Origin of the sequence: Flavobacterium sp. IMCC34852, from assembly GCF_030643905.1 — a bacterium.
In the GTDB taxonomy this organism is placed as follows: domain Bacteria; phylum Bacteroidota; class Bacteroidia; order Flavobacteriales; family Flavobacteriaceae; genus Flavobacterium; species Flavobacterium rivulicola.
Genome location: NZ_CP121446.1, coordinates 3056029 through 3113699, shown reverse-complemented (window position 1 = coordinate 3113699; position 57671 = coordinate 3056029). Strand labels below are relative to the sequence as shown.

The following is a 57671-nucleotide window of genomic DNA, read 5'->3' as shown; positions in this document are numbered from 1 at the left end:
GCGATATAAAAATTGAGGATTTGTCAAAAATTAAAGGATTTCCTGTCGATAAAATAAAAATAATTGCCTTATATTTGGAATTCTAAAAAAATAGCTTAAAAAGTAGCCTTATTGATATGAATTCAACTTATTTTACTGAAGAACACGAACTATTTAGAAAGAGTTTACAAGATTTTTTGCAAAAAGAAGTAGTGCCACACATTGAAAAATGGGAAAAGACGGGTACAATTGAACGCTTTATTTGGAAGAAGTTTGGTGAAATGGGCTTTTTCGGATTGGCTTATCCTGAAGCATACGGAGGAATGAATTTAGATTTGTTTTACACCGTTGTGTTTTTGGAAGAATTGCAAAAAATTAAATCTTCCGGTTTTGCGGCTGCCATGTGGGCACACGCTTATTTAGCGATGACTCATTTGAATGCCGAAGGAGATGAAAGAATCAAACAAGACTATTTAGCGCCCAGTATTTCCGGGGATAAAATTGGAGCCTTATGTTTAACTGAACCATTTGGCGGTAGCGATGTAGCCGGTATGCGAACCACTGCAGTCAAAAATGGCGATAAGTATATTATTAATGGTTCTAAAACTTTTATTACTAACGGAGTTTATGCAGATTATTATGTAGTGGCTGCGAAAACCAGTCCGGAACTTGGAAACAAAGGCATCAGTATGTTTTTGGTAGATACCAATACCAAAGGAATAGCGGCTACTAAGTTGGATAAATTGGGTTGGAGAGCTTCGGATACAGCGGAGATTTCGTTTGATAATGTGGAAATCCCGGTAACCAACTTAATGGGTGAAGAAGGAAAAGGTTTTCCTTATATTATGCAGCACTTTGCTTTAGAGCGTTTGATCATGGCGATTAATGCTCATGCTCGAGCGGAATATGCTATTGAATATACTTTAGAATATATGTCGCAACGAGAAGCTTTCGGGAAAGCCATTAACAAATTCCAAGCTTTGCGTCATGCTATGGTAGACAACGCTACGGAAGTTGAACACTGTAAAATTTTCAATTATGCTGCGGTAGCCCGATTAGATAAAGGAGAATATGTGGTAAAAGAAGCTACGATGGCCAAATTAAAATCGACTAAAGTGGCTGATGAAGTGATTTACAGTTGTTTACAAATGTTAGGCGGTTATGGTTATATGGAAGAATATCCATTGGCTCGATTGTTAAGAGACAGTCGTTTAGGACCGATTGGCGGAGGAACTTCAGAAATTTTGAGAGAGATTTTGTCGAAGATGATTATTGATAAACAAAGTTATCAGCCTGCGGTGAAATAATAGAGGCAAAAGGAATAAGTGAAAAGGGATAAGTTTTTTGTGTGACTTATCCCTTTTTTCTTTTTATTTCTTTCTTTCTTACAACTGCGTTAGCGATTGGAGCAAGTACCGTGTACTGCGGAAAGCGCGGCCCGAAGGGAACGCCCAAAAAACAATGTACCTTTTATAATTGCTTCGCCAGTTCAAAAAATAAAAAAAATTCGGGTTATAATTCAAAATTATTGTTACTTTTGCACCCACTAAATGAGAGGAGGTGTCTAAATTATGTTGATTATACCCATTAAAGACGGAGAAAACATTGATAGAGCATTAAAGCGCTACAAGAGAAAATTTGATAAAACCGGAACTGTAAGACAACTTAGAGCGCGTCAGGCGTTTACTAAGCCATCAGTAGTGAGAAGAGCGCAAATTCAAAAAGCAGCTTACATTCAAACATTGAGAGACAGTTTGGAAGGATAGTTAAATTCTACCTAAAGATATTACCGCGAGTGATTAAAGTTTGTTAACTTTGGTACTCGCGGTTTTTTTATGGAAAATAGTAAAGATAAGTTTCGGGATTATTTGTTGTTGGAGAAGAAGTATTCTTTGCACACCGTGACGGCTTATTTAAATGATGTTGGATTTTTTGAATCTTTTTTGTCTGAAGCTTTTGAGGACAATGATTTGATGAAGGTCAATTATTCTCAAATTCGTGCTTGGATTGTTTCGCTTTCTGATGACGGGATTTCCAATGCTTCCATTAACCGAAAAATTTCATCCTTAAAATCGTTTTACAAGTTTTTGCTCAAAACAAAGCAAATTGAAGCGAGTCCGCTTTTGAAGCACAAAGCCTTAAAGGCACCTAAAAAGTTGCAAATTCCATTTTCGGAAAAAGAATTGGATTTGGTTTTAAACCAGATTACTTATACGGATGATTTTGAAGGTATTCGTGATAAGTTGATTGTTGATTTGTTTTACACCACCGGAATTCGTAGAGCGGAGTTGATTAATCTGAGGTGTCACAATGTTGATTTGTCAAACGGTACTTTAAAAGTTTTAGGGAAAAGAAATAAGGAAAGGATTATACCGATTTTGCCCATAGTTGAAAATCAAATAAAATTATATACAAGCGAAAGGTCAGGTTTACAAAGGATTGTAGATGGAGAGTATTTTTTTCTACTGTTAAAAGGCGTTAAATTGAACGATTCGTTTGTTTATCGTTTAATAAATTATTACTTTAGTAATGTCTCCGAGAAGGTGAAAAAAAGTCCGCATATATTAAGACATACGTTTGCGACACATCTTCTTAATAATGGGGCGGATATTAATTCGGTTAAAGAATTATTAGGGCATTCAAGTTTGGCCTCTACCCAAGTCTACACTCACAGCAGTTTAGCGGAACTTAAAAAGGTTTACGGTAGTGCTCATCCGAGAAACAAAAAATAATTCTACAATGTTTAATCAATAAAAATTTAATTATGAAGGTAAATGTTCATGCAGTAAATTTCACTGTCGACAGAAAGCTGGTTGATTTCATCAATGAAAGATTAGGTAAACTGGAAAAATTCTACGACAAAGTAGTTTCGTCAGATGTTTTTTTAAAGGTTGATAATACTAGTGAGAAAGAAAATAAAGTAGTAGAAGTAAAAATTCACGTTCCGGGAGATGATTTTATGGTAAAGAAACAATGCAAAACATTTGAGGAAGCAGTAGAGTTATCATCAGAATCTTTAGAAAGATTATTGGTAAAAAGAAAGGAAAAAATTAGAACACATATATAAGATAAATTTTTTTATAAAAATGTTTTGATTAAAAGATAAAATCCATACATTTGCAGTCCGTTAGAAATAGCGGACTTTTTTATTGTTTGCCGGTGTAGCTCAGTTGGCTAGAGCAGCTGATTTGTAATCAGCAGGTCGTGGGTTCGAGTCCCTCCATCGGCTCTGTTCTTTATAGTATTGAAAATAAAAAGGTTAGGGGAGATACTCAAGCGGCCAACGAGGGCGGACTGTAAATCCGCTGATTACATCTTCGCAGGTTCGAATCCTGCTCTCCCCACAAGATTTAAACAAGGATTTATCCGAAAGTTTACTTTCGAGTAAATTCGTTTTAAAGCTTGGATAAGGCAACGCCTTATCAGGATCATCGCCTAAAAGGCGTTAATCCAAAACCGGAAATTCAACCGTGTGTTGATGATCCAAAATGGTTAGAATTTAGAGATAAGGGTTTGGAAGTTTCTGAATTCTGAGGTCTAACTTCTGGACTAGGCACAAGCCGACTTAGCTCAGGGGTAGAGTGCTTCCTTGGTAAGGAAGAGGTCACGGGTTCAATTCCCGTAGTTGGCTCAAAATTGTAAAATTTGAACACTAATATATAAACTAAGATTAAAAATTAAGTAAAATGGCAAAAGAAAATTTTAATCGTTCGAAACCACACTTAAATATAGGTACTATCGGACACGTAGATCACGGAAAGACTACTTTAACTGCAGCTATCACTAAAGTATTGTCTGATGCTGGTTATTGTCAAGCGAAATCATTTGACCAAATTGATAACGCTCCGGAAGAAAAAGAAAGAGGTATTACTATCAATACTTCACACGTTGAGTACGAAACTGCTAACCGTCACTACGCACACGTTGACTGTCCAGGTCACGCGGATTACGTTAAGAACATGGTTACTGGTGCTGCTCAAATGGACGGTGCTATTTTAGTAGTTGCTGCAACAGACGGACCAATGCCACAAACTCGTGAGCACATCCTTTTAGGACGTCAGGTTGGTATTCCTAGAATCGTTGTATTCATGAACAAAGTGGATATGGTTGATGACGCGGAATTATTAGAATTAGTAGAAATGGAAATCAGAGACTTATTGTCTTTCTACGAATACGACGGAGATAATGGTCCTGTAGTTCAAGGTTCTGCTTTAGGTGGATTGAACAATGATCCAAATTGGGTACCAAAAATCATCGAATTGATGGAAGCTGTTGATAACTGGATTGAAGAGCCGGTACGTGACAACGCAAAACCATTCTTGATGCCGGTTGAGGACGTATTTACAATTACAGGTCGTGGAACTGTTGCTACAGGTCGTATCGAAACTGGAGTTGCTAATACTGGAGATCCTGTTGAAATCATCGGTATGGGAGCTGACAAATTGACTTCTACAATCACTGGAGTTGAGATGTTCCGTAAAATCCTTGATAGAGGTGAAGCTGGAGATAACGTAGGTCTTTTGTTAAGAGGTATCGATAAAGCTGATATCAAAAGAGGTATGGTTATTTGTAAACCAGGTTCTGTAAAACCACACGCTAAATTTAAAGCAGAGGTTTATATCTTGAAAAAAGAAGAAGGTGGTCGTCACACTCCATTCCACAATAACTACCGTCCACAGTTCTACGTACGTACTACTGACGTAACAGGAGTTATTTCTTTACCAGCTGGTGTAGAGATGGTAATGCCAGGTGATAACTTAACTATTGATGTTGCTTTGTTAAGCCCAATTGCATTAAACGTAGGTTTGCGTTTCGCTATCCGTGAAGGTGGTAGAACAGTTGGTGCTGGTCAGGTTACTTCAATCGAAGACTAATTATCAAATTAAATAAATTACCAGTGTCGTTTTTTAGAACGACACTGGTTTTTAATAAACGGGCGTAGTTCAAGGGTAGAATAGCGGTCTCCAAAACCGTTGATGGGGGTTCGAATCCCTCCGCCCGTGCAAAAAAATAATTTACAATGACAAAAATTGTTAACTATATATCAGAGGCATTTGAAGAATTGAAAACAAATGTTACTTGGCCGGAATGGGCTGAGGTTCAAAAATTCACTATTGTAGTGGCTGTATTTTCAATTGTTTTTGCTTTGGCAACTTGGGGTGTTGATGAAGCTTGTGCAAAAGTAATTGCCGGTTTCTTTAAATGGTTAAAACCTTAATTATTCTATAATGGCTGATATTAATGTAAAAAAATGGTATGTCGTTAGGGCTGTTAGCGGTCAAGAGAATAAGGTAAAAGCTTATATCGAAACTGAAATTAACAGACTTGGCATGTCAGATTATATCTCTCAAGTGCTTGTTCCGACTGAAAAAGTGGTGCAAGTTAGAGATGGGAAAAAGATAGCTAAGGATAAGGTATATTTTCCTGGTTATGTCATGATTGAAGCTAATTTGGTTGGTGAAATTCCACACATCATTAAATCGATTACCGGTGTGATTGGTTTTTTGGGTGAAGTTAAAGGAGGAGATCCGGTGCCTTTAAGAATGTCAGAAGTTAACAGAATGCTTGGAAAAGTCGATGAATTGGCTGTCAATACTGATACCCAAAGCATTCCTTTCAGTATAGGTGAAACAATCAAGGTTATTGATGGTCCTTTCAATGGTTTCAACGGAACTATTGATAAAATCAATGAAGAAAAGCGTAAGCTGGAAGTGATGGTGAAAATTTTCGGAAGAAAAACTCCATTAGAATTGAGCTTTATGCAAGTTGAAAAAGTATAATTTTTGTTACATATATATTATAACCGCATCAATCGCTTCCAATTGAGAGATGTAAAATTTTTAAACAATGGCTAAAGAAATTAGTAAAGTAGTTAAACTACAAGTTAAGGGAGGTGCTGCGAACCCGTCGCCACCGGTTGGACCTGCTTTGGGAGCTGCTGGAGTTAATATCATGGAGTTCTGTAAGCAATTCAATGCGAGAACTCAAGATCAACCCGGCAAAGTGTTACCGGTACAAATTACCGTGTACAAAGACAAATCGTTTGATTTTGTCGTGAAAACTCCGCCTGCTGCAATTCAATTATTGGATGCTGCCAAATTAAAATCCGGTTCTGGAGAGCCAAATCGTCGTAAAGTGGGTAGCGTAAGCTGGGACCAAATCAAAACGATTGCCGAAGACAAGATGCCTGATTTAAATGCATTCACTATCGAATCTGCTATGAGCATGGTTGCTGGAACAGCTAGATCAATGGGATTAACTGTAACTGGAGATTCTCCGCTAAAACAAGCGTAAGACATGGCAAAATTGACAAAAAAACAAAAAGAGGCTGCTGCAAAGATTGAGAAAAACAAATTGTATTCATTAAAAGACGCTTCGTCTTTATTGAAGAATGTTGCTTCTGCAAAATTTGATGAGTCTGTAGACATTGCTGTTCGTTTAGGAGTAGATCCAAGAAAAGCAAACCAAATGGTAAGAGGTGTTGTGACTCTTCCTCACGGAACCGGTAAAGACACTAAAGTTTTGGCTTTAGTTACTCCGGACAAAGAAGCTGAAGCAAAAGCTGCCGGAGCTGATTTCGTAGGATTAGACGATTACCTTCAAAAAATTAAAGATGGTTGGACAGATGTTGATGTAATCATCACTATGCCGGCTATCATGGGTAAATTAGGACCATTAGGACGTGTATTAGGTCCAAGAGGTTTAATGCCAAACCCAAAAACGGGAACAGTTACTATGGAAATTGGTAAAGCTGTTGCTGAAGTAAAAGCGGGTAAAATCGACTTTAAAGTGGATAAAACTGGAATCGTTCACGCCGGTATCGGAAGAATTTCTTTCGAAGCGGATAAGATTGTAGACAACGCTCACGAGATCATTCAAACATTACTTAAATTAAAACCAACTGCAGCAAAAGGTACTTACATCAAGTCAATTCACTTGTCAAGTACTATGAGTCCTGCTATCGCTTTAGATCCTAAAGCTGTATAATTGGTAGTTAAACAAATTTTATTATGACAAGAGAAGAAAAATCAATCGCGATAGAAGATTTAACTGCAAAGTTGGCGGAAAGTAATATTGTATATATTGCTGACACCTCTGGGTTAGATGCAGAAACTACTTCAAATCTAAGAAGAGCTTGTTTCAAAGCAGGTATCAAATTAGAAGTAGTAAAAAATACTTTGCTTGAAAAAGCAATGGAAGCTTCCGCAAATGATTACGGTGATTTAGCTTCTGTATTAAAAGGAAATTCTTCCATTTTTATTGCAGACATCGCCAATGCTCCGGCAAAAATCATTAAAGATTTTAGAAAGAAATCAGATAAACCTGTTTTCAAAGGTGCTTATATCAACCAAGAAATCTACATTGGAGATAACTTGTTAGACAGCCTAGCATCTCTTAAATCTAAAGAAGAAGTTATTGGAGAAATCATCGGATTACTTCAATCTCCTGCGCAACGTATTATTTCAGCGTTATTAAACAATGCTGAACAAAAAGGCGAGGCAGCAGAATAATTAGAGCAGACTAAAAAAATAATAATTAAAGAACATTTTAAACGATAGAAAAAATGGCAGATTTGAAACAATTCGCAGAACAATTAGTTAACCTAACAGTAAAAGAAGTTAACGATTTAGCTACAATATTAAAAGATGAGTATGGTATTGAACCAGCTGCTGCAGCAGTAGTAGTTGCTGCTGGTGGTGGTGATGCCGGAGCTGCTGAAGAGCAAACAGAATTCACAGTAGTATTGAAAGATGCTGGTGCTTCTAAATTAGCAGTAGTTAAAGCTGTAAAAGAACTTACAGGTTTAGGTCTTAAAGAAGCAAAAGATATCGTTGATGGTGCACCTGCAAACATCAAAGAAGGAGTATCTAAAGCAGAAGCTGAAGGTTTGAAAAAATCTTTAGAAGAAGCTGGAGCTGTTGTTGAGTTAAAATAATCCAACACCGGTTTTAGAACTAGGTTTAGGCCTTGGATAAATGCGTCCAAGGGCCTAAACCATTTTTCGTATAATAAAATTATTGTCTTAAATAAAACCAAATACGAAAAACTTTTAACCCATACGAAGAAGAAAACGAACTAATTTTCCTGGTTTATTTTTAAGAGGTATTGGTTATCAAATAAAGGAAAAGTAGAATCAAACCGTGTGCTTACACACAAAAATTACTTTTTTTAAATCAAAATTTTGTCCATTGATGATAACAAATCAGACTGAAAGATTGAATTTTGCCTCTACTAAAAACATACCGCAATATCCCGATTTTCTGGATGTTCAGGTAAAATCTTTTAAAGATTTCTTCCAATTGGAAACCAAATCTGATGAAAGAGGCAACGAAGGGTTATATAACACCTTCATGGAAAACTTTCCAATTACTGATACAAGAAACCAATTTGTATTGGAATTCCTGGATTATTTTGTTGACCCACCGCGTTACACCATTCAAGAGTGTATCGAAAGAGGTTTAACTTATAGTGTGCCTTTAAAAGCCAGACTAAAACTATACTGTACCGATCCGGAACACGAAGATTTTGAAACGATTGTACAAGATGTGTATCTTGGAACAATTCCCTACATGACACCAAGCGGAACTTTCGTGATCAATGGTGCCGAACGTGTGGTAGTTTCTCAGTTACACCGTTCTCCGGGCGTTTTCTTTGGTCAGTCTTTCCATGCTAATGGAACTAAGTTGTATTCTGCCAGAGTTATTCCTTTCAAAGGGTCATGGATTGAATTTGCTACCGATATCAACAGCGTAATGTATGCTTATATCGATAGAAAGAAAAAATTACCGGTGACCACTCTTTTCCGTGCTATCGGATTTGAAAGAGATAAGGACATCCTTGAAATATTTGACCTTGCAGAAGAAATCAAAGTTTCAAAAACCGGTCTTAAGAAATACGTAGGAAGAAGATTAGCCGCGAGAGTGTTGAACACTTGGCACGAAGATTTCGTTGATGAGGATACCGGAGAAGTAGTATCTATCGAACGTAACGAAATTATCTTAGATCGTGATACTATTATCGACAAAGATAACGTAGAAGAAATCATCGATTCTAACGTAAAATCTATTTTGTTACACAAGGAAGATGCCAATCAAGGTGATTATGCCATCATCCACAACACGTTACAAAAAGACCCAACAAACTCAGAAAAAGAAGCTGTTGAGCACATTTACCGTCAGTTGCGTAATGCAGAACCGCCTGATGAAGAAACTGCTCGTGGCATCATAGATAAATTATTCTTCTCTGACCAACGTTATAACTTAGGTGAAGTTGGTCGTTACAGAATGAACAAAAAATTGAACCTTGATATCCCAATGGAAAAGCAAGTCTTGACCAAAGAAGATATCATCACGATTGTGAAGTACTTAATCGAATTAATCAACTCTAAAGCAGAGATTGATGATATTGATCACTTGTCAAACCGTCGTGTACGTACCGTTGGGGAGCAATTGTCTCAACAATTCGGTGTAGGTTTAGCCCGTATGGCACGTACTATCCGTGAAAGAATGAACGTTAGAGATAACGAGGTATTTACCCCAATCGATTTGATCAATGCTAAAACATTGTCGTCGGTAATCAACTCTTTCTTTGGTACGAACCAGTTGTCTCAATTCATGGACCAAACGAATCCACTAGCTGAGATTACCCACAAAAGAAGATTATCTGCCCTTGGACCGGGTGGACTTTCAAGAGAAAGAGCCGGTTTCGAGGTACGTGACGTTCACTACACGCACTACGGAAGATTGTGTCCGATTGAAACGCCGGAAGGACCAAACATTGGTTTGATTTCCTCACTTGGAGTTTATGCCAAAGTAAACGGAATGGGATTCATCGAAACGCCTTACCGCGAAGTGAAAAACGGTACCGTTGACTTGACTTCAGAACCTATTTATTTAAGCGCCGAAGAGGAAGAAGGAAAGATGATTGCGCAGGCCAATATCGCCATGAACGATAACGGAAAGATTACAGCCGATAAAGTTATTGCCCGTGAAGAAGGTGATTTCCCGGTTGTTGATCCAACAGAAATTCACTATACAGACGTTGCACCGAACCAAATTGCTTCGATTTCGGCTTCGTTAATTCCGTTCTTGGAACACGATGATGCGAACCGTGCGTTGATGGGATCCAACATGATGCGTCAGGCCGTACCATTATTACGTCCTGAAGCCCCAATTGTTGGAACCGGTTTAGAGCGCCAAGTAGCTTCTGATTCAAGAGTATTAATTAATGCAGAAGGCGATGGTACTGTTGAGTACGTTGATGCCAATATGATTACCATTAAATACGACAGAACAGAAGAAGAAAGAATGGTAAGCTTCGACCCGGACGAAAAAACATACCAATTAATCAAATTCAGAAAAACGAACCAAAGTACATCCATCAACCTAAAACCTATCGTAAGAAAAGGGGACAGAGTGAAATTAGGTCAAGTACTTTGTGAAGGATACGCCACTCAAAACGGTGAATTAGCATTAGGAAGAAACCTTAAAGTGGCCTTTATGCCATGGAAAGGGTACAACTTCGAGGATGCGATTGTAATTTCTGAAAAGGTAGTTCGCGATGATATTTTCACGTCTATCCACGTGGATGATTATTCATTAGAAGTTAGAGATACCAAATTAGGTAACGAAGAATTAACTAATGATATCCCGAACGTTTCTGAAGAAGCTACCAAAGACTTAGATGAAAACGGAATGATCAGAATTGGAGCCGAAGTTAAACCTGGCGACATTCTAATCGGAAAAATTACACCAAAAGGAGAATCAGATCCTACACCGGAAGAGAAATTGTTAAGAGCCATCTTCGGAGATAAAGCAGGAGATGTAAAAGATGCTTCATTGAAAGCTTCTCCATCTTTACACGGTGTGGTTTTAGACAAAAAATTATTCGCGAGAGCGGTAAAAGATAAAAAGAAACGTACCAAAGATAAAGACGATTTGACGTCTTTGGAAATGGAATTCGAAACCAAATTTGTAGAGTTAAAAGACAAATTGGTTGACAAATTATTCAACATCGTTAACGGAAAAACATCGCAAGGTGTCATGAACGATTTAGGAGAAGAAGTTTTACCAAAAGGTAAAAAGTATACTCAGAAAATGTTACATGCCGTGGAAGATTTCGCTCACTTAACCAAAGGACAATGGGTTGCTGATGATGAAACTAACCGTTTGGTTAACGACTTAATTCACAACTATAAAATAAAATTAAACGATTTACAAGGTGCTTTAAGAAGAGAGAAATTTACCATCACTGTTGGAGACGAATTACCAGCCGGTATCTTGAAATTAGCGAAAGTATACATCGCTAAGAAACGTAAATTGAAAGTGGGTGATAAAATGGCGGGACGTCACGGAAACAAAGGTATTGTGGCTCGTATCGTTCGTCATGAAGACATGCCGTTCTTAGAAGACGGAACACCGGTAGATATCGTATTGAATCCACTAGGGGTACCATCTCGTATGAACATCGGTCAGATTTATGAAACCGTTTTAGGTTGGGCCGGAATGAACTTGGGTAGAAAATTTGCTACTCCAATTTTTGACGGAGCCACTTTAGACCAAATCAATGAATTGACAGATGAAGCAGGTATTCCGCGTTTCGGTCATACTTACTTGTATGATGGAGGAACAGGAGAACGTTTCCACCAACCGGCAACAGTAGGAGTAATCTACATGTTGAAATTAGGACACATGGTAGACGATAAAATGCACGCACGTTCTATAGGTCCATACTCATTGATTACGCAACAACCATTGGGAGGTAAAGCCCAGTTCGGAGGTCAGCGTTTCGGAGAAATGGAGGTTTGGGCACTTGAAGCTTATGGAGCCTCAAGCACGCTTAGAGAAATTTTGACTGTTAAATCGGATGACGTAATCGGTAGAGCTAAAACTTACGAAGCAATCGTTAAGGGAGAAACTATGCCGGAACCGGGATTACCGGAATCTTTCAATGTATTAATGCATGAATTGAAAGGTCTTGGATTAGACATCAGATTAGAAGAATAAAAATAGTTGGCAGTGGCAGTGTTCGGATACATTATTTGAACACTGACTACTGAATACTGAACACTTTAAAAGTTACGACTATGATGAATAGAAATAAAGATACTAAAAATACTATCAAAAGATTTGACAGAATTTCGATAGGACTAGCTTCTCCGGAATCCATCTTGGCTGAGTCAAGAGGTGAGGTTTTGAAGCCGGAAACTATCAACTATAGAACCCACAAACCGGAACGTGACGGTCTTTTCTGTGAGCGTATCTTCGGACCTGTAAAGGATTTCGAATGTGCTTGTGGTAAATACAAAAGAATCCGATACAAAGGAATCGTTTGTGACCGTTGTGGTGTAGAAGTTACCGAGAAAAAAGTACGTAGAGACAGAGTTGGTCACATCAATTTAGTAGTGCCAATTGCTCACATTTGGTACTTCCGTTCTTTACCAAACAAAATTGGTTATATCCTAGGGTTACCGTCTAAAAAATTAGATATGATTATTTACTACGAAAGATACGTAGTAATCCAAGCTGGTATTGCTCAAAATGCCGATGGAGAATCATTAAACCGATTAGACTTCTTAACAGAAGAAGAATATCTAAATATTTTAGATACGCTTCCGATGGAAAACCAATATTTGGATGACAATGATCCGAATAAATTCATCGCCAAAATGGGTGCTGAATGTATTATGGACCTGTTAGCTCGTACCGACTTAGATGCCTTGTCATACGAGTTGCGTCACAGCGCTAACAACGAAACGTCTAAACAAAGAAAAACAGAAGCGTTAAAAAGATTACAAGTAGTAGAGTCGTTCCGCGAATCGAACTTGAACAGAGAAAACCGTCCGGAATGGATGATTTTGAAGGTAATTCCGGTGATTCCGCCAGAATTGCGTCCGTTGGTGCCGCTTGATGGAGGTCGTTTTGCTACTTCCGATTTGAACGATTTGTACAGAAGAGTTATCATCCGTAACAACCGTTTGAAAAGATTGATGGAAATCAAAGCTCCGGAAGTAATCTTGAGAAACGAAAAACGTATGTTACAAGAATCAGTAGATTCCTTATTTGACAACACACGTAAAGCTTCTGCGGTTAAAACAGAATCAAACAGACCATTGAAATCACTTTCTGATTCATTGAAAGGTAAACAAGGTCGTTTCCGTCAAAACTTATTAGGAAAACGTGTAGATTATTCTGCTCGTTCGGTAATTGTTGTTGGACCGGAAATGAAATTGTTCGAATGTGGTTTGCCAAAAGATATGGCGGCTGAATTGTACAAACCATTCGTTATTCGTAAGTTAATTGAAAGAGGAATCGTTAAAACGGTTAAGTCAGCTAAGAAAATCATCGACAAAAAAGAGCCGGTAGTTTGGGATATCCTTGAAAATGTAATCAAAGGTCACCCGGTATTACTAAACCGTGCTCCTACGTTACACAGATTAGGTATCCAAGCTTTCCAACCTAAATTAATTGAAGGAAAAGCAATCCAGTTACACCCGTTAGTATGTACGGCTTTTAACGCGGATTTTGATGGTGACCAAATGGCGGTTCACTTACCGTTAGGACCGGAAGCTATTTTGGAAGCTCAATTGTTAATGTTGGCTTCTCATAATATCTTAAACCCGGCGAATGGTGCTCCAATCACGGTTCCTTCTCAAGACATGGTTTTGGGTCTGTACTACATGACCAAAGAAAGATTGTCTACACCGGAACACCCTATTTTAGGGGAAGGCTTAACTTTCTATTCTGCTGAAGAAGTAAATATTGCTTTGAATGAAGGCAGATTAGAGTTGAATGCTCGTGTAAAAATCAGAGCCAAAGACTTCAATGAAAATGGAGAATTGGTTTATAAAATTATCCAAACTACTGCCGGTAGAGTATTATTTAATGAAGTAGTACCGCAAGCAGCAGGTTATATCAATGAAGTATTAACTAAAAAATCTTTACGTGATATCATCGGAAAAATCCTTGCTGTAACGGATGTTCCAACAACGGCTGCCTTCCTTGATAACATGAAAGATATGGGGTATAAATTCGCTTTCAAAGGTGGATTGTCATTCTCATTAGGTGATATTATCATTCCGCAAAGAAAAGATGAATTAATCGCTGATGCTCGTGAGCAAGTTGACGGAATTACCATGAACTATAACATGGGTCTTATCACCAACAACGAGCGTTACAACCAAGTAATTGATGTTTGGACTTCAACGAATGCATTGTTGACTGAGTTGGCCATGAAAAATATTCGTGAAGACCAACAAGGTTTCAACTCGGTATATATGATGCTTGACTCCGGAGCACGTGGATCTAAAGAACAGATTCGTCAGTTAACCGGTATGCGTGGTTTGATGGCTAAACCGAAAAAATCAACAGCCGGTGGTGGTGAAATTATCGAAAACCCGATTCTTTCCAACTTTAAAGAAGGACTTTCGATTTTGGAATACTTCATCTCTACCCACGGTGCTCGTAAAGGATTAGCGGATACCGCTTTGAAAACGGCCGATGCAGGTTACTTGACTCGTCGTTTACATGACGTTTCTCAAGACGTAATTGTAAACTCAGTAGATTGTGGTACGTTAAGAGGAATCGAAGTTTCGGCTTTGAAGAAAAATGAAGAAATCGTTGAAACTTTAGGAGAGAGAATCTTAGGACGTGTAGCGTTACAAGATGTTATCAATCCGTTGACTAACGAGATATTAGTTCACTCAGGAGAGCAAATCACTGAGGCGATTGTAAAAGCTATCGAAGAATCTCCATTAGAGAAAGTTGACGTACGTTCGCCATTGACTTGTGAAGCTAAGAAAGGAATCTGTGCTAAATGTTACGGAAGAAACTTAGCCACCGGGAAAATGACTCAAAAAGGGGAAGCTGTCGGAGTAATCGCAGCTCAGTCCATTGGAGAACCGGGAACACAGTTGACACTACGTACTTTCCACGTTGGTGGTGTTGCAGGTGGTGTTTCAGAAGAATCAAGCATCGTTGCAAGATTCGGAGGAAGATTGGAAATCGAAGATTTGAAAACGGTTGTTGGAGAAGATACAGAAGGCAATAAAGTAGATATTGTAGTTTCTCGTTCTACTGAATTGAAATTGGTTGATGTTAAAACCGGAATCTTATTAAGTACGCACAATATTCCTTATGGTTCTGTTATCAGTGTGAAAGATGGAGATGTGGTTGAAAAAGGTGCTACTATCTGTAAATGGGATCCATACAACGGAGTTATCGTTTCTGAATTTACCGGAAAAATTGCTTATGAAGATTTAGAGCAAGGACAATCGTTCCAGGTGGAGATTGATGAGCAAACCGGTTTCCAAGAAAAAGTAATTTCTGAGGGAAGAAATAAAAAATTAATCCCAACCTTATTGGTTTACGGTAAAGACGGAGAGTTAATCCGTTCTTACAACTTACCGGTTGGTGCTCACCTTATGGTAGAAGACGGAGAAAAAATTAAAGCCGGTAAAATCTTGGTGAAAATTCCTCGTCGTTCTTCTAAAGCAGGCGATATCACCGGAGGTTTACCAAGAATTACAGAGTTGTTAGAAGCTCGTAATCCTTCAAACCCTGCGGTAGTTTCTGAAATTGATGGTGTAGTTTCTTTTGGAAAAATCAAAAGAGGTAACCGTGAGATTATCATCGAATCTAAATTTGGTGAGGTGAAGAAATACTTAGTGAAATTATCAAGTCAAATCTTGGTTCAAGAAAATGACTTCGTAAAAGCGGGTGTGCCTTTGTCTGACGGAGCAATTACTCCGGATGATATCTTAAGAATTCAAGGGCCATCAGCTGTTCAACAGTATTTGGTTAATGAGATTCAAGAGGTTTACCGTTTACAAGGGGTAAAAATCAATGACAAACACTTTGAGGTTGTTATTCGTCAAATGATGCGTAAAGTACAAGTGCAAGATCCGGGAGATACTTTATTCTTGGAAGAGCAACTAATACACACCGCAGACTTTATCGAAGAAAACGATAAATTATACGGAATGAAAGTGGTAGAGGATGCCGGAGATTCAGAGGTGTTAAAACCGGGTCAAATCGTATCGCCACGTGAGTTAAGAGATGAAAATTCATTGTTAAAACGTAATGATAAAAACCAAGTTGTGGCTCGTGATGTAATCACCGCTACAGCAACTCCGGTACTTCAAGGTATCACGAGAGCATCGTTACAAACCAAATCATTTATCTCGGCAGCATCGTTCCAAGAGACTACAAAAGTATTAAACGAAGCCGCAGTAGCCGGTAAAGTAGATACCTTAGAAGGTCTTAAAGAAAATGTTATTGTTGGGCACAGAATTCCTGCCGGTACCGGTATGAGAGATTACGATCACACTATTGTAGGTTCGAAAGAAGATTACAATGAAATTATGGCCAACAAAGAAGAATACATCTATTAATAGCCATATTAATAGTTAAATTTAACAAAAGCCACTACTTTAAATCTTAAATTAGTGGCTTTTTTAATAGTAAGAGTATAAATTTAATATCTAATATTTAAAATCTAATATCAAATGAGTGATAATAATCAGCAACAAGGTCAAATTAATATTGAGTTGGATGAGAAAACAGCCGAGGGAATCTATTCCAATTTGGCCATCATCAACCATTCAGCTTCAGAATTTGTAGTTGACTTTGTAACCATCATGCCGGGCGTGCCTAAGGCTAAAGTAAAATCGAGAATTGTGTTAACACCGCAACATGCTAAAAGATTTCTGAAAGCATTAGGTGAAAACATCCACCGATTTGAATTAGCTAACGGCGAAATCAAGGATACAGAGCAACCTCCAATTCCTTTGAATTTTGGTCCTGCCGGTCAAGCCTAAATTAAATATTTTTTTTAAATATAAACCCTCTTAAGCAATTGAGAGGGTTTTGCTTTTGGTGATGTTTTTGAAAATCTATATTTGTCAATATGTAATTATGCTCAATTTCTTCTTACTATTGCATATCACGAAAACGATTTAGTTCTAAATAATTAAATCATAACTTCTTACATATTGTTTTTTTTGTAGTTTTACAACCTAAGCATTAATATTAAAAATACAATTTGTTGTTCTAAAGTTAATGCTAACTGTGTAAAAAACAGTATTTTTGTTAGGTTTTATATTGTTAAATTTATCCGAAGAAGTATTTCATCGAATAAATTAATTTTTTAAAAAATAATTACATTAATTTATCGATGTTTTCTTGTTGTTTGACAATTTTTTTTTCGTTAAACATTTTTAAAGTAGTAAGTTTGCAAACCTATAAACCTCAAGTCTAAAAAAATAAAATTTAGTATATGAAAAGATTTTTACCTAATTCAAATTCAAGTAAAAAAGCGAGTGTTTTTTTAAAGCCAATAAACAAGTCTCTTTTCTTAGTTTGTTTTTTCTTAATAAGCTTAAATGCTATAGGACAAACCAGTATTTGGACCAATCCGATTACAGGGACCAATCCGGCCGTTGCGAATCCATATACTACAGGACAAACAGTGAATTCCAATATAACTGTGAGCGGAATTGGTTATGCCGCCGTTTTGTCAGCATTAACATCAACAAATACTTACAATGTTGGTGATTGGACTACAAGTGCTACCATAAATACAGGACAATATTTTAGTTTCACAATTACGCCTTCAACGGGTTACAAAGTAAGTATGAACAGTTTTGTCTACACCGGAACCTCGGGAAGTAGAGCACCTACTTCTTTTGCTTTCAGGTCAGACGCCGCTTCGGATAATTTTACTACCAATGTTGGGACACCTAATGCAGCCGGAACTACAATAAGTTTGTCCGGTGCAAATTATCAAAATTTATCAGCAGCCACTTCTTTCAGATTTTACGGGTTTAATGCTACTAATGGTAGTGCCGCTTCCAGAGCTTACGCAATTAATGACTTCACTTTCAACGGTTCAGTGCTTGGTTCAGCTACTACTTCATTGGCATTTGGATCGAATTCTTACGGCTCTGCTCCAGTACAAACTTTTCAAGTTAATGGAGCGGGTTTAATTCCAGCAACTGCAACGATTACAGTAAATGGGTCAACCAATTATGAAGTATCCACTACTTCATCAACGTCAGGATTTGGTGCAACAGCAACTTTAACAGCAGCCGGAGGAAGTTTATCAGGTGCTAATGTTTGGGTTCGTTTGAAAGGCACAACAGCAGTGGGAACTTACAACGAAAACATTACTTTTGGAGGAGGTGGAGTTACGGGGATTACAATTGCTTGTAGTGGAACAGTAACTACGGCACCTTTAACCATTACAGGAATAACTGCCGACAATAAAACTTATGATGGATTGACAACCACTACTCTAAGCGGAACTGCAGCTTATGTTGGATTGCAAAATGGAGAAAGCTTTAGTGTTACTGGTTCTCCTTCAGCTAACTTTAATACAGCAACGGTTGGTAACGGTAAGCCCGTTACTGTAACAGGCTACACAGCTCCTAACACTAATTATACTGTGTCGCAACCAAGTTTAACTGCTGATATTACAACAGCAGCTTTAAGCATTACGGCTAATAATGGAAGCAAAACTTACGGACAAACATATACAGTAGGATCAGGCTCAACAGCTTTTTCATCAATAGGATTACAAAATGGTGAAACAATAGGAAGCATAACCATTGCCAGTACGGGAGCTATTGCAACTGCTGCTGTAGGTTCTTATAATATTGTTCCTTCACTTGCTACTGGCGGTACTTTTACAGCTAGTAATTACACTATTACATATAATGACGGTACTCTTACTGTTAATCCGGCTTCTTTAACCATTACAGCTAATAACGGAACTAAAGTTTATGGTTCAACTCAATCAACACCCATAACAGGTTCAACAGCATTCGGTTCTGTAGGATTGCAAAACGGAGAGAGTATAGGAACCGTAACTTTGACTTACGGGTCAGGAGCTTTAGCTTCGACTGATGCAGTAGGAAGCACTTCAACAATTACTGCATCTGCCGCAACCGGTGGTACATTTACAGCAAGTAATTATTCTATAACTTATACCTCTAATTCCGGGACACTAACGGTAACTGCTGCACCTTTAACCATTACAGCAGATAATGCTTCAAAATGTTTTGGAACAACTTATGCATTAGGAACGTCTGCTTTTACTTCAAGTGGATTACAAAATAGTGAAACTATCGGAAGTGTAACATTATCAAGTTCAGGTGCTGCTTCGGGTGCTGCTGTTGGTACATATGCAATAACGCCATCATCAGCAACGGGAGGTACTTTTACTGCTTCCAATTATAACATTACTTACACTGACGGCACACTTTCAGTAATTGCTTTGCCAAATGCACCTTTAGGAACAAATGGTGCAATATGTAGTACAGGAACCGTAAATATTTCAGCTAATGTTAGCGGTGGTGAAACAGTAGATTGGTATGATGCTTCATCAGGAGGAACTTTACTATTAAGCAATTCTACCACTTATACAACCCCAAGTATTTCTTCAACAACAATTTATTATGCTGAGGCCAGAAATACTACAACCGGTTGTGTTTCCGGAACAAGAACTGCAGTTACCGCAACGGTATACGCAACTTTTACTTCCGGAGCTATTTTAACAACAGGAGAAACAATTTGTTATAATGGAGATCCTGCTTCTATTGGTAATGCAACTGTTGCCAGTGGAGGAGATGAGACCATTACCTATAAATGGCAAGCTAATGGGAATGATATTCCGGGATCTAATTCAGCAAGTTACGACCCACCGGCTGGATTAACTACTACAACCACATACACAAGATATGCTAAAGATGATACTTGTAACACTTCTTTTACAATATCTGGCGGAAGTTGGGTTGTAACAATAACTAATAATAATACATGGACCGGCACTGTAAATACTTCATGGACAAATGCAGCGAACTGGTCTTGTGGAATAGTTCCGGCTTCTGTGTCAGATGTAACTATCAGCACATCCAGTAATTATCCAGAGATTTCATCAAATGTTAGTATAAACACTTTAACATTAAATTCTGGAACAACCTTAAAAATTAATCCTTTGTTTGATTTAACTATTACAGATGTAATAGTTAACAATGGAACTTTGACTGTTGAAAATAATGCTAACTTAATACAAGTAAATGACGTAGCTAACACGGGTTCAGGCTCAACAATAGTAAAAAGAAACAGCAATCCTTTAATTCGTTTAGATTACACAATGTGGTCATCACCGGTTTCAGGACAAGGTTTGTATGCTTTCTCACCATTTACTTTTGCTAATCGTTTTTATACTTATAATACTTCAACAAATTTATTTAGCAATAGCGTAGGATTTAACGTTACAGGTTTAAATGGTTCTGGTGTAAACGGTACAGACAACAATAGTGTTCCATTTGCTACAGGAATAGGTTATTTAATACGTCTTCCATACAACCATCCGACAGCCCCGACAACATGGACAGGTAATTTTACAGGAACACCAAATAACGGAACAAAAACAATCACCCTAAATAATGTGGCAGTTGGACAAAGATTTAACCTGATAGGAAATCCATATCCATCAGCTATTGATATTGCTCAGTTTGCAGCTGATAATAGCTCAAATATTGAGTCTACTATTTATTTCTGGAGAAAAACAAATAATACAGCTAGTCCGTCTTATTGTACTTGGAATACTGCCTCAAGTACCTTTGGAGATAATGGAGAGGCTTACACCGAAAGTCCGTTAGGAATTATCAGAACCGGACAAGGTTTTATCGTTGAGGCTAAAGGAGCGGCAACTTCTGTTGAGTTTAACAACGGACAAAGATCAGACGATAATGCTGACCAGTTTTTCAGAAACAACCCAAGCACAAACAACACCAACAATGAAGCCCACAGAATTTGGTTGAATTTAACCGGTGCAACTAACGAGTTTTCACAAATGGTTGTGGGTTATTTTACCAATGCAACTCAAGGTGCAGATGAATTTGATAGTAAGTATTTTAATGATGGTGCTGTAGCTTTAAATACGAAAATAGGTGCAACAGAATACGTAATTCAAGGACGTGCTCTACCATTCCAATCGACTGATGTAATTCCTTTAAACTTTAAAGTAACAAATCCAGGAACATATACATTAGCAATTGACCATGTTGACGGATTGTTTACCGCCGGCGCACAAGATATATTTATCAAAGACAATTTAAATGGTACTTATAACAATTTAAATATTTCGGCTTATACTTTTGCCTCTGATGCCGGAACATTTGCAGATAGATTTGAAATTGTTTACCAATCGCCATTAGAAGTTGGGTCACCAATATTCAATCCTAATCAAGTGATTATATACAAAAACGAAACTAATGATTTTGTTATCAATACCGGGAATACGGTTATGTCTACTGTAAAAGTATTTGACATTAGAGGAAGAATGTTGTTGGAGAAAAGTGAAATTAATAGTTCACAAGTTACTATAACAACCGGACAGGCGAATGAAGTTCTTTTGATTCAAATTACTTCCCAAGATGGATTGGTAGTTACTAAAAAAGTAATAAGATAGGTAAGGTTGTCTTTAAAAAATATAAAAATACATAAGTGATTGTTATGAAAAATAGTTTAAAATTTTATTTTGTTACCTTGTTATTGTTAGCCTTTGATTTTGTGGCATTTGCCCAACCCGGCGATGACGATGGAGGTGGCGGTCTTGAAGGTGATGATCCTCAACCGGCCCCAATTGACAGTAAATTAACAATCTTGTTGATTGTCGGAATTTTATTTGTTTTTTATACTTATAAGAAATCCAAAAGAACAATATAATTCTTCCTATAGGTTTTTTAAAATAACTAAAAACACCCACTTATTCATACTTGATAAATGGGTGTTTTTATATTTAAACCAGAATTAATCTTAAATCAATTAATCAAACTCCGAAGTAAAGTATAATTTAACATTAGGAAATTTACTTTGAGTCATTTGAATGGTAAACTCTGAGTCGGCCAAAAATACCAATTGACCATATTTATCATGTGCCAAGAATTTTTGTTTGATTCTTTTAAACTCTTTGAACTCTTCGCTTTTCGGGTCGGTCGGTTTTACCCAACAAGCTTTGTGTACCGGGAAATTTTCATAGCTACACTTGGCGCCATATTCATGCTCCAAACGGTATTGAATCACTTCATATTGCAGCGCACCAACGGTTCCAATCACTTTACGGTTGTTCATTTCTAATGTAAATAACTGCGCCACACCTTCATCCATTAATTGATCAACTCCTTTGTCGAGTTGTTTGGCCTTTAAAGGATCAGCATTGTTGATGTATCGGAAATGCTCCGGAGAAAAACTAGGAATTCCTTTAAAACTCATCAATTCTCCTTCAGTTAGAGTGTCGCCTATTTTGAAGTTTCCGGTGTCGTGTAAACCCACAATATCACCTGGATAGGAAATATCAACAATCTCCTTTTTTTCTGCAAAAAAGGCATTCGGACTCGAGAATTTCAAATTTTTGTTCAATCGGACGTGTGTGTAAGGCTTGTTTCTTTCAAACGTTCCGGAAACAATTTTAACAAATGCCAAACGGTCACGGTGTTTCGGATCCATATTGGCATGTATTTTAAAGACAAAACCCGTCATCTTTTCTTCTTCCGGTTTTACCAATCTTGTTTCTGATTCTTTTGGTCTTGGTGTCGGAGCAATTTCAACAAAACAATCCAATAATTCTCTTACTCCGAAATTGTTTAAAGCAGAGCCAAAAAATACCGGTTGTAAAGTGCCGTCTAAATAACTTTGTCTGTCAAAAGCAGGATAAACTTCTGAGATTAATTCTAATTCGTCTCTAAGTTTTACTGCCGGTTTTTCACCGATTATTTTTTCCAATTCCGGACTGTTAATGTCGGAAAAGGCAATGGTGTCTTCAATGTTTTTTCGACTGTCACCGCTAAAAAGATTAATATTTTGTTCCCAAATATTGTAAATACCTTGAAAATCATAACCCATTCCGATAGGAAAACTCAAAGGCGTAACGGTTAGCCCTAATTTTTGCTCTACTTCATCCATCAAATCAAAGGCATCTTTTCCTTCGCGGTCTAGTTTGTTGATGAACACAATCATTGGAATGCTTCTCATTCGGCAAACTTCGACTAATTTTTCGGTCTGTTCTTCAACCCCTTTGGCAACGTCAATCACTACAATAACACTGTCAACTGCTGTCAAAGTTCTAAAAGTATCTTCGGCAAAATCCTTATGGCCGGGCGTGTCCAGAATATTGATTTTTTTGTCTTTGTAATTAAAGGCCAAAACCGAGGTCGCTACCGAAATCCCTCTTTGACGCTCAATCTCCATAAAATCGGATGTAGCCCCTTTTTTGATTTTATTATTCTTTACCGCTCCGGCTTCCTGAATCGCACCTCCAAAAAGCAATAACTTTTCAGTAAGTGTAGTCTTTCCGGCATCGGGATGCGAGATAATTCCAAAGGTTCTGCGGCGTTGTATTTCTTTTAAAAAACTCATGATTTTTAATAAATGGTCTGCAAAAATACTATTATTTACCCATTATTTGGTTATGTATTTGCAGTCTGTTTTGATTAATGGAAAACGGGGTGATTTTTCTGTTAATAAATTTTTGTTAATAGTAGGCTCTATAGTTGTATAATGTGATTGAATTGTTACTTTTGTTGATTGTTACCTCGATAAACCAAAGCATTTTCGGTTTGTTGAAAAAACCAATATTAAATTGTAAATTTTTTAATAGAAATTATAAAAACATGAGTTTAAAACAGTTTTTTTTAGGATTGTTCTTTTTAATGTCATTAGACGGAATAGGGCAAAATAATTCAAAAGAAGTTTTGTTTACCATAAACGATAAGCCTTATTATACCGATGAATTTTCGAGGGTTTACAAGAAAAACCTAGAATTGGTAAAAGATGAATCTCAAAAAGATTTGAACCAATATTTAGAACTTTTTGTAGGTTACAAACTAAAAGTAAACAAAGCCTATAAGTTAGGTTTACAAGACAATCCAAAATACCAAAGCGAGTTAAAATCTTACCGAACGCAATTGGCCAAAAACTATTTTAACGATACCAAAATCACTCAAGAGCTTGTTCAAGAAGGTTATAATCGTTTGCAAAAAGAAGTTAAAGCATCGCATATCTTGATTATGGTGGATGAAAATGCAACTCCTGAAGACACGCTCAAAGCCTATAAAAAAATTGAAGATATCAGCCGAAAAGCCATAGAAGGAGCAGATTTTGGGGCTTTAGCTATTCAGTTTTCCGAAGATCCTTCTGCCAAAGAAAACAAAGGTGATTTAGGGTATTTCACGGCTTTCAGAATGGTGTATGCTTTTGAAAATGCCGCCTACAATACGCCAAAAGGCAAGGTGTCAAAAATTATCAGAACGCGCTTTGGCTATCATATTTTGAAAGTAGAAGACGTTAGAAATAACCGAGGTGAAGTAACTGTTGCGCATATCATGATTTTGAATCCCAAACCGGAGGATACTGACCAAGATAAGGCCAAAAATACTATCAACGATATTTACAAGAAAATCCAACAAGGGGAAAAATTTGAGGATTTGGCCAAGCAGTTTTCAGAAGATAAATCATCCTCTTCTAAAGGTGGTGTGTTGAATAAATTCGGTTCCGGACAATTGAGTTCTGAAGAGTTTGAAAATGTTGCTTTTTCTTTGCAACAAGCCAATGAAGTATCTCAACCTTTTCAATCACAATTTGGTTGGCATATTGTCAAACTAATTCAAAAACATCCGGTGCGTTCTTTGGATGAAATGAAGAATGAGTTGGAAACCAAAGTAGGGAAAGATGATAGATCAAAAAAAATCACAGCTTCATTAAATGAAAAATTAAGAAAAAAATACACCTATAAAAAAGATAACAAGCAGTATGCAATTTTGGCCAAATTGGTTACCGATGACTTCTATGAATCCAAATGGAAGCAACCGGAAAATGCCAAAGAATATACAACACCTTTGTTGACCATCAACGCTAAAAAAATTGAAGGAAAAACATTTTTAGAATTTATAGACAAACAGCAAAAATCCGGAATGACCGTTAAACCGTTAGCCAAATTGGTTGATGCTCTATACGAGAAATTCTTAGAAGCACAATTAACAGCCTATTACGATGATAATTTGGAGAATGAGTTTACTGAGTTTGCCAATGTAATGGAAGAATACCGAGACGGTTTGTTACTGTTTGATTTGATGGAGAAAGAAATTTGGGAAAGAGCCAAAACAGATTCGATTGGATTGCAAAAGTTTTACGATGAACACAAATCGGAACACCAGTGGAAAAACAGAGTGGAAGCCACTGTTCTCTCTTCCACCAAAATAGAAGAAATTAAAAAAGCATTAAATATGCTCAAGAAAAACACCGAAGTACAAGCCATTAAAGAAAAACTAAACATAAATAATGTAGTCAACGTAATGAGCAACAGCGGTGTGTTTGAAGAAGGAAATGATGCCTTGCCAAAAAGCACTAGGTTTGAAGTTGGCATTTCAGAGATTGTAAAAGAAGGCGAATACTATTTTGTGACTAAAGTGGATAAAGTGATGCCCAAAAGCATCAAAACACTAGACGAGTGCCGAGGGAAAATAGTAAACGACTACCAACAATATTTAGAGCAAAGATGGGTTGACGATTTAAAACAAGAGTTCACTGTAAAAGTCAATAAAGAAGTCTTTGAAAAAGTAAAAAAACAGTTGAATCCTTAAAATGAAACGATTTAGCCTCCTTTTGGTCATTGTTTTATTTTGTTCTTGTAACTATTTCAAGCCGGAACAAAAACCGGAATCAATTGCCAGAGTAGGTAAAAGCTATTTGTACAAAAGCAATATTGCTAAGCTGGTTCCCTCCGGAACTTCAAAAGAAGATAGCGTTTTGATGGTTAGAGATTTCATCAACCGTTGGGCAAGCCAAAAATTGCTCATAGAAGCCGCTGAAAGAAATCTGAGTGACAAAAAAAAAGGAGAATACAACGCTTTAATTAAGCAATACAAAATAGATTTATATACCAAAGCGTATATAGAAGAAGTGGTTAAAAACACCGTAGATACTTTGGTAACCCAACAAGAGTTAAAAAAGTATTACGACGAAAATAAGGAGAATTTTAAAACCAACGGAACGCTTGTTAGATTGCGTTTTATCAATTTGGCCAAAGACAATCCGCGATTTGCAACCATAAGAAGTAAGTTCTTTGATTACAATAAAAAAGACAAAAAGTTTTGGGAAACCTATGCGCTTCAATTTAAAAGCTTTGCTCTGAACGACAGCGTTTGGGTCGATATGAGCCAAGTTTATGTAAAGTTGCCGGTCATTAATCCGGAGAACCGAGATGAATTCATTCGTCCGGGAAAGAAAGCCGAAATCCAATCCAATGAAGATGTCTATTTGATAAAAATTATTAATGTGATTGATAAAAATCAAACCTCTCCGTTTGAATATATCAAACCCACACTCAAAGAAGTTATATTGAACAAAAGAAAATTAGAATTGATAAAGAAATTTGAAAAAGAAATTACCGATGATGCCATTAAAAACAAAGATTATGAAATTTATAAATAGCCAACTAATAGTAGCTGTTGTTACAGCCTTTTTTGCAGTTGGTACCGCCAATGCCCAAGAGATTATTAAAGATTCTGTAAAAACCAAACCCCAAACCAAAACCGCGCAAAAAGTTAAAGTAGACGGAATTATTGCCACAGTAGGCGATTATATTATTTTGGATTCGGATATTGATAAGTCTTTTTTGGAATTATCCAGTCAAGGACAATCAGTTAAAGATATTACGCGTTGCCAAATGCTGGGCAAATTATTGGAAGAAAAATTATATGCACACCAAGCCATACAAGACAGTATAGTGATTAAAGATGAAGAGGTAAAAGAAAAAATGAACGAGCAAATTGCGTATATGGTTGAACAATTAAGCTCGATGGAAAACGTAATCAAGTACTTCAAAAAAGACAGCGAAGAGGATTTCAGAAGTGAATTGTTTGAAATTATCAAGACCAATAAGTTAACTACGGAGATGAGAAACAAAATCATAAATGCTGTTGAAATTACTCCCGAAGAAACCCGCAATTTCTTTAAGTCTATTCCACAAGACGAATTACCGGTTTTTGGTGCTGAAATGGAAGTAGCCCAAATCGTAATCACACCAAAAATTACCGAGGAAGAAAAACAAAGAGTCATCAACCGATTAAAAGAAATCAAAGCCGAAGTTTTGGCCGGTTCCAGTTTTAAAACTCGAGCCGTTATTTATTCAGACGATAGGGGTTCAGCCTCCAATGGAGGTTTTTATAAAATCAACCGCAAAACCCAATTCGTAAAAGAGTTCAAAGATGTAGCCTTCAGTTTAGGTGAAGGAGAAATTTCAGAGCCGTTTGAAACCGAATACGGTTACCATATTATTATGGTAGAAAAAATCAAAGGACAGGAAGTAGAGTTGAGACACATTCTAATGATGCCTAAAGTTTCTGACCAAGCTTTGAAAGAGGCCAGAGAGAAAATCATTACGATTAAAAATAAAATTGAAAGCGGCGAAATCACTTTTGCGGAAGCGGCCAGAACCATGTCTGATGAAAAAGAAACCAGAGCCAATGGCGGAACTTTAATCAATCCTAAAACCCAAGATACGCACTTCGAATTGACCAAAATGGATCCGAGTTTGTATAGTGAAGTGTCTAATTTAAAAGACAATGCTATTACAGCACCTATCTTAGATGACGATCCGAGAACCGGAAAAAAATATAAAATCATCACCGTTACCAACAGAATTAACGAACACACAGCAGATTACGGTAAGGATTATATCAAAATCAAAGATTTGGCCCTAAAAGAAAAACAAATCAAAGCCATCGGTAAATGGTCTGATGAAAAAATCAAAGAAACTTACATCAAAATTAACGGAGAATACCAAGATTGCTTGTTTATCAATAATTGGTTAAAAAAATAGGAGTTAAAATGTATATTGTACGGTTTAAATCTAGTATCTAATATCAAAAATCTTATATCAAATGTCTGATGTTGCTGCCATTCAAAATTTAGTTCAAAAACGATTAGAACTTAAAAAAGAAATCGCCAAGATAATTGTAGGCCAAGACGAAGTGGTTGACCAAATTTTACTGAGTATTTTCTCAGGCGGACATGCCTTGCTGGTGGGTGTTCCGGGTTTGGCCAAAACCCTAATGGTCAATACCATTTCACAAGCATTAGGATTAGATTTTAAACGCATTCAATTCACACCCGATTTGATGCCTTCGGACATTTTAGGTAGTGAAATTTTAGATGAAAACCGTCAATTTAAATTCATCAAAGGACCAATCTTCGCCAATATTATTTTGGCCGATGAGATCAACAGAACGCCACCCAAAACCCAGGCTGCATTGCTTGAAGCCATGCAGGAACGTTCCGTAACAATCGCCGGTCAGAACTACAAATTAGCCTTGCCTTATTTCGTTTTAGCTACCCAAAACCCAATTGAGCAAGAAGGAACTTACCCGTTACCTGAAGCGCAATTAGACCGTTTTATGTTTGCCATAAAATTAGATTATCCGTCATACCAAGAAGAAGTACAAGTGGTAAAAAGTACCACTTCCGACGACAAACCGGTAATCAATCCATTGTTTACCGCTCAGGAAATTATCGATTTTCAACATTTAATACGCCGTGTTCCCGTAGCCGATAACGTGATTGAATATGCTGTAACTTTAGTAGGTAAAACGCGTCCGAAAAGTGCTTTAGCTTCCGAATATGTCAATAATTATTTAGATTGGGGCGCAGGTCCGAGAGCTTCACAGAACCTGATTTTGGCAGCCAAGGCCAATGCGGCATTTAATGGCAAATTCTCTCCTGATATCGAAGATGTAAAAGCGGTTGCGACCGGAATTTTACGTCACAGAATCATCAAAAACTACAAAGCCGACGCCGAAGGAATCACCGAAGAAATGATTATCGACAAATTGTTGTAATTCGGTTTCAATATTTTGTTACATTTAAAAAATGAATAAAATATTGGAAAATCAATCCTTGCAAAACAGAATCTTTGGTCTCGACCTAATGCGAGCCATAGCCATTTTAATGGTATTGTTCGGTCATTGCGTCTGGATTATTCCCGAGAGGGAGAATCTTTTTCACCAATTATTAGTCTTGTCAGGGTTTTTTGGTGTCGAAATTTTCTTTGTACTCAGCGGTTTCCTGATTGGTAAAATTTTATACCAATTGTATCTCAAAGAAGACTTTTCCATACAAACTGTTTTCTATTTCCTGAAGCGAAGATGGTTTCGTACGTTGCCCAATTACTTTTTAATCTTGTTGGTTAATTTAGCAATCGCCTCTTTTGTAGGCTATGCCGCGTTGTCTTGGTGGAAATATTTCTTTTTCATCCAAAACCTAAACTCCACAATGTTGCCTTTCTTTCCCGAGTCCTGGAGCTTGTCTGTTGAAGAATTTGCCTATATCACTTTGCCTTTTTTTCTATTAATAATCGGTAGTTTTATCAAACCCAAAAACAAGTCGCGTTTTTTCTTATGGTCAGTCATCACGCTGATTATGGTTTTCTTTTTTGCCAAATTTTATTACCATTACACCACCCAAAATACCACATTAACCCAATGGAATCTTTCGCTGAAAGCCGTCGTGATTTATCGTTTAGATAGCATTTTCATAGGTGTTTTTTGCAGTTGGATTTATTTGAATTATACTTCGCTTTGGCAAAAAAATAAATTGCTGTTTTTTGTTATTGGAATGCTTTTGTTCTTTTTTCAATTTGTCGGAATCGGATTTTTGGGTTGGCTAATTGAAGTCACGCCTATGTTGTGGAATGTGTTTTATTTACCATTAATATCAGTTGCAGTTGCCTGTTTTTTGCCCTTTTTATCCGAATGGAAAACAGAGAAATCCCGGTTTCAAATTCCGGTCACTTTTATTAGTTTGATTTCCTATTCTATTTATTTATTACACTACAGCGTAATTTTACTCCTGATGAAAGAATACATTATTATCGATGACCAAAATACTATTCAATTGGTTGCTTTTTTAAGTTCCTATATCTTAATAACCATCATCTTGAGTTATTTTTTATACCGTTTTTATGAAAAGCCCATGATGAATTTAAGGGATAAAAATTAAGAATAGTCAATTTTTGACTCATAAAATAGGTATTTGATAAAAAACGGTCAGCAAAAATTGTGATTTCTTAAATCATTCTTCTCAACCAACTTATTTTATTAAAATCTTTTCAGAAGTATAACGTTTTCGTAAATTTGCATTGCAAACAAATTAACCAAGATTTATTATGGCTTTTGATATTGAAATGATTGAAAAAGTGTACGCCACTATGGCTGCTCGTGTCGATAAAGCACGTGAGTTAGTTGGTCGTCCGCTTACCTTATCTGAAAAGATTTTATACTCGCATTTATGGGAAGGAATGCCTTCTCAATCGTTCACTCGCGGAAAAGATTATGTTGATTTTGCTCCTGATAGAGTAGCTTGTCAAGATGCAACCGCACAAATGGCTTTATTGCAATTTATGCACGCCGGAAAAAGCAAAGTAGCCGTGCCAACCACCGTGCACTGTGACCACTTAATTCAAGCCAAAGTTGGCGCAACAACTGATTTAGCCGTTGCCAATACACAATCAAAAGAAGTATTCGATTTCCTTTCTTCAGTGTCTAACAAATACGGTATCGGATTCTGGAAACCGGGTTCGGGGATTATCCACCAAATCGTTTTAGAAAATTATGCTTTCCCGGGCGGAATGATGATTGGTACCGATTCACACACGGTAAATGCCGGAGGATTAGGAATGTTAGCCATCGGAGTGGGTGGCGCTGATGCTGTAGACGTAATGTCGGGCATGTCATGGGAATTGAAATTTCCAAAACTAATCGGCGTAAAATTGACCGGAAAATTAAATGGCTGGACAGCTCCAAAAGATGTAATCCTTAAAGTAGCTGATATACTTACCGTAAAAGGCGGAACCGGAGCAATTGTAGAGTATTTCGGAGAAGGTGCAAAAAACATGTCTTGTACCGGAAAAGGAACCATTTGTAATATGGGTGCCGAAATCGGAGCTACCACTTCTACTTTTGGTTACGATGATTCTATGAGAAGATATCTAGCGGCAACTGATCGTCAGGATATTGTAGATGCAGCCGACAAAGTAGCATCTTACTTAACCGGAGACGATGAAGTTTATGCCAACCCGAGTCAGTATTTTGATCAAGTTATCGAAATTAATCTTTCTGAATTAGAACCACACATCAACGGACCATTTACGCCAGACAGAGGAACGCCGGTTTCTAAAATGAAAGAAGAAGCAATCGCCAACGGTTGGCCGTTAAAAGTAGAATGGGGATTAATCGGTTCATGTACCAATTCGTCTTATGAAGATATGGCGCGCGCGGCTTCTATTGTAGAACAAGCAGTAGCTCACGGTATAACACCAAAAGCAGAATTCGGAATCAATCCGGGTTCGGAACAAATCCGTTACACTATCGAAAGAGATGGAATCATCGCTACTTTTGAAAAAATGGGTACCAAAGTATTCACCAATGCTTGCGGACCATGTATCGGACAATGGGACAGAACCGGAGCTGATAAGGGAGAAAAAAATACCATCGTTCACTCGTTCAACAGAAACTTCTCTAAACGTGCAGACGGAAATCCAAACACCCACGCTTTTGTAACGTCACCGGAAATGGTAGCAGCCTTAGCCATCTCAGGAGATTTGACTTTCAATCCGCTTACTGATACTTTATTAAATGATAAAGGAGAAGAAGTAAGATTGAATCCACCAACCGGAGACGAATTACCCAAAAGAGGTTTTGATGTAGAAGACGCAGGTTTTCAAGCACCGGCTGCTGATGGTTCATCAGTACAGGTAGCAGTTTCTCCAACATCAGACAGACTCCAACTTTTAGCACCATTCGAAGCTTGGGATGGTAAAAATATTTCAGGCGCTAAATTGTTAATCAAAGCTTTCGGAAAATGTACCACTGATCACATTTCTATGGCCGGACCATGGTTGCGTTTCCGCGGACATTTAGATAATATTTCCAATAATATGTTGATTGGTGCCGTGAATGCATTCAATCAAGAAGCCAATAAAGTGAAAAACCAATTAACCGGAGAATACGATGCGGTTCCTGCAGTACAAAGAGCTTATAAAGCAGCAGGCGTTCCATCTATTGTTGTGGGTGACCATAATTATGGGGAAGGTTCCTCTCGTGAGCACGCTGCTATGGAGCCACGCTTCTTAGGGGTTAAAGCAGTATTAGTAAAGTCATTCGCCCGTATCCACGAAACGAATTTGAAAAAACAAGGTATGTTGGCTTTGACTTTTGCCAACGAAGCGGATTATGATAAAATTCAAGAAAACGACACCATCAATTTCTTAGATTTGACCGAGTTTGCTCCGGGTAAACCATTAACGTTAGAGTTTGTACATGCTGATGGTTCTAAAGATACTATCTTGGCTAACCATACTTACAACGACAGCCAAATCGGTTGGTTTGTAGCCGGTTCGGCATTGAACTTGATTGCAGCCGGAAAAGCTTAATTAGGAAAAACTATAATGCATAAAAAAGCTCAACTTTAAGTTGAGCTTTTTTTATTTTATATTCTTTTTAAATATTTCCTTGTGTCCGGAACACCATTGTACGCTTTCGTAATAAAAATCAACAGTGGTTAAGTTGTCTTTCTTTCTGATGACGCATTTTCCGGTAACATCAGCTTCGTCTCCGTAAACTGTGATTTTTTTATCGTTTTCCAATTTTTTATCTAAATACAAATCGTAAATCTTATAGGCAATTTCCTGACGAATAGTCATTTTAGAATTGAAAGTGCTGATGATTACCATCCCGTTTTTGTTTCGGGCAACATATTCCATCCCGTTATGACCGTAACTGTAGGTAGTTACTTTTGGCTCTTCATTGTCTGAAAAGGCAAAGCAAGTCATCACTAATAGACTAAAAATTAATTTTTTCATAAAGGCTTGATTAATGGGGCTTAATTTTGACGGTCGAAAATAATCATTATTTCGATACAATCATTAGTTATTAACAAAAAAACTTGATAAAAATAAAAATCCGTTTAGTCTTAAACAAGCCAAACGGATTTTACCCTACTGAATTAATAATTATTAATAATAAGTATAACGTCTTACTTTGGCAATATATTTAGCCAAACGAATAACCTGATGACTATAGCCGTATTCATTATCATACCAAACATAAAGTACTATGTTTTTACCATCGCCTGAAACAATCGTAGCATTGCTGTCGAAAATAGAAGGTGCCGACGTGCCTACGATATCCGAAGAAACCAATTCGTTATTCAAAGAATATTTGATTTGTTCTACCAATTCACCTTCTAAGGCATATTTTTTCATGATGTTGTTCACTTCTTCAATAGAAGTTTCTTTGCCCACTTCTAAATTCAAAACCACCAAAGAACCATTAGGAACAGGAACACGGATGGCATTCGAAGTTAATTTTCCGGCCAAACTTGGTAAGGCTTTTGCAACCGCACTTCCGGCGCCGGTTTCAGTGATTACCATGTTTAAAGCTGCCGCACGACCACGACGGTATTTTTTGTGCATGTTATCTACCAAATTCTGATCATTGGTGTAAGCATGAATGGTTTCTAAATGACCTTTTACAACACCTAGAGTTTCTTCAACAGCTTGTAAAATAGGAGTGATGGCATTGGTAGTACAAGAAGCTGCCGAGAAAATATCTACTGTTTCAGGATTGTGATCGTTGTGGTTTACACCATAAACGATGTTAGGAACGCCTTTTCCGGGTGCAGTTAGTAATACTTTTTCAACTCCTTTAGAAACCAAGTGTCTTTTAAGTGCTTCTTCTGTAGTAAAAGCACCCGTATTGTCAATGACTAAAGCATCTTCGATGCCGTATTGGGTATAATCAATTTCTTCCGGAGAACCGGCGGTGATAATGTGAACCGTAGTTCCATTGATAATTAAAGCATTATTTTCAACATCGGCTTGAACAGAACCTTCAAAATCCCCATGAACTGAATCATAGCGCAATAAAGAAGCTCTTTTTTCTAAGGATGAAGCATCATTTCGGTCACGAGTAACAATCGCTCGAAGACGCAATTGTTGTCCTTTACCAATTTTGCTCATCATTTCGCGCGCTAACAAACGGCCAATTCTACCAAAACCATATAAAACCACATCTTTAGGTTTGATATTTTTAAACTCTTTGGCATTTCTCAATTTGTCAATTACAAACGCTTTCGCATCATGGTATTTGTTGTCTTCTAAATGATACTCATAAGTTAGTTTGCCAATGTCAATACGTGATGGTGGTAAATCTAAATTCAGAATCGCTCGAGCAATTTCTACTGAATCAAAAACATTGATGGGCTTTTGAACAAATTCACCGGCGTATTCATGTAAATTGATAATATCGCTTACATTTCTATCAATTAATTGGTTTCTGAAAAGAACCAGTTCGATAGATTTGTCATACCATAAATCGCTAATGATTTTGATAAATTCTACACCGGCCTTTCGCCTGTCGGCTTGAAATGATAATTCCTTCTCGTATAAAGTGTTACTGTTCATAAAAAAGAAAAGAGTTTAGTTGTGTTGAAAATTTAAATTTGGCGCAAAAGTATAAAATAGAAGCGTTTCACGAAAACGATTTCGTAAATATTTAACAATAAAAAAAGCCAACCCTTTTAAAGGCTGGCTTTTAGAAAAATAAGTAAGATGAAATTATATGATGACTTGAATCACTTGTCCCATTCGGTTAATCATTTGAATGCTGACACTTTGATTTTCGTCTTTTTTGTTTAAAAATCCGGAAATAGTCTCAACATCTGTAGCTTTCACATTATCTACAGAAAGTATGATATTGCCTTTCAATTGATCATAATAAGGCTTCAGATTTTCGTTGTTGATTTCTTTAATGCGAACACCATAATCAATTCGGTATTTCTTTTTATCGGCTGCATTAATGTTTTCCAACTCTAATCCTTTGAATTCTGTCGTAAAAATGTCATTTTTAATTAATGTAACTGAAGCGGTTTTGGTTTCGCCATCTCTTAAGAAAGTCACAAGTACTTTATCGTTTGGTCTCTTGGTGTTAATGTAACCGGTTAATTCGGCAAACGAACTGATTTTTTGAGAGTCTATTTTTTTAATAACATCACCACTTTTCAAACCGGCTTTTTCAGCACCGGAGTTTTTAGTTACCTTACTAATATAGAATCCTTCAGTGTCTTTGATGCCTAGCTCTGTAGAAGCTTTACTGTTCAGCTCGTTGCCTTCCACGCCCAAAATACCGCGTTGAACACCACCAAATTCCATAATGTCTTCAATGATTTTACGAGCTATATTGGACGGAACCGCAAAAGAATATCCGGCATAACTTCCGGTTGGAGAAGAAATCATAGTGTTGATTCCGATTAATTCGCCACGAGTATTGACCAAAGCACCACCGCTGTTTCCGGGATTCACCGCGGCGTCGGTTTGGATAAAGGATTGTATTCCATTTCGGTTATCTAAATTCCTGGCTTTGGCAGAGACAATTCCGGCTGTCACAGTTGAATTTAAATTATACGGATTTCCAACAGCCAAAACCCATTCTCCCACCTTAACTTGGTCTGAATCGGCAAAAGCAGAATAAGGTAATTTTTCATCTGCGTTGATTTTTAACAAGGCAATGTCCATTTTAGAATCGGTTCCGATGAGTTTGGCTTTATAGGATTTGTTGTTGTTTAGGGTTACTTCCAACTCAGTTGCGTCTTTAATCACGTGATTGTTGGTTACGATATAACCGTCTTCTGAGATGATTACGCCAGAGCCGGTGCCAATTTGCTCTTGTTGTTGGCCACCGCGTTGCCCATAAACAAATTCCATGATTGGATTATAAACGGTTCTTACGGTCACATTTTTTACGTGAACCACAGTGTGTACAGCATTTTCAGCTGCTGCGGTGAAGTCAATGGCTTCAGCAGATAAGCCAACAGTTCGATTATTGTTGCCCGAAGCTAAAGTTACGATTGAATCGCGATTGCTTTTCTCTTCTATAAATAATTTGTATGCACCCAAAGTGGTGGCGCCACTCAATAAAGAAACCAAAAATAAACTGGATAGTCTTTTCATAGTCATTAACATTTAAATTATTTGATAGTAAAATTAAAAACTTTCATTTTTTCTTCAAACACCCTTTAACGCTCGTTTAACAATTTTTAAGACAATCTTAATTTTGCTATCTTTGTGTCACTTTTGACTAATATGAAAATCACTTTTAACAAATACGAAGGCACCGGGAACGACTTTGTCATGATTGACAATCGCAATGGCTTTTTCCCAAAAAACAACACCAAACTCATCGAAAAATTATGCGACCGACGCTTTGGTATCGGTGGCGACGGATTGATCTTATTGGAGAGTGACAATGATACTGATTTCAGAATGGTGTATTATAACTCCGATGGTAACGAAAGTTCAATGTGTGGTAACGGCGGCAGGTGTTTGGTGGCTTTCGCCAAAAGTTTAAATGTGATTCAAAATGATACCGATTTTATTGCTACTGATGGTCCGCACCATGCCTCCATTTTTGAAAACGGGACGGTTTCGCTTGGCATGAAAGAAGTAGATTTTGTAAAAGCAGAAAGTGACTATGTTTTCCTCAATACCGGTTCGCCACATCACGTGATGATGGTGGAAGACTTGGAAAATTATGATGTCAAAACTATCGGCGCTCAAATTCGCTATTCCGACTTGTACGGTAAACCGGGAACTAATGTGAATTTTGTAAAACAAATTGCGGATAATCATTTTGCCTTACGAACTTACGAGCGCGGTGTTGAAGATGAAACGTTATCCTGCGGAACAGGAGCAACAGCAGTAGCTATTGCCATGCATGCCATTGGGAAAACAAGAGCACATCATATTTATCTGGATGTTCAAGGCGGAAAGCTCGAAGTTTCTTTTGTTAAGGAAGGGAATAAATATACTAATGTTTATCTCAAAGGTCCGGCCACTTTTGTATTTGAAGGCGAAATGGAATGGTAACACTGAAAGGAAATACCATTTACTTACGCGCACTCGAACCCGAAGATTTAGAGTTTATCTATCATATAGAAAATGATGAGTCTATTTGGGAAGTCAGCAACACGCAAACGCCTTACAGCAAGTTTCTCATTCGTCAATATCTCGAAAATGCGCACCAGGACATTTATGAAGCCAAACAATTGCGCTTAGCCATTTGTAAAAATGAAACCACTGAAGCCATTGGTTTGATTGATTTATTTGATTTTGACCCCAAAAATAAACGTGCAGGTGTTGGGATTATTATCCAAAATGAAACTGATAGAAAAAGTGGATTTGGGAAAGAAGCTTTGGGTTTAGTGATTAATTATGCTTTTCAGCAGTTGCAATTGCACCAGTTGTTTGCAAATATTGGCACGGAAAATACAGCGAGTATAGCACTTTTTACTACATTTGGATTTGAAAAAATAGGCGTCAAAAAAGATTGGAATTTCGCTAACAATCGCTTTCAAGATGAAGCTCTTTTTCAATTAATTAAAAAATAAATCTTTAAAATAGTCTCGGTTTTGAACAAAAGTAAAATCTTTAAAATTTTAGCTGCTGTTGGTTTAATAGTAGTATTGTTTATTTATATCAAATTCTTTACGGCCAATACCAATTTCGATAAAGAAGAAATTTTTGTTGAAATTCCGACCGATTCTAAATATGAAGATGTGCAGCGAATCCTTTCGCCTTATGTAAAAAACATGAGTGATTTTGAGCTTATGGCTAATCTTCGTTCTTACCCTGAAAATGTCAAAGCCGGAAGGTTTTTGTTGAAGAAAGGGATGAGTGCTTTTCAATTGGTAGCCACCATGCGAAGAAATGTTCCGGTGAAATTGGCTTTCAATAATCAAGAAAGATTAGAAAATCTTTGCGAGCGAATCAGTGCTCAAATAGAACCTGATACTACAAAATTATTGTCGACTTTCCGAGATTCAGCTTTTTTGCAGAAAAACGGTTTTACTAAAGAAAATGTTTTTGCCATGTTTTTGCCCAATACTTATGAGTTTTATTGGAACATTTCAGCTGAAAAATTTAGAGACAAAATGTTGGAAGAATACAATCGATTTTGGACCAAAGAACGAATCGCTAAAGCAGCTGAATTGAATTTGACTCCGGTGCAAGTAATTACTTTGGCCTCCATCGTTCACAAAGAAACCGTAAAGAAAAGCGAACGGCCAACCGTTGCCGGTGTTTATTTAAATCGTCTCAGAGACGGAATGAAATTACAAGCAGATCCAACGGTGATTTATGCCTTGAAATTGAGAGACAATGATTTTGATCAAATAATCAAAAGGGTTCTATATAACGATTTGTTTATTGCTTCGCCTTACAATACTTATCAAAATTTAGGTTTGCCACCAGGACCAATTGCCATGCCTGATATTGATGCTATTGATGCGGTTTTAACTCCCGAAAACCACAATTATCTTTACTTCTGCGCCAGTGTGGAACGTTTTGGTTACCACGAATTTGCCGCTACTATGGAACAGCACAATGTTAATGCCAAGAAATATGCTGATTGGCTTAATGCGCAAGGGACCAAACGTTAATCTTTGAAAAAGCAGCATTACATAGTTCTGTTTTTCTGCTGCTCGAGTTTACTTTGGGCACAAAACGGTATAGAACATTTTTTAAAACCTTCGGATACTTTAAATACAAACCGACTCAAAACTCTTGTCATATCTGAAGTAGCAATTGGCGCAACTGCTTTAATTGGTTTAAACCAAGTTTGGTACGCTGATTATCCGCGTTCTGATTTTCACTTTATCAATGACAATGCCGAATGGCTACAAATGGACAAAGCCGGACATGTTTTTTCGGCATATCATTTGGGTAGTTTTGGTGCCAATGCTTTGAAATGGAGCGGTTCAAGCCGAAAAAGTCAACTGCTTTATGGCTCCACATTGGGCTTGGCTTTCTTGACTACGGTGGAGGTTTTCGACGGTTATTCTGCGAATTGGGGTGCGTCTTTGGGTGACGTGATTGCCAATGTATCCGGAACGGCTTTGTTTGTTTCTCAGGATTTGCTTTGGAAAGAACAACGAATTGTCCCCAAATTTTCTTTTCACACTACACCTTATGCCACTGCTCGGCCTACTGTTTTGGGCAGTACATTATCTGAGCAAATTCTGAAAGATTACAACGGACAAACCTATTGGCTTTCGGCTAATATTTATTCTTTTGCCAAGACTTCCAAAATTCCGAAATGGCTCAATATTGCTATCGGTTATGGTGCCGAAGGAATGATTACCGGCAATGAAGAATTTGTCAATACTATTTTTCTGCCGGAAAGCAAAAGATACCGTCAATTTTACCTCAGTCTCGACGTTGATTTGACGAAAATTGAAACGAAATCCCATTTTGTTAAGACGATTTTAACAATTTTCAATACAATCAAAATTCCGGCTCCAACGTTTGAAATCAAGGGTTGCGGCGGTTCGAAGTTGCACTTAATCTACTTTTAGTGTAGTTTAACTTATTGATAATCAATTTTATAAAATTAGTTGTATATTTGCACCCGGTAATTTCATGTCGGTGACAGCGCTTGAGAAATAACAATTAATGATAAAAAAAGGAATTTTTTACACATCAATCCTACTAACAGTAGCTTTCATAAGCTCGGGTTTTAAACCTTACAATTCCCCAATCAACTTCGGTTTTCGTGTTGATGAAAATGAAAAGCTTTTATACGTTTTTCCTTCTCAAAACAGCATCAATTATTTTAGCCTGGATGCACCATTCAAGGGCAGACATTTTATTGGTTACAAAGATGCCATAGCGCACAAAGAGTCACAGGGAAAATACAAAAAGATCAACACTCTAGGGTATTTAGGAAAATACCAATTTGGTGTAGAAACGTTAAAGTCAATCGGTATACACGACAGTTCAACTTTCTTGAACAATCCGAAACTACAAGAAAAAGCTTTTATCACCTTGCTTTCCAAAAACAAATACGAATTGAGAAAGTATATCAAAGACTTTGAAGGTAAAGTGATTGATGGCGTTAAAATTACCGAATCCGGTATTTTAGCAGCAGCACATTTGGGTGGAACCGGTTCGGTGAAACGTTTCTTGAATTCAAGAGGTGCCAAAAAGTGCAAAGATGAATACGGTACTTCGGTAAGAACTTATCTCAGAGATTTCGGCGGATTCGAGACACATGCTATCAAAGCCATCAAAAACGCTAAAGTAAAGTAATTACATTTTGTGAATAATAAAAATAGTAGGTCGGTTGTGTAAATCGACCTTTGTTTTTTTCCAATCAGTCACACGCAATGTTTTGATAAACTCCGTCGGTAAAGTAATATCAGTTGCTATGCACAAATGAGTATTAGGTTGTAACGCTTGCAGGATGTCTTCTAACAACTTGTTGTTGCGATAAGGTGTTTCTATAAAAAGCTGAGATTGGTTTTTATCTTGTGAAAGTTTTTCAAAGTTTTTGAGGGCCAATTTTTTATCACTTTTATCAATAGGCAAATAACCGTTAAAAGCAAAACTCTGCCCGTTCATACCCGAAGCCATCATGGCCAATAGGATAGAAGATGGGCCAACCAAAGGAATCACTTGAATGCCTTTTTCATGCGCTAACTTTACAATCACTGCTCCTGGATCAGCGACTCCGGGGCAACCGGCTTCGCTCATTAATCCGACATTAATCCCGTTTAAGCATGGTGCAATCATGGCGTTGTGCTCGGAGATGTCGGTATGTTTGTTGAGTGCGAATAATTTTAAACTTGCCTGAACCTTTTCCGGATTGATTGATTTGATAAATTTACGTGCGGTTTTTTCGTTTTCTACGATATAAGTGTCTATGAAATCAATGGTTCTTTTAATCGATTGTGGTAGTACATCATGAGGATTCATTTCGCCCAAAGTGGTCGGAATAAGATAAAGTTTTCCTTTTAGGCTTGTGGTATTCATGGGTGTTTTTCAATCAGTTTTTTGGCCAAAATATCGCAGGTTTCATCCAACATTTCATAGACCATATCGAAGCCGTTTTGCAAACCGTAATACGGATCGGGAACATCTACATTTTCACCGGGAAATAAATGGTTTAATATCATCTCGACTTTTTCTTTTTGGGCTTCAGTTTTGGCTAAGTCAATGACATTATCATAATTCGAACTGTCCATCACATAGATATAATCGAATTCTTCAAAATCTTTTGAAGTAAACTGCCTTCCTTTTTGTTTGGTGATGTCTAAACCGTTTTTTTGGGCTACCAAAATAGAACGTTGGTCGGGTTGTTTGCCAATGTGGTAATTACCGGTTCCGGCGGAATCAACGATAAATTTATCTTGTGGAAGTTTGGACGCCAATATTCCTTCTGCCAATGGAGATCGGCAAATATTTCCTAAACAAACCATTAAAATTTTGACGGGCATAGTAATTTTTCTAAGCTGCAAACTTAGTCAAAAACCGAATTATAGCGATAATTTTTTGTGAATATCTTCTACAAACTTTTTGAATTGTTTGTCAGTAGAAACCAAGTTGTCAACGGTTTTACAAGCGTGCAATACAGTAGCGTGGTCTCGGTCACCAATTTGAGAACCAATGTTAGCTAAAGAAGATTTGGTAAACTTCTTAGCAAAGAACATCGCCAATTGTCGGGCTTGAACCACGTGACGTTTTCTGGTTTTAGATTGTAAAGTATCTACATCCAATTGGAAGTAATCAGAAACTACTTTTTGGATGTAATCTATAGAAATTTCGCGTTTTACATTCTTAACGAATTTTTCTACCACACTTTTGGCCAAATCCAAAGTCACTTCTTTTTTGTTGAAAGACGATTGGGCTATCAAGGAAATGATAGCGCCTTCTAATTCTCTTACATTAGATTTGATATTTCTGGCAACATATTCTACTATCTCTTCGGGCATTTCAACGCCGTCGCGATATAGTATATTTTTTAAGATAGAAATTCTGGTTTCGTAATCCGGTTGGTGTAACTCGGCAGACAATCCCCATTTGAAACGCGACAACAAACGTTGTTCGATATCCTGCATGTCAACCGGTGCTTTGTCCGAAGTTAGGATTACTTGTTTACCATTTTGGTGTAAGTAATTAAAAATGTGGAAGAATACATCCTGCGTTCCTGATTTTCCGGAAAGGAATTGAACGTCGTCAATAATCAACACATCGATTAATTGGTAGAAATGAATAAAATCGTTTCTGTTATTTTTCTTAACCGAGTCAATGTATTGTTGCGTGAAAACTTCAGCAGAAATATACAACACGGTTTTTTCTGGATATTTATCTTTGATTTCAACGCCAATAGCATGCGCTAAGTGGGTTTTCCCCAAACCAACACCGCCAAAAATCAGTAATGGGTTAAAAGAAGTTCCACCCGGTTTATTCGCTACAGCCATACCGGCAGAGCGCGCTAAACGGTTAGAATCACCTTCCAGGAAATTGTCGAAACTGTAATTAGGATTTAATTGAGACTCGATTTTTAAATTTCTGATACCCGGAATTACGAAAGGATTCTTTAGTTCAGGATTTAGGTTTTTAAACGGAGCATCAACGTCTTGAGATTTTATTGGGCTTCGGTGTGCACTTGGCAATTGTTCCGTAAACGGTTGTTTATTGCCGTAAGTGTTTTCCATTTTGATTTTATAGAGTAACTTTGCGTTTTTTCCGAGTTCTTTGGTTAACGCTACCTTCAATAATTTAACGTAATGTTCTTCGAGCCATTCGTAAAAAAATTTACTAGGCACTTGGATGTACAATGCGTTGTCGGTGAGTTCAACTGACTTAATCGGTTCAAACCAAGTTTTGAAAGCTTGTTCTTGAATATTGTCTTTTATGAACTCAAGACAGTTTTCCCATACCGATTGCGCAGTTTTGCTCATATTTGGTTAAAAATTATTGTAATTATTGTTAGGTTATTTTGACAAAAACGATGATGAAAATCGTATTGTTTTTCGGGATAACAAATATGTGAATAAAATTCGTTAAAAAAAATTTATACGGTATTGATTTTTTAAAAATATTGTTGTAAAGAGAAGTTTGATTATAGATAAAAAGCAAAAAAAACAGATGAAAGAACACCAAATCCAAGTTAGAGTTCGCTACTCGGAAACCGATCAAATGAGTGTGGTTTATCACGGAAATTATGTGCCTTATTTTGAGATGGGACGCGTGGAATGGCTTAGAAACAAAGGGATTTCATATAAATCGCTTGAAGAAAGCGGAATTGCGCTGCCGATAGTTTCTATGACGATAAATTACAAAAAACCAGCACGTTATGATGACTTACTTACAGTGATTACCAAGTTTAAAAGTCAATCCTCGGTGAAGATAGAATTTGATTGCGAAATTCGCAATGAAAAGGATGAGTTATTAACAACTGCTCATTTTATATTGGTTTTTGTGGACATAAATTTGGGAAAACCTATTGCGCCGCCTCAATACATTTTAGACATCATGAAAGATTAGATTTTTTGAATTTCAATTTCAAATAAATTACTAAAAATGTCGACTATGTTTTCGGCATTTTTTTTTCGGGTGGCGATTTCAATTTGGCAACTTTCGTTCATTTTTTGATTGATAATGTCTAGGTTTTTTTCTTTGATGACTCTCATGACTTTGTTCATATTTTTATAATCAAAGGAAATCAGGAAATGGATATCAATGGTTTTTTCGATGATTTCACATTCTTCCAATGCCATTTGAGCGGCGGTTCGGTAGGCAGAAATCAATCCGCCAACCCCAAGTTTGACACCACCAAAAAATCGAACAACCACTACCAATATATTGGTGACACTAAAGGATTGAATTTGCCCGTAAATAGGCATGCCGGCTGAATTGCTGGGTTCGCCGTCATCATTGGCACGATATTGTATTTTATCTGTGCCCAATTGAAAAGCATAGCAAAAGTGAACGGCACCGTGATGTTGCTTCCGGAGTTGGTCTAAATGGGTTTTGATTTCGTCTTCATTACTTACCGGAAAAGCATACCCAAAGAACTTGCTGTTTTTTTCTTTGTATAAAATTTCCGGTGAAGGCGCAGCAATTGTATTATAGGTGTCTTTCAAAAAAAATAATATTCAAAATTGATATTGAAATTGTCATTGCCATTGAGGTAATTAAAACGGCAAGTGTTTTTGATCAAACAAATTCACCACATCTTCTTGTCCAACCTGTAAATTCCAAACATGCAATCCTAGACTTTCCGCTACATCGGTGTTTTCTTTTTTGTCATCCACAAATAAAGTTCGTTTGGGTGATAAATCGTGTTTGTTGATGATGGTGGTAAAAATTTCAGGCTGTGGTTTTCGCATACCCATTTCATAAGAGTAATACACTTTTTCAAAGCAACGGTAAAAATCGGAGTAGAATGACATGCCGACTTTGTGTTCAAAACGATTGATATGGATGGAATCAGTATTGGTTAACAGAAATAAGCGGTATTTATTGGATAACAATTGTAAAAATTCTAAACGGTACAAAGGAAACTCACCAATGACCGAATTCCAGGCTTTGGTGATTTCTTCAATAGAAGCATTTGGAATAAATTGTTGAAAACTCTCCACGAATTGCACATCGGTAATTTGACCTTTTTCAAACAAATCATTTTGCGCCAATAAGGTTTCATTCGGACCGTCAAGGCCTAACTTTTTAAACTCTTCAATCGATTTTTCTTTTTCAAGGTTGATAAAGACATCGCCAAAATCAAAAATAATAGTGTTAATCATGGTTTATAAAAAGTTTAAGTTGGTCGCCTTTATAATCAGTTGTTTTGGAAATCCCGCTCCATTTAGGTGCTTTTATGCCTTCGTCCAATGCAATATTTCCGATAAAAACTCTAGCTTCATCCCAAAGATTGTCGTCTATAAAAGTTTGCAGCGTTTTATTTCCGCCTTCTACAATCACAGATTGTATGTTGTATTGGTATAAAATACCGATTATTTTTTGGGTTAGTTGCTTATCAAAGATAACACTTTCAAAAATAATATTCTCGCCAGAGATTAAATTTTCTTGTTCAGTAAAGACGATGGTTTTTGTTTTTCCGTCTTTTACAAAATGGTCTTTCGTGATTTTTCCGTTTCTGTCTAAAACGATTCGGATTGGGTTATCACCTGTCCAATCCCGTACATCCAATTTAGGATTGTCGTCTAAAACCGTTTGTGTTCCCACCAAAATGGCTTGCTCTTCACTACGCCATTTGTGGACTAACTGACGGGAATAAACATTGGAAATCCAGACCGGTTCTTGTTTTTCTTTGGTAAACGGCGCGATAAAACCGTCCTTGCTTTCGGCCCATTTTAAAATAATATAAGGCCGTTTTTTATTGTGAAAGGTGAAGAACCGTTTGTTCAATTCGTTACATTCTTTTTCCAAAATGCCAACGGTAACCTGGCAACCATTTTCCATCAACCTTTTGATTCCGGTTCCGGCCACTTTACTGTTGGGATCAACGGTTCCAATGACTACTTTCGGAATTTTATGTTTAATAATTAAATCACAACAAGGCGGTGTTTTTCCAAAATGACTACACGGTTCAAGTGATACATAAATGGTGGATTTGGCCAAAAGTGACTGGTCTTTGACCGAGTTCACTGCGTTGACTTCAGCATGTGGTTCGCCTGCTTTTCTGTGCCAACCTTCGCCGATGATTTTCCCGTCATAAACAATGACACAGCCTACCAACGGATTGGGATAAGTATTGCCAAGGCCATTTTTAGCTAATTGAATACAGCGATTTATGTAAAATTCTTCTATCTTCACCACACAAAAATAAGACATTACTTTTAGAATAAACGGTATGCAAATCAGGGAAATCCAAAAAGAAGACAATCAGTCAATTGCTGCAGTAATTAGGGAAGTTTTTATTTCCGATAATTTTCCTAAAACCGGAACTGCTTTTGCCGATGTACAGTTGGATTTTATGTTTGAAGCTTATGACCAACCACGGGCAACTTATTTTGTGGTGGAAATGGATGGTAAAATTGTTGGCGGTGCCGGTGTAAGTCAATTGGAAAACTCGACCGAGAATATCTGCGAATTGCAAAAAATGTATTTTTTACAAGAGGCCAGAGGTAAAGGAATAGGTTTAGAATTAATTCAAAAATGTATGGATAAAGCAATCGCCTTTGGTTATGAAAAATGCTACCTTGAGACTTTACCCGAAATGTTAGCCGCCCAAAGTTTGTACAAAAAAATGGGTTTTGAATACCTCTGCGCACCTTTGGGTAATACCGGTCATACGACTTGTCCGGTTTGGATGATTAAGAGTTTAAATTCCAAATAAAAACAAATTCCAATGTTGCTTAAAAACTACAAAACTATTTTTCTACACGAGCTTTCTTCTTTATATGATGATAAGGAAATCGAGAGTTTTTTTTATTTGATAGTAGAAAAGCTACATGGTTTGAAACGCATAGATTTAGCGCTGCAACCCGAAACAGTAATTGATGGAGTCCATCTGAAACAATGGAAAAATATAGTTTCTGAATTGAAAATTTATAAACCGATACAGTATATTTTGGGTGAAACCGAATTCTATGGCTTACCATTTTTGGTCAATGAAAACGTGCTGATTCCAAGACCGGAAACGGAAGAACTAGTCGACTTAATTTTATCAAATAACCGAATAACCGATTTGCCAAATCCACTCAAAATCCTAGACATTGGCACAGGAAGCGGTTGCATTCCGATTGCTTTGAAAAAGAATCTGCCCAATGCAGAAGTTTATGCGATTGATGTTTCCGAAAAAGCATTGGTCACAGCCACAAAAAATGCGGAATTGAATAAAGCTGAAGTTCATTTTATTCTGAAAAATATATTGCAAACAAACGATTTAGAGCAGCAATTCGACATCATTGTTTCCAATCCGCCTTATGTTCGGAATTTGGAAAAAGCGGAAATTAACCCGAATGTTTTAGAATATGAACCGCATTTGGCGTTGTTCGTAGACGACAATGATGCTTTACTTTTCTATAGAAAAATCACCGAGTTGGCAAAGAAAAATCTAAATCCGAATGGAAAACTGTACTTCGAAATCAATCAATATTTAGGCAAAGAAACCGTGGCATTGATTGATAGTTTTGGGTTCAAAAATGTTAGATTGATAAAAGACATCTATGGTAACGACCGAATAATTTCGACATCACTATAAAACTAAACACTTCTTACTCATAACGCAGTGCTTCAATTGGATCCAATCGAGAAGCTTTGATGGCAGGATACAGACCGGAGACTAAAGCTACCACAAAACTTGTGGCAAACGCAGCAAGCATTGCGCCCCACGGAATCACAAAATCCCAATCGGCACTAAGGCAAATTAAAAACCCTACCAGGATTCCGAAGATGATTCCAAAAATGCCGCCAATTTGTCCGATGGTTAGCGTTTCTACAAAAAACTGAATGGCAATAGTGCTTTTTTTGGCGCCCAATGATTTTCGTACACCAATTTCACGAGTTCTTTCGGTTACCGAAACAATCATGATATTCATTAAGGCGATAGAAGAACCTAATATGGTTATAATACCTATAATCCAAGCAGAAACACTCAAGAAACCGGTTAAATCGGCAATTCTGTTGAGCAAATCATCACTTCTGGAAATTCCGAAATTATTTTCCTCTACCGGATTGAGTTTTCGCACTTTTCGCATGGTAATTAAAGCATTGTCGACAGCTTCGTCTAGCATTTCTTTTTTCATCACCATCATACTCATGGTATAATTTACATTTGGAGAAGAAAACATAGAACGTGCCAGTTGTATAGGAATCATTACTCTTAAATCTTGGCTGTTGCCAAAAGTAGAACCTTGTTCTTTTAATACGCCGATTACTCTGAATTTAGCACCGCGAATGGTTAAGATTTTATCGATGGGATTCACGTCTTTGAGCAGACCGTCTTCTGAAACAAAATCGGAACCTACAATACAAGCGTAAACATTGTTGGAAATATCAAAACTGTTGAAACTTCTGCCTTGGGTTACTTCCAAACCGGAATTGCTTAAAAAAAATTCATCTATCCCTAAAACCGATATTTCGGGATCGGTTTTTTGGTTTTCAAATTTAACTTCTGCCGCAGAAGTAGCGGTAAAGGAAAGTGAGGTTTGGGTTAAAGGATAATGGTATTTTTCTTTGAAAGTTTTGGCTTCGGTATAGGTAATGATAGGATTGACCTTTTCGGCTTCACCACCTCGGCGACGGTTTTTAAATTCGTATTGATTGATATTGAAAGTGTTGGAACCCATCGAGGCAAAACTCGAATTCAGGTTGTATTCGATGGCAGTTACCACGGTAAGAATCCCAACCAAAGCGGTGATTCCTATGGCAATAATGATAACCGTTAATACTGTTCTGAGCAATTGTGTTCGAATAGAACCCAATGCAATTTTTATATTTTCTCTTAATAATCCAATCATAACGGTAATTTGACACTAAAATACAGCTTTTGTTACAAGGATAGTTATTTTAAATCCATAAAAAAATAGATATTTGCAAAGTCAATTGCGAATTGTGGGCAAACCTTTTTTTAACTCATAATTAGCTTCGCTCTGTTCGGCTTTCAGCCTCGAGTCATAATTTATAATTCATAATTCTTTAACATGGCACAAAAACCGAGTATTCCCAAAGGTACCAGAGATTTTTCTCCGGCTGAGGTTTCTAAACGCAATTATATTATCTCGGTGATGAGACATCATTTTGAGCATTTTGGTTACCAACCGATAGAAACACCTTCGTTTGAAAATTCCGAAACCTTGATGGGGAAATATGGGGAAGAAGGCGACCGCTTGATTTTTAAAATCTTGAATTCTGGCGATTATTTGGATAAAGTACCTGCTACAGAATTGCAAACTATAAACTACAAACAATTAACCGGAAAAATTTCCGAGAAAGCCTTACGCTACGACTTAACCGTTCCTTTTGCACGTTATGTGGTGCAACACCAAGGCGAAATAGAGTTTCCGTTTAAGCGCTACCAAATTCAGCCGGTTTGGCGTGCTGATAGACCACAAAAAGGAAGATTCAGAGAGTTTTACCAATGTGATGCCGATGTGGTTGGTTCTGCTTCATTATGGCAGGAAGTCGAGTTGGTACAGTTATATGATGCTGTTTTTGTTGAATTAGGCTTGCATGGTGTTACCATCAAAATTAATAACCGCAAAATACTTTCCGGGATTGCTGAGGTGATTGGCGCATCGGATAAATTGATTGACTTTACTGTGGCTTTGGACAAGCTCGACAAAATAGGAGAGGAAGGCGTCAAAAAAGAAATGATAGAAAAAGGCATTTCTGAAAGCGCTTTGCAAAAAGTACAGCCATTATTCAGTTTCACCGGAACAATTTCGGAAAAATTGGAAAAACTTTCAGGTTTACTTTCCACCTCGGAAGAAGGTAAAAAAGGAATAGAAGAGCTGCGTTTTATTTGTGACAACGTAACTCAATTGGGTCTGCAAAAAGCCAATTTGGATTTAGATGTGACTTTAGCCCGTGGATTGAATTATTATACCGGAGCCATTTTTGAAGTAGCGGCACCCGAAGGTGTAGCCATGGGTTCTATTGGTGGCGGCGGAAGATATGATGATTTGACCGGTATCTTCGGATTGAAAAACATGAGTGGTGTTGGGATTTCTTTTGGTTTAGACCGAATCTATTTGGTGCTCGAAGAACTGAACTTGTTTCCACCAACCGTTACCAATTCGACTAAAGTGATGTTTTTAAATTTTGGCGAAAGCCAAGCATTTCAGGCCATGAAGGTCATTACGATTTTACGTCAAAATAATATCAAGGCAGAAATGTATCCTGATGCAGCTAAAATTGACAAACAATTTAAACATGCCGAGCGAAGAAACATTCCGTTTGTGGTCAAAGAAATCAATGGTGATTCTTTTATTTTGAAGAACCTAAAATCCGGCGAACAATCGGAAATTGATCTATTGGGTATTTTAGAGAAATTAGCTTAAGCGTTAAAAGTATTAGCATAGGTTTGAGGCTTTAGTTGAAAAACGCTCCGCTTTTGCGGAGCGTTTTTTTGTCAAAATAAATATAAAAACTAGTTAATTAGGATTTTCTTAGCGATATCACCTTTGTCGGTGATGATTTTTACAATGTATCCGCCGGTAGTAACACCGCTAACCGGTAAATGCATTTCTGCTTGATTTTGGGAATCTAACTTCCATGAAATCACTTGTTGTCCGAGTAAATTGTATAATGCTACAGATTTTATGGAAACTTCTTGTAATTCATTATTAATGTTCACCATATTATCTACTTGAGAATGGGTTACGGCAATGCCATGCTGTAATTCGTTTTCATTAGTTCCCAAAGCGGCAGGGTTTAAGAATCTCAAAGAGAATCGGTTCTCATAGATTCCGGCAGGCAAATTGATTTCGAAGTCTTGTGATTTGATATCGTGATAAGTATCGGTTACAGTATCATAGATAAAGATATCTTGACTTTCTTCAAAATTTTCTTTGTTGTTCACTGCAAATTTTACGATTCCATCAATAGCATTTTTAACCCCTAGCGGATAGTTGTTGTTTTCATTAAAATAACCTTCTCCTTGGATATTTAATTTGGTTTCTCCTTGTAAGAAATACATATCGTTAGTAAGGTCTTCAATGCTTAAGGCATCATATCCGCTATCGTAACCTGCAGTTGCATTTTCATTCATAAAACCTATTAAAATTTCTCTTTGATAGTTATCGGCAGATTGGTATCCTAATCGTAATTTCATGAATTGCTCTTCGCTAAAGTTATCTTCGCTGTTGTTGTAATTGGCGTCGTTATTGGCAGTTGGCGCGCTATTAGTTCTGTACAATGAATAAGAGTTGGTATTGTCTTCTTTAACAAAGATTCTTTGGTTGTTGTTAAAAGTAATGTTTCCGCCTGTTGCTGTTCCGGTTACAAAGAAACCTTGACCAACCGGAATGAATCTTTTGGCTGTTTTACTACTCGAACCCAAACCGCTAACGCCTGCTGGAGCAACCGGTGCTGTTCCGCCAACTTTAGTATAGGTAGCATAACCACCTTGGTATTGTTGAGTAACGTGAGAATTATTAGTGTTGTAATGTTCCCAAAAGTATAAAGTACCTACTATGCTGGATGCATTGTCATCAATAAATTGGTTAGCGTCAATAGCAGAAGCATACGGATTACCACAAAGGTTTAAGTTGTTGGCTGAAACCGGTGAAGTAATCAAACCGTTATTTGGTTTTCCGGCGAAAGTATAGTTTTGGTTAGCAGTAGCTGCATTTGAACCTTTCATGGTATATCCTTGTCCGGCTAACAATGTCCCGTTAGGACCAACAGCAGACCAATTGGCATAATCATTAGTGTAGTTTTGGAATTTAAAAATCCAATAGCTAGCGATAGTGATAGGGCTGGTGGCAGCACCATCTAAACCGGCTGACCAATTTAAATTTTGAATATTATTTACATTCGTTCCGTCTTTCATCACATCGGCTACAGTATAACCGTGATTGATGGTAGTATTGTTGATAGTACTCACCGGAGAAGACCAATAATTGTAATTATAAGTATTAGATTGTCCTTGTTGGTCTCTTTCGATTGAACCGGTACTAGTTGCTTCTAAATCGCTATTGGTAGTTTGTACCAGTTGAGATTTACCCACTAAATCAATTTTTCCGTCTAATTTCAAATAGTGAGAAACTTCAATTTTTGTATCGTTTGTTGCGCTTAAAGTATTTGCGGTTACGAACAATCCCAGAACTGTTTTGTTTCCTGTAGAACCTACATTGTGGCCGGTTTTAACAATATTCCAATCAATAGGAGTGGTATTGTTAACAATTGAAAGACTATTAGGCAATTGTTGAATTGTGCCGTTATCCCAAGTTGCTGTATCTGTCCATGAACCATTAGCAGCACTTTGGTATGGAAGTGGAGCTGATTGTACAGTTATTGTAGTTTTATTAGGCGAGAATACATTTCCTCTGTTGTTGTTTTGAGAATCATCGTTAATGTAAGTACCAATAAATGAGTTCATAGAATAATAAGCAGTAAGATTACTCCAGTTTAAGTTGCTCGTATCGTTCTTAGTAATACTTGTAGGCATCACAGCTCCTTTGGTAACCGTACCATTTTGAAGTATTTCTTGGTTCATGATAAACTTCAATTCGGTTAAGCTCAATGCTTTGTTCCAAAGTCTGAATTCATCGATATCTCCTTTGAAGAAATTTCTGGTATCAGATTTAGATCTGTATTCGGCACCAATAGAGAATATATTAGTGTTGGTTACAGGTGCTGCAGAAGCAATAGAACTATCCAATACCCCATCGATATAAAGTTTAATTGAACCGCTAGAATAAATTACTGCAATGTTGTGCCATTCAGAAGTAGGTAAAGCGGTAGCTGAGGTTAATGTTGTTCCGCCTGCCCAACTAACATTTACTCTATCATTCGTAGACAAGTAAACTCTGAAACCGGTAGTACCGTTGTATTTTGATACGATTGTTCTGTCTGTAGACATTGTATTGGCACCGGTTGGTCTAACCCAAGTCATCATGGTGAAATTGCTGGTTAAATTATTGGCGGCACCAATTTTCATAGTGTCATCAATTCCGTCAAAAGTAGCATGTCTTGAATAGATGCTTTCATGAGCTACTCCGAAAGTAAAGTATTTGGTTCCGTCAAAGTCGTAGTCAGTTTCTTGTTTGGTTCCGTTAGTAGCCAAAAAGATGGTTTCTACGTTTGTGGTAAAAGAGGCATCTGAAGCCACAATCATAACATAGGCGTCATTTGCTGATATGGCCGGTAAATTGGCTAAAGCAGATGTTGGAATCGAAACTTTTGCTGTGGTCACATCGCCTCCGGTTTCTACGATTTTCCATTTTTTATTTGGAATATCAGTTAAGGTAGTCACATTAGAAGTACCTCCGAAAGTAATTGTTAAATCGGTTCCAGAGTCATTCATGCTTCCGCCGTTATCACCCCATAATAAGTATTTTTTATCGGTGTCAAAAGTATTGGTGTTGGCTGTATTTGTTGTAGCAACTGTTCCTAATCCAATAGTTAAAACAGCATTAGTATTTACACTTTTAGATTGTTTCTGATTCAATTTTGAAATATCATCTCTTCCGATTCCTGCGATGTCATAATTGTAACCATTGTTGGCTGTAGCATCCCAAATTATAGTTCCGTCTGAAGCTACATAGTTTTGAGAAGTACCGTTTACTCCGAGAGTTATACCGTATTTTACACCCAAATAACTTTCAATCTTAGCTCTTTCGCTAGCATCATTTTTTCTGGAACTGAAGGTAATTATTTCAGCAATTTTACCGTCTAAACTTCCGTCCCAAGCTTCGCTTCTGCCAATCCAGTATTGACTGTCGTAAATGTTTCTGTGTTTAGCTGGATTAACTTCTGTAGTTGCAATGTTATTAGCATTGTAGTACAGTTGCATTCCTGTGTTTCCTGAATTATTTCTGATGTTAATGATTCCGGGTCTGTTGTATTGTGAAGTTGTGCTAACTTGCGCTGTTCCGTAAGATGTTGTTGTTCCTGAAGTATAAGATAATACTTCATTGGTAAAACGAGTATCAACGTTACCAAAAGATATTCCCGACTTAACATTTTGAGCACAAGGTGAACTTTTTCCGCCAAAAATATCCATGCTGTTTAGAGCAGAAGTTACGGTAACATCCGGGATAACCACTACAAAAGTATCTTCAGAATAGAATCCGTTTGTACCTTTTAAATATTGTCTTGAACTATTTAAATCGGTATACACTTGAGATGGACTGTTGTAAGGATTTGTAAAGTCTACAACTGCATTAAAGTTGATGTTGTGAGTGGCATTATTGCGATAAACAGGTGCGCCAACAGCAGCAGGTTTGATAGCGTTAGCTCCTTTTGCCTGAGTATACCATGTAGTAACCGGAGTATTATCTGCTACGGTAGTTGTACCGTTTAATAAATCGGAACGCAACCATAATTGTAAATCAGAGGTTACTCCTCCTGGACCATTGGTTAATGTTGAAGGTAATGCGTTTACCGGCCATCTGATGATTACTTTTCCATCAGCTCCTTTACCACCGGTTCCTTGGTTTACTCCATTGTTACCATTTCTGCGTCCGCCGCCACCGCCGCCACCTGGAGCTATTCCGGGTGAACCATTACCATTTGAAGATGTATAACCATTTCCGCCATTTCCACCGTTACAAGTTGCGATAGCTCCTAAATTAGTAGAGGCATCAACGCCCATGTTTTCTCCTGCTTCTGCACCGGCACCACCACCACCACCATAAGAGTTGGTAACACCGTTAGCACCATTTCCACCTCTGGAAGTAATATCTCCAATACATGCTGAAGCACTTCCTCCTGGGGCACCGTTAACAGCATTGTCAAGGGCAGTTATACCACCTTTAGCCAAGAAAGTTGTAGCATCAATAAACCAAGAGTCGCCACCGTTTGCTGCCGTATTTGATCCTAATCCTACATTTACATTATAAGTAGTTCCGGGTACTACAGCAACAGATTTTGCCGCATAAGCACCACCGCCACCGCCACCGCCAACTTTACCAACATTTAATCCGTCACCGCCTTTTCCGCCACCGCCCCAAGCTTCAACAGTTACTTGATACACACCGGCAGGAACAGTAAAAGTACCTGATGATGTAAAGGTTTGGGAGGTAATTGCTAACATTTTTGTTGAAACTACTGTTGTACAAGGGGCACTTCCGGTAGCCGTTAAAGTTAAGGTGATACCTCCTTGAGATAAACTAGTAGTAATGTCTGCAGCACTTGGAGTATATGTACAAGCAGTAAGTGAATTAGGATTGGTAAATGTTCCGGTTCCACTGGATGTCCATACAAGAGATAAATAATTTGAGGCAAATGAATTGGCAGTAATGTTTACAGTTCCACAAGTTGAACAAGTGGCAATGTCTGATCCTGCATCTACAATTGGCGCTAATGTAAAGGTTATAGTTTTGTTTGATGTCACTGATGTACAACCAGCATTTGAAGCTGTAAGAGTAATTACAACACTTCCAACATTGATATCGTCAATACTTGGTGTATATGTACAAGCAGTAAGTGAATTAGGATTGGTAAATGTACCGGTTCCGTTTGACGACCATGTTATAAGTGATTGATTAGTTGCACTTGAACCTGAAGTAACATTGATGTCTGTATTAGAAGAACAAGTTGTAAATGATGCACCGGCTGTTGCAGTCATTGATTGATTGATGTTAAGTACTTTTGTGTCTGTTACAGTTGCACAAGAAGTATTTCCATAAGCTGTAAGTGTTATAATTACACTACCGGCAGTAATATCATTAGCACTAGGAGTATAAGTACAAGCTGTCAATGAATTAGCATTTGAAAAAGTACCATTTCCATTTGAAGACCAAACCAAACTACTATAATTGGTGGCTGTTGCATCTGTAGTTATGTTTACAGCTCCTGAAGTTGAACAAGTTTCTATATCTGATCCGGCAGTTACTGTTGCTGGAGTGTTAATTGTTATTGTTTTAGTTGCACTAGCATCTGTACAAGCACCATTAGATGTTGTAAGCGTAACAGTTATACTTCCGGCAGTTATATCGTTAACACTTGGGGTATAAGTACATGCGTTCAATGAATTAGCATTGTTTAGTGTACCGGTTCCATTAGTTGTCCAAGCAACAGTAGTATAATTAGTTGCACTTGAATCAGAAGCTATATTGAAAGAGCCTCCTGAATAACAAGTTGAAAAATCAACACCTGCAATTGCTGTGGGGCCATTATTTATAATTAGGTTTTTTGTTGAGATTACATCAGAACAAGATCCATTTCCTGTCGCTGTTAATGTCAAAGTAACATTTCCGGCAGCAATATCATCAGTACTTGGAGTATATGTACAGTCAGTTAATGAAGTTTCATTTGTGAAAGTACCTGTACCATTTGAGGTCCAAATAAGCGTAACATAATTTGTTGCTGAAGCACCAGAAGTAATGTTAACTGCTCCATTGGTTGAACAAGTATTTATAACTGCTCCAGAATTTACTGTTGGAGCTGCATTTATTGTAAAAACTTTTGTAGAAGTAGCATTTGCACAACCGCTATTTATAGCTGTTAATGTAAAAGAAATGGTACCGTTAGTTAAGTCATCAGTACTTGGTGAATAGGTACAATTTGTTAATGAATTTGGATTTGAAAGAGAACCTGTTCCATTTGTAGTCCAAACAACTGTTGCATAATTAGTAGCAGTAGCATCTGCGGCAATATTAATATTACCTGTTTCATAACATTTTGAAGCATTAGTACCTGCATTGGCTGTTGGACTTTGTCCAATTATTAAAGTTTTAGTAGCTGATACAATAGCGCAAGGAGTATTACCTGTTACAGTTAATGTTAATGTTACACTTCCTGCGGTAATATCGTCTGCACTTGGCGTATAGTTACAAGCTGTTAATGAGTTTGCATCAGTAAAAGTACCCGTTCCACTTGAAGTCCAATTAAGAGAGGTAAAGTTAGTAGCATTTGAACCGCTTGTAATGTTAACAGCTCCGTCACCTGAACAAGTATTGATATCTGTTCCTGCAACTACAGTAGGTTGTTCACCTATAATTAATGTTTTAGTAGAAATTACATTTCCACAGCCAGAATTTGAAGCTGTTAAGGTAAAAATGACACTACCGGCTATTAAATCGTCTTCACTTGGGGTATAAGTACAAGTTGTTAAGGAATTAGCATTGTTTAAAATACCTGTTCCATTTGATGACCAGATAAGATCAGTTTGGTTAGTAGCAGTTGCATCTGTACCAATATTGATAGCTCCGGAAGTGTAACAGCTTGTAAAATCTGAACCGGCAGATATTATTGGAGCATTTTCTATGGTAAGAACTTTTGTAGCAGTTGCATCTTGGCAAAGTGAGTCACCGACAACTGTCAAAGTTAACGTTACACTTCCAGCAGCTATATCATCAGCACTAGGGAAATATGAAGCTAAAGTAAGTGAATTTGAATCGGTGAATGAACCTGTTCCACTTGATGTCCAATATAAATCTGTATAGTCAGTAGCACTCGATCCTGCAGTAATATTTACATAACTATCAGATGAACACATGGTTAAATTTGTACCGGCAATTGCTGTTGGTGCTGTAACAAATGATAATGTTTTAGAAGAAGTAGCATCAGTACAACCTCCATTTGAAGCAGTAAGCGTAATGATTACGCTTCCAGCAGTTATATCTGCAAGGCTAGGAGTATAGGTACAATCTGTTAATGAATTTGCATTAGTAAAAGCCCCTGTTCCGTTAGATGTCCATGTAACTGATGTATGATTTGTTGCGTCAGCACCATTAGTAATTTCGATATCCGTTGATGAGGAACAGGCAATAATATCATTACCGGCTACTGCAGTTGCAAGATTTCTAAATTTTAATGATTTTTTAGAAGTTACACTGCTACATGGAAAGTTACCATTGGCGGTTAATGAAATTGTAATTGTTCCCATTGCAATATCTGCTGGGCTTGGGGTATATGTTGCTAAAGTTAATGAATCGGCATCAGTAAAAGTACCAGATCCGTTTGATGTCCATTCAATTGAATCATAGTTTGAAGCTGAAGCACCTGCAGTGACATTAACAGGATTCGAAGCCACGTCATAACATACGTTAATTGGGGTTCCTGAAAAAGCAATTGCATCTTCTGCAAAAGTTACTAATTTTGTTGAGCTAACACTGTTACAACCAGCATTAGAAACTGTAAGCGTTAAGGTCACACTTCCAGCC

44 protein-coding genes and 4 tRNA genes (2 of these 48 only partly in view) are annotated in these 57671 nt (G+C 37.3%); 36 read left to right on the top strand and 12 right to left on the bottom strand.

Annotated features, from left to right (window positions below):
* The 21 genes from P7V56_RS13510 to P7V56_RS13410 all read left to right on the top strand — a co-directional run.
* Positions 1-86, top strand: the final stretch of a protein-coding gene (locus P7V56_RS13510; protein ID WP_171222203.1) for a ComEA family DNA-binding protein. The gene continues 796 nt to the left of window position 1, outside the view; only the last 86 of its 882 coding nucleotides appear in the window; the start codon falls outside the window, past its left edge; it ends in the stop codon at positions 84-86.
* 30 nt (positions 87-116) lie between these two features.
* Positions 117-1286, top strand: coding sequence for an acyl-CoA dehydrogenase family protein (locus tag P7V56_RS13505; RefSeq protein WP_171222204.1), 1170 nt, complete (start codon positions 117-119; stop codon positions 1284-1286).
* A 264-nt stretch (positions 1287-1550) separates the two neighbouring features.
* A complete protein-coding gene (gene rpsU, locus P7V56_RS13500; RefSeq protein WP_131476751.1) occupies positions 1551-1745 on the top strand; it encodes a 30S ribosomal protein S21 in 195 nt (64 codons plus the stop codon).
* A gap of 69 nt (positions 1746-1814) precedes the next feature.
* On the top strand, positions 1815-2711 hold the full coding sequence (locus P7V56_RS13495) for a tyrosine-type recombinase/integrase (protein ID WP_171222205.1): 897 nt from the start codon (positions 1815-1817) through the stop codon (positions 2709-2711).
* 32 nt (positions 2712-2743) lie between these two features.
* Positions 2744-3046 carry a ribosome hibernation-promoting factor, HPF/YfiA family gene (gene hpf, locus P7V56_RS13490; RefSeq protein ID WP_171222206.1) on the top strand — a complete coding sequence of 101 codons (303 nt, stop codon included), beginning with the start codon at positions 2744-2746 and terminating at the stop codon, positions 3044-3046.
* 88 nt (positions 3047-3134) lie between these two features.
* Positions 3135-3208, top strand: a tRNA-Thr gene (locus tag P7V56_RS13485).
* A gap of 33 nt (positions 3209-3241) precedes the next feature.
* A tRNA-Tyr gene (locus P7V56_RS13480) sits at positions 3242-3323 on the top strand.
* 215 nt (positions 3324-3538) lie between these two features.
* Positions 3539-3610, top strand: a tRNA-Thr gene (locus tag P7V56_RS13475).
* A 55-nt stretch (positions 3611-3665) separates the two neighbouring features.
* Positions 3666-4853, top strand: a complete 1188-nt coding sequence (tuf, locus tag P7V56_RS13470) for an elongation factor Tu (RefSeq protein ID WP_171222207.1) — start codon at positions 3666-3668, stop codon at positions 4851-4853.
* Between the two features lie 58 nt (positions 4854-4911).
* A tRNA-Trp gene (locus P7V56_RS13465) sits at positions 4912-4982 on the top strand.
* A 17-nt stretch (positions 4983-4999) separates the two neighbouring features.
* Complete coding sequence (gene secE, locus P7V56_RS13460; RefSeq protein ID WP_171222208.1) at positions 5000-5197, top strand: preprotein translocase subunit SecE; 198 nt, start codon at positions 5000-5002, stop codon at positions 5195-5197.
* Between the two features lie 10 nt (positions 5198-5207).
* Positions 5208-5759 (top strand): transcription termination/antitermination protein NusG, encoded by a 552-nt coding sequence (gene nusG, locus P7V56_RS13455; protein WP_171222209.1) that lies wholly within the window; start codon positions 5208-5210, stop codon positions 5757-5759.
* A gap of 67 nt (positions 5760-5826) precedes the next feature.
* Positions 5827-6273, top strand: a complete 447-nt coding sequence (rplK, locus tag P7V56_RS13450; protein WP_171222210.1) for a 50S ribosomal protein L11 — start codon at positions 5827-5829, stop codon at positions 6271-6273.
* 3 nt (positions 6274-6276) lie between these two features.
* On the top strand, positions 6277-6966 hold the full coding sequence (gene rplA, locus P7V56_RS13445) for a 50S ribosomal protein L1 (protein WP_171222211.1): 690 nt from the start codon (positions 6277-6279) through the stop codon (positions 6964-6966).
* Positions 6967-6989: 23 nt separating this feature from the next.
* Positions 6990-7490 carry a 50S ribosomal protein L10 gene (rplJ, locus tag P7V56_RS13440; protein ID WP_171222212.1) on the top strand — a complete coding sequence of 167 codons (501 nt, stop codon included), beginning with the start codon at positions 6990-6992 and terminating at the stop codon, positions 7488-7490.
* 53 nt (positions 7491-7543) lie between these two features.
* Positions 7544-7915, top strand: coding sequence for a 50S ribosomal protein L7/L12 (rplL, locus tag P7V56_RS13435; protein WP_171222213.1), 372 nt, complete (start codon positions 7544-7546; stop codon positions 7913-7915).
* A 256-nt stretch (positions 7916-8171) separates the two neighbouring features.
* Positions 8172-11984 (top strand): DNA-directed RNA polymerase subunit beta, encoded by a 3813-nt coding sequence (rpoB, locus tag P7V56_RS13430; protein ID WP_171222214.1) that lies wholly within the window; start codon positions 8172-8174, stop codon positions 11982-11984.
* Positions 11985-12064: 80 nt separating this feature from the next.
* Positions 12065-16369: a DNA-directed RNA polymerase subunit beta' gene (gene rpoC, locus P7V56_RS13425; protein ID WP_171222215.1), complete on the top strand. Its 4305-nt coding sequence runs from the start codon at positions 12065-12067 to the stop codon at positions 16367-16369.
* Positions 16370-16483: 114 nt separating this feature from the next.
* The gene (locus P7V56_RS13420) at positions 16484-16795 is read left to right on the top strand and encodes a DUF3467 domain-containing protein (protein WP_121311667.1); all 312 of its coding nucleotides are present in this window, start codon (positions 16484-16486) and stop codon (positions 16793-16795) included.
* 458 nt (positions 16796-17253) lie between these two features.
* Positions 17254-21453: a beta strand repeat-containing protein gene (locus P7V56_RS13415; RefSeq protein ID WP_171222216.1), complete on the top strand. Its 4200-nt coding sequence runs from the start codon at positions 17254-17256 to the stop codon at positions 21451-21453.
* 44 nt (positions 21454-21497) lie between these two features.
* Positions 21498-21710: an Fjoh_0651 family PID-CTERM protein gene (locus P7V56_RS13410; RefSeq protein WP_171222217.1), complete on the top strand. Its 213-nt coding sequence runs from the start codon at positions 21498-21500 to the stop codon at positions 21708-21710.
* 99 nt (positions 21711-21809) lie between these two features.
* Here P7V56_RS13410 and P7V56_RS13405 read toward each other — a convergent pair whose 3' ends face one another.
* Positions 21810-23399, bottom strand: coding sequence for a peptide chain release factor 3 (locus P7V56_RS13405; protein WP_171222218.1), 1590 nt, complete (start codon positions 23397-23399; stop codon positions 21810-21812).
* A gap of 254 nt (positions 23400-23653) precedes the next feature.
* Between P7V56_RS13405 and P7V56_RS13400 the strand changes: the two genes are divergently transcribed.
* From P7V56_RS13400 to P7V56_RS13375, 6 genes are all read left to right on the top strand, one after another.
* Positions 23654-25621: a peptidylprolyl isomerase gene (locus tag P7V56_RS13400; protein WP_171222219.1), complete on the top strand. Its 1968-nt coding sequence runs from the start codon at positions 23654-23656 to the stop codon at positions 25619-25621.
* 1 nt (position 25622) lies between these two features.
* Positions 25623-26471, top strand: coding sequence for a hypothetical protein (locus P7V56_RS13395; RefSeq protein WP_171222220.1), 849 nt, complete (start codon positions 25623-25625; stop codon positions 26469-26471).
* Positions 26434-27861 carry a peptidylprolyl isomerase gene (locus tag P7V56_RS13390; protein ID WP_171222329.1) on the top strand — a complete coding sequence of 476 codons (1428 nt, stop codon included), beginning with the start codon at positions 26434-26436 and terminating at the stop codon, positions 27859-27861. The genes P7V56_RS13395 and P7V56_RS13390 overlap by 38 nt, the downstream gene beginning before the upstream one ends.
* A 61-nt stretch (positions 27862-27922) precedes the next feature.
* Positions 27923-28876 (top strand): AAA family ATPase, encoded by a 954-nt coding sequence (locus P7V56_RS13385; RefSeq protein WP_171222221.1) that lies wholly within the window; start codon positions 27923-27925, stop codon positions 28874-28876.
* Between the two features lie 31 nt (positions 28877-28907).
* Positions 28908-30035 (top strand): acyltransferase family protein, encoded by a 1128-nt coding sequence (locus P7V56_RS13380; RefSeq protein WP_171222222.1) that lies wholly within the window; start codon positions 28908-28910, stop codon positions 30033-30035.
* Between the two features lie 166 nt (positions 30036-30201).
* Positions 30202-32466 (top strand): aconitate hydratase, encoded by a 2265-nt coding sequence (locus tag P7V56_RS13375; RefSeq protein ID WP_171222223.1) that lies wholly within the window; start codon positions 30202-30204, stop codon positions 32464-32466.
* A 51-nt stretch (positions 32467-32517) separates the two neighbouring features.
* Here P7V56_RS13375 and P7V56_RS13370 read toward each other — a convergent pair whose 3' ends face one another.
* The 3 genes from P7V56_RS13370 to P7V56_RS13360 form a co-directional block, all read right to left on the bottom strand.
* Positions 32518-32895, bottom strand: a complete 378-nt coding sequence (locus P7V56_RS13370) for a hypothetical protein (protein ID WP_171222224.1) — start codon at positions 32893-32895, stop codon at positions 32518-32520.
* A 153-nt stretch (positions 32896-33048) separates the two neighbouring features.
* Positions 33049-34497, bottom strand: coding sequence for a glyceraldehyde-3-phosphate dehydrogenase (locus tag P7V56_RS13365; protein ID WP_171222225.1), 1449 nt, complete (start codon positions 34495-34497; stop codon positions 33049-33051).
* A gap of 153 nt (positions 34498-34650) precedes the next feature.
* The gene (locus P7V56_RS13360; RefSeq protein WP_171222226.1) at positions 34651-36042 is read right to left on the bottom strand and encodes a S1C family serine protease; all 1392 of its coding nucleotides are present in this window, start codon (positions 36040-36042) and stop codon (positions 34651-34653) included.
* Positions 36043-36174: 132 nt separating this feature from the next.
* Between P7V56_RS13360 and dapF the strand changes: the two genes are divergently transcribed.
* The 5 genes from dapF to P7V56_RS13335 all read left to right on the top strand — a co-directional run bounded on the left by dapF (position 36175) and on the right by P7V56_RS13335 (position 40176).
* A complete protein-coding gene (gene dapF, locus P7V56_RS13355; RefSeq protein WP_171222227.1) occupies positions 36175-36957 on the top strand; it encodes a diaminopimelate epimerase in 783 nt (260 codons plus the stop codon).
* Entirely contained in the window at positions 36951-37478 is a 528-nt protein-coding gene (locus P7V56_RS13350; RefSeq protein WP_171222228.1) for a GNAT family N-acetyltransferase, read from the top strand. The genes dapF and P7V56_RS13350 overlap by 7 nt, the downstream gene beginning before the upstream one ends.
* Positions 37479-37499: 21 nt before the next feature.
* Positions 37500-38528, top strand: a complete 1029-nt coding sequence (mltG, locus tag P7V56_RS13345; protein ID WP_171222229.1) for an endolytic transglycosylase MltG — start codon at positions 37500-37502, stop codon at positions 38526-38528.
* Between the two features lie 3 nt (positions 38529-38531).
* Positions 38532-39443, top strand: a complete 912-nt coding sequence (locus P7V56_RS13340) for a DUF2279 domain-containing protein (RefSeq protein WP_205959358.1) — start codon at positions 38532-38534, stop codon at positions 39441-39443.
* 97 nt (positions 39444-39540) lie between these two features.
* The gene (locus tag P7V56_RS13335; protein WP_171222230.1) at positions 39541-40176 is read left to right on the top strand and encodes a peptidoglycan-binding protein LysM; all 636 of its coding nucleotides are present in this window, start codon (positions 39541-39543) and stop codon (positions 40174-40176) included.
* Here P7V56_RS13335 and P7V56_RS13330 read toward each other — a convergent pair whose 3' ends face one another.
* The 3 genes from P7V56_RS13330 to dnaA are packed head-to-tail and all read right to left on the bottom strand — an operon-like array spanning position 40177 to position 42830.
* On the bottom strand, positions 40177-40899 hold the full coding sequence (locus P7V56_RS13330; protein WP_171222231.1) for an SAM-dependent methyltransferase: 723 nt from the start codon (positions 40897-40899) through the stop codon (positions 40177-40179).
* Complete coding sequence (locus P7V56_RS13325; RefSeq protein WP_171222232.1) at positions 40896-41363, bottom strand: low molecular weight protein-tyrosine-phosphatase; 468 nt, start codon at positions 41361-41363, stop codon at positions 40896-40898. The genes P7V56_RS13330 and P7V56_RS13325 overlap by 4 nt, the downstream gene beginning before the upstream one ends.
* Positions 41364-41402: 39 nt before the next feature.
* Complete coding sequence (gene dnaA / locus P7V56_RS13320) at positions 41403-42830, bottom strand: chromosomal replication initiator protein DnaA (protein ID WP_121311646.1); 1428 nt, start codon at positions 42828-42830, stop codon at positions 41403-41405.
* Between the two features lie 187 nt (positions 42831-43017).
* Between dnaA and P7V56_RS13315 the strand changes: the two genes are divergently transcribed.
* Positions 43018-43416, top strand: coding sequence for an acyl-CoA thioesterase (locus P7V56_RS13315; protein WP_171222233.1), 399 nt, complete (start codon positions 43018-43020; stop codon positions 43414-43416).
* On the opposite strand, the gene P7V56_RS13310 is transcribed toward P7V56_RS13315, so the two are convergent.
* Genes P7V56_RS13310 through ribD form a run of 3 tightly spaced genes read right to left on the bottom strand, consistent with a single transcriptional unit; the run spans position 43413 to position 45708 of the window.
* A complete protein-coding gene (locus P7V56_RS13310; protein WP_171222234.1) occupies positions 43413-44015 on the bottom strand; it encodes an IMPACT family protein in 603 nt (200 codons plus the stop codon). The two genes, P7V56_RS13315 and P7V56_RS13310, sit on opposite strands and share 4 nt — an antisense overlap.
* A 51-nt stretch (positions 44016-44066) precedes the next feature.
* Positions 44067-44675, bottom strand: a complete 609-nt coding sequence (locus P7V56_RS13305) for an HAD family hydrolase (RefSeq protein ID WP_171222235.1) — start codon at positions 44673-44675, stop codon at positions 44067-44069.
* A complete protein-coding gene (gene ribD, locus P7V56_RS13300; RefSeq protein WP_171222331.1) occupies positions 44668-45708 on the bottom strand; it encodes a bifunctional diaminohydroxyphosphoribosylaminopyrimidine deaminase/5-amino-6-(5-phosphoribosylamino)uracil reductase RibD in 1041 nt (346 codons plus the stop codon). Before ribD ends, P7V56_RS13305 begins: the two co-directional genes overlap by 8 nt.
* A gap of 37 nt (positions 45709-45745) precedes the next feature.
* Between ribD and P7V56_RS13295 the strand changes: the two genes are divergently transcribed.
* Both P7V56_RS13295 and prmC read left to right on the top strand, forming a co-directional pair.
* Positions 45746-46231, top strand: a complete 486-nt coding sequence (locus P7V56_RS13295) for a GNAT family N-acetyltransferase (protein ID WP_171222236.1) — start codon at positions 45746-45748, stop codon at positions 46229-46231.
* Between the two features lie 12 nt (positions 46232-46243).
* Positions 46244-47098 (top strand): peptide chain release factor N(5)-glutamine methyltransferase, encoded by an 855-nt coding sequence (prmC, locus tag P7V56_RS13290; protein ID WP_171222237.1) that lies wholly within the window; start codon positions 46244-46246, stop codon positions 47096-47098.
* 13 nt (positions 47099-47111) lie between these two features.
* On the opposite strand, the gene P7V56_RS13285 is transcribed toward prmC, so the two are convergent.
* Positions 47112-48356 carry an ABC transporter permease gene (locus tag P7V56_RS13285; RefSeq protein WP_171222238.1) on the bottom strand — a complete coding sequence of 415 codons (1245 nt, stop codon included), beginning with the start codon at positions 48354-48356 and terminating at the stop codon, positions 47112-47114.
* Between the two features lie 183 nt (positions 48357-48539).
* On the opposite strand from P7V56_RS13285, the gene hisS reads away from it, so the two are divergent.
* The gene (gene hisS, locus P7V56_RS13280) at positions 48540-49898 is read left to right on the top strand and encodes a histidine--tRNA ligase (RefSeq protein WP_171222239.1); all 1359 of its coding nucleotides are present in this window, start codon (positions 48540-48542) and stop codon (positions 49896-49898) included.
* 89 nt (positions 49899-49987) lie between these two features.
* On the opposite strand, the gene P7V56_RS13275 is transcribed toward hisS, so the two are convergent.
* A protein-coding gene (locus P7V56_RS13275; RefSeq protein WP_171222240.1) for a DUF8202 domain-containing protein crosses the window boundary here: on the bottom strand, positions 49988-57671 show its 3' portion. Its footprint extends 1766 nt past the window's final position; only the last 7684 of its 9450 coding nucleotides appear in the window; its start codon lies off the right edge, out of view; it ends in the stop codon at positions 49988-49990.

Bases quoted from the DNA above. Each gene is read 5' to 3' on its own strand.
- P7V56_RS13295 (WP_171222236.1), top strand. From the start codon at position 45,746: ATGCAAATCAGGGAAATCCAAAAAGAAGACAATCAGTCAATTGCTGCA.
- tuf (WP_171222207.1), top strand. From the start codon at position 3,666: ATGGCAAAAGAAAATTTTAATCGTTCGAAACCACACTTAAATATAGGT.
- P7V56_RS13400 (WP_171222219.1), top strand. From the start codon at position 23,654: ATGAGTTTAAAACAGTTTTTTTTAGGATTGTTCTTTTTAATGTCATTA.
- dapF (WP_171222227.1), top strand. From the start codon at position 36,175: ATGAAAATCACTTTTAACAAATACGAAGGCACCGGGAACGACTTTGTC.
- P7V56_RS13385 (WP_171222221.1), top strand. From the start codon at position 27,923: ATGTCTGATGTTGCTGCCATTCAAAATTTAGTTCAAAAACGATTAGAA.
- P7V56_RS13495 (WP_171222205.1), top strand. From the start codon at position 1,815: ATGGAAAATAGTAAAGATAAGTTTCGGGATTATTTGTTGTTGGAGAAG.
- P7V56_RS13375 (WP_171222223.1), top strand. From the start codon at position 30,202: ATGGCTTTTGATATTGAAATGATTGAAAAAGTGTACGCCACTATGGCT.
- P7V56_RS13415 (WP_171222216.1), top strand. From the start codon at position 17,254: ATGAAAAGATTTTTACCTAATTCAAATTCAAGTAAAAAAGCGAGTGTT.
- rpoC (WP_171222215.1), top strand. From the start codon at position 12,065: ATGATGAATAGAAATAAAGATACTAAAAATACTATCAAAAGATTTGAC.
- P7V56_RS13325 (WP_171222232.1), bottom strand. From the start codon at position 41,363: ATGCCCGTCAAAATTTTAATGGTTTGTTTAGGAAATATTTGCCGATCT.
- P7V56_RS13350 (WP_171222228.1), top strand. From the start codon at position 36,951: ATGGTAACACTGAAAGGAAATACCATTTACTTACGCGCACTCGAACCC.
- P7V56_RS13315 (WP_171222233.1), top strand. From the start codon at position 43,018: ATGAAAGAACACCAAATCCAAGTTAGAGTTCGCTACTCGGAAACCGAT.
- P7V56_RS13395 (WP_171222220.1), top strand. From the start codon at position 25,623: ATGAAACGATTTAGCCTCCTTTTGGTCATTGTTTTATTTTGTTCTTGT.
- P7V56_RS13330 (WP_171222231.1), bottom strand. From the start codon at position 40,899: ATGAATACCACAAGCCTAAAAGGAAAACTTTATCTTATTCCGACCACT.
- P7V56_RS13405 (WP_171222218.1), bottom strand. From the start codon at position 23,399: ATGAGTTTTTTAAAAGAAATACAACGCCGCAGAACCTTTGGAATTATC.
- P7V56_RS13380 (WP_171222222.1), top strand. From the start codon at position 28,908: ATGAATAAAATATTGGAAAATCAATCCTTGCAAAACAGAATCTTTGGT.
- dnaA (WP_121311646.1), bottom strand. From the start codon at position 42,830: ATGAGCAAAACTGCGCAATCGGTATGGGAAAACTGTCTTGAGTTCATA.
- P7V56_RS13420 (WP_121311667.1), top strand. From the start codon at position 16,484: ATGAGTGATAATAATCAGCAACAAGGTCAAATTAATATTGAGTTGGAT.
- P7V56_RS13390 (WP_171222329.1), top strand. From the start codon at position 26,434: ATGCCATTAAAAACAAAGATTATGAAATTTATAAATAGCCAACTAATA.
- nusG (WP_171222209.1), top strand. From the start codon at position 5,208: ATGGCTGATATTAATGTAAAAAAATGGTATGTCGTTAGGGCTGTTAGC.
- P7V56_RS13305 (WP_171222235.1), bottom strand. From the start codon at position 44,675: ATGATTAACACTATTATTTTTGATTTTGGCGATGTCTTTATCAACCTT.
- rplA (WP_171222211.1), top strand. From the start codon at position 6,277: ATGGCAAAATTGACAAAAAAACAAAAAGAGGCTGCTGCAAAGATTGAG.
- rpsU (WP_131476751.1), top strand. From the start codon at position 1,551: ATGTTGATTATACCCATTAAAGACGGAGAAAACATTGATAGAGCATTA.
- hpf (WP_171222206.1), top strand. From the start codon at position 2,744: ATGAAGGTAAATGTTCATGCAGTAAATTTCACTGTCGACAGAAAGCTG.
- rpoB (WP_171222214.1), top strand. From the start codon at position 8,172: ATGATAACAAATCAGACTGAAAGATTGAATTTTGCCTCTACTAAAAAC.
- P7V56_RS13370 (WP_171222224.1), bottom strand. From the start codon at position 32,895: ATGAAAAAATTAATTTTTAGTCTATTAGTGATGACTTGCTTTGCCTTT.
- P7V56_RS13360 (WP_171222226.1), bottom strand. From the start codon at position 36,042: ATGAAAAGACTATCCAGTTTATTTTTGGTTTCTTTATTGAGTGGCGCC.
- P7V56_RS13335 (WP_171222230.1), top strand. From the start codon at position 39,541: ATGATAAAAAAAGGAATTTTTTACACATCAATCCTACTAACAGTAGCT.
- prmC (WP_171222237.1), top strand. From the start codon at position 46,244: ATGTTGCTTAAAAACTACAAAACTATTTTTCTACACGAGCTTTCTTCT.
- hisS (WP_171222239.1), top strand. From the start codon at position 48,540: ATGGCACAAAAACCGAGTATTCCCAAAGGTACCAGAGATTTTTCTCCG.
- rplJ (WP_171222212.1), top strand. From the start codon at position 6,990: ATGACAAGAGAAGAAAAATCAATCGCGATAGAAGATTTAACTGCAAAG.
- rplL (WP_171222213.1), top strand. From the start codon at position 7,544: ATGGCAGATTTGAAACAATTCGCAGAACAATTAGTTAACCTAACAGTA.
- P7V56_RS13410 (WP_171222217.1), top strand. From the start codon at position 21,498: ATGAAAAATAGTTTAAAATTTTATTTTGTTACCTTGTTATTGTTAGCC.
- rplK (WP_171222210.1), top strand. From the start codon at position 5,827: ATGGCTAAAGAAATTAGTAAAGTAGTTAAACTACAAGTTAAGGGAGGT.
- secE (WP_171222208.1), top strand. From the start codon at position 5,000: ATGACAAAAATTGTTAACTATATATCAGAGGCATTTGAAGAATTGAAA.
- P7V56_RS13365 (WP_171222225.1), bottom strand. From the start codon at position 34,497: ATGAACAGTAACACTTTATACGAGAAGGAATTATCATTTCAAGCCGAC.
- P7V56_RS13505 (WP_171222204.1), top strand. From the start codon at position 117: ATGAATTCAACTTATTTTACTGAAGAACACGAACTATTTAGAAAGAGT.
- P7V56_RS13285 (WP_171222238.1), bottom strand. From the start codon at position 48,356: ATGATTGGATTATTAAGAGAAAATATAAAAATTGCATTGGGTTCTATT.